52 protein-coding genes, 11 tRNA genes and 5 rRNA genes (2 of these 68 running past the window's edge) are annotated in these 57,671 nt (G+C 38.3%); 3 read left to right on the top strand and 65 right to left on the bottom strand.

What is annotated here, in order from left to right; genetic code table 11:
- From lysS to spoIIE, 16 genes are all read right to left on the bottom strand, one after another.
- On the bottom strand, nt 1-1,319 hold the 5' portion of the coding sequence (lysS, locus tag NIZ91_00500; GenBank protein USY55239.1) for a lysine--tRNA ligase. It extends 166 nt beyond the left edge of the window; only the first 1,319 of its 1,485 coding nucleotides appear in the window; the start codon lies at nt 1,317-1,319; its stop codon lies beyond the left edge, outside the window.
- A 329-nt stretch (nt 1,320-1,648) separates the two neighbouring features.
- Entirely contained in the window at nt 1,649-2,161 is a 513-nt protein-coding gene (gene folK, locus NIZ91_00495; GenBank protein ID USY55238.1) for a 2-amino-4-hydroxy-6-hydroxymethyldihydropteridine diphosphokinase, read from the bottom strand.
- On the bottom strand, nt 2,161-2,520 hold the full coding sequence (folB, locus tag NIZ91_00490) for a dihydroneopterin aldolase (GenBank protein USY55237.1): 360 nt from the start codon (nt 2,518-2,520) through the stop codon (nt 2,161-2,163). Before folB ends, folK begins: the two co-directional genes overlap by 1 nt.
- The gene (folP, locus tag NIZ91_00485) at nt 2,513-3,367 is read right to left on the bottom strand and encodes a dihydropteroate synthase (GenBank protein ID USY55236.1); all 855 of its coding nucleotides are present in this window, start codon (nt 3,365-3,367) and stop codon (nt 2,513-2,515) included. The genes folB and folP overlap by 8 nt, the downstream gene beginning before the upstream one ends.
- Entirely contained in the window at nt 3,333-4,238 is a 906-nt protein-coding gene (pabC, locus tag NIZ91_00480; GenBank protein ID USY55235.1) for an aminodeoxychorismate lyase, read from the bottom strand. The genes folP and pabC overlap by 35 nt, the downstream gene beginning before the upstream one ends.
- A gap of 3 nt (nt 4,239-4,241) precedes the next feature.
- Nucleotides 4,242-4,823, bottom strand: coding sequence for an aminodeoxychorismate/anthranilate synthase component II (pabA, locus tag NIZ91_00475; protein ID USY55234.1), 582 nt, complete (start codon nt 4,821-4,823; stop codon nt 4,242-4,244).
- Between the two features lie 6 nt (nt 4,824-4,829).
- A complete protein-coding gene (locus tag NIZ91_00470; GenBank protein ID USY55233.1) occupies nt 4,830-6,236 on the bottom strand; it encodes an anthranilate synthase component I family protein in 1,407 nt (468 codons plus the stop codon).
- Nucleotides 6,237-6,383: 147 nt separating this feature from the next.
- Complete coding sequence (cysK, locus tag NIZ91_00465) at nt 6,384-7,328, bottom strand: cysteine synthase A (protein ID USY55232.1); 945 nt, start codon at nt 7,326-7,328, stop codon at nt 6,384-6,386.
- 199 nt (nt 7,329-7,527) lie between these two features.
- Nucleotides 7,528-8,406 (bottom strand): Hsp33 family molecular chaperone HslO, encoded by an 879-nt coding sequence (hslO, locus tag NIZ91_00460; GenBank protein USY55231.1) that lies wholly within the window; start codon nt 8,404-8,406, stop codon nt 7,528-7,530.
- A gap of 17 nt (nt 8,407-8,423) precedes the next feature.
- Entirely contained in the window at nt 8,424-9,191 is a 768-nt protein-coding gene (locus NIZ91_00455) for a type III pantothenate kinase (protein ID USY55230.1), read from the bottom strand.
- A 159-nt stretch (nt 9,192-9,350) separates the two neighbouring features.
- Nucleotides 9,351-11,264 (bottom strand): ATP-dependent zinc metalloprotease FtsH, encoded by a 1,914-nt coding sequence (ftsH, locus tag NIZ91_00450; protein USY55229.1) that lies wholly within the window; start codon nt 11,262-11,264, stop codon nt 9,351-9,353.
- A 93-nt stretch (nt 11,265-11,357) separates the two neighbouring features.
- Nucleotides 11,358-11,897, bottom strand: coding sequence for a hypoxanthine phosphoribosyltransferase (gene hpt, locus NIZ91_00445; GenBank protein USY55228.1), 540 nt, complete (start codon nt 11,895-11,897; stop codon nt 11,358-11,360).
- 27 nt (nt 11,898-11,924) lie between these two features.
- The gene (gene tilS, locus NIZ91_00440; protein USY55227.1) at nt 11,925-13,304 is read right to left on the bottom strand and encodes a tRNA lysidine(34) synthetase TilS; all 1,380 of its coding nucleotides are present in this window, start codon (nt 13,302-13,304) and stop codon (nt 11,925-11,927) included.
- A gap of 84 nt (nt 13,305-13,388) precedes the next feature.
- Nucleotides 13,389-14,351, bottom strand: a complete 963-nt coding sequence (locus tag NIZ91_00435) for a protein kinase family protein (protein USY57055.1) — start codon at nt 14,349-14,351, stop codon at nt 13,389-13,391.
- The gene (locus NIZ91_00430) at nt 14,320-15,063 is read right to left on the bottom strand and encodes a VWA domain-containing protein (GenBank protein USY55226.1); all 744 of its coding nucleotides are present in this window, start codon (nt 15,061-15,063) and stop codon (nt 14,320-14,322) included. The genes NIZ91_00435 and NIZ91_00430 overlap by 32 nt, the downstream gene beginning before the upstream one ends.
- A gap of 70 nt (nt 15,064-15,133) precedes the next feature.
- Nucleotides 15,134-17,611, bottom strand: coding sequence for a stage II sporulation protein E (gene spoIIE / locus NIZ91_00425; GenBank protein USY55225.1), 2,478 nt, complete (start codon nt 17,609-17,611; stop codon nt 15,134-15,136).
- Nucleotides 17,612-17,937: 326 nt separating this feature from the next.
- On the opposite strand from spoIIE, the gene NIZ91_00420 reads away from it, so the two are divergent.
- Both NIZ91_00420 and NIZ91_00415 read left to right on the top strand, forming a co-directional pair.
- Nucleotides 17,938-18,011 (top strand) — tRNA-Met (locus tag NIZ91_00420).
- Between the two features lie 11 nt (nt 18,012-18,022).
- A tRNA-Glu gene (locus NIZ91_00415) sits at nt 18,023-18,094 on the top strand.
- Nucleotides 18,095-18,199: 105 nt separating this feature from the next.
- On the opposite strand, the gene NIZ91_00410 is transcribed toward NIZ91_00415, so the two are convergent.
- The 25 genes from NIZ91_00410 to metG form a co-directional block, all read right to left on the bottom strand.
- Nucleotides 18,200-18,676 carry a S1 domain-containing RNA-binding protein gene (locus tag NIZ91_00410; protein ID USY55224.1) on the bottom strand — a complete coding sequence of 159 codons (477 nt, stop codon included), beginning with the start codon at nt 18,674-18,676 and terminating at the stop codon, nt 18,200-18,202.
- Nucleotides 18,677-18,765: 89 nt separating this feature from the next.
- Complete coding sequence (locus NIZ91_00405; GenBank protein USY55223.1) at nt 18,766-19,137, bottom strand: septum formation initiator family protein; 372 nt, start codon at nt 19,135-19,137, stop codon at nt 18,766-18,768.
- Nucleotides 19,138-19,141: 4 nt separating this feature from the next.
- Nucleotides 19,142-19,765, bottom strand: coding sequence for a spore cortex biosynthesis protein YabQ (yabQ, locus tag NIZ91_00400; GenBank protein ID USY55222.1), 624 nt, complete (start codon nt 19,763-19,765; stop codon nt 19,142-19,144).
- Entirely contained in the window at nt 19,762-20,067 is a 306-nt protein-coding gene (gene yabP / locus NIZ91_00395) for a sporulation protein YabP (protein ID USY55221.1), read from the bottom strand. Before yabP ends, yabQ begins: the two co-directional genes overlap by 4 nt.
- Nucleotides 20,068-20,166: 99 nt before the next feature.
- Nucleotides 20,167-20,430 carry an RNA-binding S4 domain-containing protein gene (locus tag NIZ91_00390; GenBank protein ID USY55220.1) on the bottom strand — a complete coding sequence of 88 codons (264 nt, stop codon included), beginning with the start codon at nt 20,428-20,430 and terminating at the stop codon, nt 20,167-20,169.
- A 20-nt stretch (nt 20,431-20,450) separates the two neighbouring features.
- Complete coding sequence (gene mazG, locus NIZ91_00385) at nt 20,451-21,905, bottom strand: nucleoside triphosphate pyrophosphohydrolase (GenBank protein USY55219.1); 1,455 nt, start codon at nt 21,903-21,905, stop codon at nt 20,451-20,453.
- Between the two features lie 27 nt (nt 21,906-21,932).
- Complete coding sequence (locus NIZ91_00380) at nt 21,933-23,525, bottom strand: polysaccharide biosynthesis protein (GenBank protein USY55218.1); 1,593 nt, start codon at nt 23,523-23,525, stop codon at nt 21,933-21,935.
- Between the two features lie 220 nt (nt 23,526-23,745).
- A complete protein-coding gene (gene spoVT / locus NIZ91_00375) occupies nt 23,746-24,282 on the bottom strand; it encodes a stage V sporulation protein T (protein USY55217.1) in 537 nt (178 codons plus the stop codon).
- Between the two features lie 196 nt (nt 24,283-24,478).
- A complete protein-coding gene (gene mfd / locus NIZ91_00370; GenBank protein USY55216.1) occupies nt 24,479-28,009 on the bottom strand; it encodes a transcription-repair coupling factor in 3,531 nt (1,176 codons plus the stop codon).
- A gap of 68 nt (nt 28,010-28,077) precedes the next feature.
- Nucleotides 28,078-28,308 (bottom strand): anti-sigma-F factor Fin family protein, encoded by a 231-nt coding sequence (locus tag NIZ91_00365; protein ID USY57054.1) that lies wholly within the window; start codon nt 28,306-28,308, stop codon nt 28,078-28,080.
- A gap of 61 nt (nt 28,309-28,369) precedes the next feature.
- Complete coding sequence (pth, locus tag NIZ91_00360; protein ID USY55215.1) at nt 28,370-28,927, bottom strand: aminoacyl-tRNA hydrolase; 558 nt, start codon at nt 28,925-28,927, stop codon at nt 28,370-28,372.
- Nucleotides 28,928-29,016: 89 nt separating this feature from the next.
- A complete protein-coding gene (locus tag NIZ91_00355; GenBank protein USY55214.1) occupies nt 29,017-29,649 on the bottom strand; it encodes a 50S ribosomal protein L25/general stress protein Ctc in 633 nt (210 codons plus the stop codon).
- Nucleotides 29,650-29,799: 150 nt separating this feature from the next.
- Nucleotides 29,800-30,753 (bottom strand): ribose-phosphate diphosphokinase, encoded by a 954-nt coding sequence (locus tag NIZ91_00350; GenBank protein ID USY55213.1) that lies wholly within the window; start codon nt 30,751-30,753, stop codon nt 29,800-29,802.
- 18 nt (nt 30,754-30,771) lie between these two features.
- Nucleotides 30,772-32,151, bottom strand: a complete 1,380-nt coding sequence (glmU, locus tag NIZ91_00345; protein USY55212.1) for a bifunctional UDP-N-acetylglucosamine diphosphorylase/glucosamine-1-phosphate N-acetyltransferase GlmU — start codon at nt 32,149-32,151, stop codon at nt 30,772-30,774.
- A 195-nt stretch (nt 32,152-32,346) separates the two neighbouring features.
- On the bottom strand, nt 32,347-32,637 hold the full coding sequence (spoVG, locus tag NIZ91_00340; GenBank protein ID USY55211.1) for a septation regulator SpoVG: 291 nt from the start codon (nt 32,635-32,637) through the stop codon (nt 32,347-32,349).
- Nucleotides 32,638-32,781: 144 nt separating this feature from the next.
- Nucleotides 32,782-33,162 (bottom strand): RidA family protein, encoded by a 381-nt coding sequence (locus NIZ91_00335; protein USY57053.1) that lies wholly within the window; start codon nt 33,160-33,162, stop codon nt 32,782-32,784.
- A gap of 16 nt (nt 33,163-33,178) precedes the next feature.
- Complete coding sequence (gene purR / locus NIZ91_00330; protein ID USY55210.1) at nt 33,179-34,000, bottom strand: pur operon repressor; 822 nt, start codon at nt 33,998-34,000, stop codon at nt 33,179-33,181.
- Between the two features lie 56 nt (nt 34,001-34,056).
- Entirely contained in the window at nt 34,057-34,926 is an 870-nt protein-coding gene (ispE, locus tag NIZ91_00325; GenBank protein ID USY55209.1) for a 4-(cytidine 5'-diphospho)-2-C-methyl-D-erythritol kinase, read from the bottom strand.
- 180 nt (nt 34,927-35,106) lie between these two features.
- Entirely contained in the window at nt 35,107-35,280 is a 174-nt protein-coding gene (locus NIZ91_00320; protein USY55208.1) for an alpha/beta-type small acid-soluble spore protein, read from the bottom strand.
- 147 nt (nt 35,281-35,427) lie between these two features.
- Nucleotides 35,428-35,661: a Veg family protein gene (locus tag NIZ91_00315; protein USY55207.1), complete on the bottom strand. Its 234-nt coding sequence runs from the start codon at nt 35,659-35,661 to the stop codon at nt 35,428-35,430.
- A gap of 285 nt (nt 35,662-35,946) precedes the next feature.
- Nucleotides 35,947-36,813 (bottom strand): sporulation peptidase YabG, encoded by an 867-nt coding sequence (yabG, locus tag NIZ91_00310; GenBank protein ID USY55206.1) that lies wholly within the window; start codon nt 36,811-36,813, stop codon nt 35,947-35,949.
- Nucleotides 36,814-36,898: 85 nt separating this feature from the next.
- Nucleotides 36,899-37,777, bottom strand: a complete 879-nt coding sequence (rsmA, locus tag NIZ91_00305) for a 16S rRNA (adenine(1518)-N(6)/adenine(1519)-N(6))-dimethyltransferase RsmA (protein ID USY55205.1) — start codon at nt 37,775-37,777, stop codon at nt 36,899-36,901.
- Nucleotides 37,774-38,334, bottom strand: a complete 561-nt coding sequence (rnmV, locus tag NIZ91_00300; GenBank protein ID USY55204.1) for a ribonuclease M5 — start codon at nt 38,332-38,334, stop codon at nt 37,774-37,776. Before rnmV ends, rsmA begins: the two co-directional genes overlap by 4 nt.
- 166 nt (nt 38,335-38,500) lie before the next feature.
- Nucleotides 38,501-39,271 carry a TatD family hydrolase gene (locus NIZ91_00295; protein USY55203.1) on the bottom strand — a complete coding sequence of 257 codons (771 nt, stop codon included), beginning with the start codon at nt 39,269-39,271 and terminating at the stop codon, nt 38,501-38,503.
- Nucleotides 39,272-39,342: 71 nt separating this feature from the next.
- Nucleotides 39,343-41,325, bottom strand: coding sequence for a methionine--tRNA ligase (gene metG, locus NIZ91_00290; protein ID USY55202.1), 1,983 nt, complete (start codon nt 41,323-41,325; stop codon nt 39,343-39,345).
- A gap of 536 nt (nt 41,326-41,861) precedes the next feature.
- Here metG and NIZ91_00285 point away from each other — a divergent pair.
- Nucleotides 41,862-42,146, top strand: coding sequence for an AbrB/MazE/SpoVT family DNA-binding domain-containing protein (locus NIZ91_00285; protein USY55201.1), 285 nt, complete (start codon nt 41,862-41,864; stop codon nt 42,144-42,146).
- Between the two features lie 26 nt (nt 42,147-42,172).
- On the opposite strand, the gene rsmI is transcribed toward NIZ91_00285, so the two are convergent.
- From rsmI to NIZ91_00165, 24 genes are all read right to left on the bottom strand, one after another.
- Nucleotides 42,173-43,048: a 16S rRNA (cytidine(1402)-2'-O)-methyltransferase gene (gene rsmI / locus NIZ91_00280; GenBank protein ID USY55200.1), complete on the bottom strand. Its 876-nt coding sequence runs from the start codon at nt 43,046-43,048 to the stop codon at nt 42,173-42,175.
- A complete protein-coding gene (locus tag NIZ91_00275) occupies nt 43,026-43,313 on the bottom strand; it encodes a GIY-YIG nuclease family protein (GenBank protein ID USY55199.1) in 288 nt (95 codons plus the stop codon). Before NIZ91_00275 ends, rsmI begins: the two co-directional genes overlap by 23 nt.
- On the bottom strand, nt 43,300-44,046 hold the full coding sequence (locus NIZ91_00270; GenBank protein USY55198.1) for a tRNA1(Val) (adenine(37)-N6)-methyltransferase: 747 nt from the start codon (nt 44,044-44,046) through the stop codon (nt 43,300-43,302). Before NIZ91_00270 ends, NIZ91_00275 begins: the two co-directional genes overlap by 14 nt.
- A gap of 50 nt (nt 44,047-44,096) precedes the next feature.
- The gene (gene yabA, locus NIZ91_00265) at nt 44,097-44,462 is read right to left on the bottom strand and encodes a DNA replication initiation control protein YabA (GenBank protein ID USY55197.1); all 366 of its coding nucleotides are present in this window, start codon (nt 44,460-44,462) and stop codon (nt 44,097-44,099) included.
- Between the two features lie 14 nt (nt 44,463-44,476).
- On the bottom strand, nt 44,477-45,304 hold the full coding sequence (locus NIZ91_00260) for a stage 0 sporulation family protein (protein USY55196.1): 828 nt from the start codon (nt 45,302-45,304) through the stop codon (nt 44,477-44,479).
- A 4-nt stretch (nt 45,305-45,308) separates the two neighbouring features.
- A complete protein-coding gene (holB, locus tag NIZ91_00255; GenBank protein USY55195.1) occupies nt 45,309-46,301 on the bottom strand; it encodes a DNA polymerase III subunit delta' in 993 nt (330 codons plus the stop codon).
- Between the two features lie 37 nt (nt 46,302-46,338).
- Nucleotides 46,339-46,668, bottom strand: a complete 330-nt coding sequence (locus NIZ91_00250) for a cyclic-di-AMP receptor (protein ID USY55194.1) — start codon at nt 46,666-46,668, stop codon at nt 46,339-46,341.
- Between the two features lie 39 nt (nt 46,669-46,707).
- Nucleotides 46,708-47,349 carry a dTMP kinase gene (gene tmk, locus NIZ91_00245; GenBank protein USY55193.1) on the bottom strand — a complete coding sequence of 214 codons (642 nt, stop codon included), beginning with the start codon at nt 47,347-47,349 and terminating at the stop codon, nt 46,708-46,710.
- Between the two features lie 13 nt (nt 47,350-47,362).
- Entirely contained in the window at nt 47,363-48,793 is a 1,431-nt protein-coding gene (locus NIZ91_00240) for an aminotransferase class V-fold PLP-dependent enzyme (protein USY55192.1), read from the bottom strand.
- Nucleotides 48,794-48,907: 114 nt separating this feature from the next.
- Entirely contained in the window at nt 48,908-49,090 is a 183-nt protein-coding gene (locus tag NIZ91_00235; protein ID USY55191.1) for a sigma factor G inhibitor Gin, read from the bottom strand.
- Between the two features lie 152 nt (nt 49,091-49,242).
- Nucleotides 49,243-49,358, bottom strand: a 5S ribosomal RNA gene (rrf, locus tag NIZ91_00230).
- A 181-nt stretch (nt 49,359-49,539) separates the two neighbouring features.
- Nucleotides 49,540-52,474, bottom strand: a 23S ribosomal RNA gene (locus tag NIZ91_00225).
- 224 nt (nt 52,475-52,698) lie between these two features.
- Nucleotides 52,699-54,251, bottom strand: a 16S ribosomal RNA gene (locus tag NIZ91_00220).
- 77 nt (nt 54,252-54,328) lie between these two features.
- Nucleotides 54,329-54,404 (bottom strand) — tRNA-Ala (locus NIZ91_00215).
- Nucleotides 54,405-54,409: 5 nt separating this feature from the next.
- Nucleotides 54,410-54,486 (bottom strand) — tRNA-Pro (locus NIZ91_00210).
- 4 nt (nt 54,487-54,490) lie between these two features.
- Nucleotides 54,491-54,567: transfer RNA gene (locus NIZ91_00205), tRNA-Arg, on the bottom strand.
- 9 nt (nt 54,568-54,576) lie between these two features.
- Nucleotides 54,577-54,665 (bottom strand) — tRNA-Leu (locus tag NIZ91_00200).
- Between the two features lie 12 nt (nt 54,666-54,677).
- Nucleotides 54,678-54,752 (bottom strand) — tRNA-Gly (locus tag NIZ91_00195).
- 16 nt (nt 54,753-54,768) lie between these two features.
- Nucleotides 54,769-54,854, bottom strand: a tRNA-Leu gene (locus tag NIZ91_00190).
- Nucleotides 54,855-54,870: 16 nt separating this feature from the next.
- Nucleotides 54,871-54,946, bottom strand: a tRNA-Lys gene (locus tag NIZ91_00185).
- A gap of 5 nt (nt 54,947-54,951) precedes the next feature.
- Nucleotides 54,952-55,027, bottom strand: a tRNA-Thr gene (locus tag NIZ91_00180).
- 10 nt (nt 55,028-55,037) lie between these two features.
- Nucleotides 55,038-55,113 (bottom strand) — tRNA-Val (locus tag NIZ91_00175).
- Nucleotides 55,114-55,124: 11 nt separating this feature from the next.
- Nucleotides 55,125-55,240: ribosomal RNA gene (gene rrf, locus NIZ91_00170) — 5S ribosomal RNA — on the bottom strand.
- A gap of 101 nt (nt 55,241-55,341) precedes the next feature.
- Nucleotides 55,342-57,671: ribosomal RNA gene (locus NIZ91_00165) — 23S ribosomal RNA — on the bottom strand; it runs 605 nt beyond the window's last position.
- The 16S, 23S and 5S rRNA genes sit together here with 9 tRNA genes alongside, the layout of an rRNA operon.

Here is a 57,671-nt window from a genome sequence, read left to right as displayed (position 1 = left end):
CCTTGTTCTTTTTCTTTTAACTGCGCTTCAAAACGTTCACGCTGATCAATTGGATCGTTTAACTCAGTAAATGCATTGGCATGTTCTCTTGCTACAATAAACAACTCAAAGCGATCTGTAAATCGAGGATCATCCTCATTCTTTTTCGCTAATGGTGAAATTTCTACAGGGTGTCCGTAAATGAATGTTGGTTGAATTAATTGCTCTTCTACTTTTTGTTCAAAGAATTCATTTACAATGTGCCCATATAACATGTGCTCTGTAATTTCAACATTATGTTCTTTTGCAAGAGCACGTGCTTCTTCAACAGATGTTTCTTTCCAAAAATCAACGCCTGTATATTGCTTGATGGCATCTACCATATGAAGTCTTGTCCATTCTGGAGTTAAGTCTACTTCATGCTCCCCATATTGGATTTTAGTCGTTCCTAATACTTCTTTCGCAATATGTGCAATTAGGTTTTCAGTTAATGCCATAATATCCTTGTAATCAGCATACGCTTCATACAGTTCAATCATTGTAAATTCTGGGTTATGGCGAGTTGATACACCTTCGTTACGGAAGACACGGCCAATTTCGTACACTTTTTCTAAGCCACCAACAATTAATCGTTTTAGGTGTAGCTCAATAGCAATACGCATATAAAGTTCCATATCTAGAGCATTGTGATGAGTAACGAATGGACGAGCTGATGCACCACCAGCAATCGAATGCATCATTGGTGTCTCAACTTCTAAGTAGCCATTATTATCTAAGTAGCGACGCATTGATTGGATAATACGGCTTCTTAAGATAAATGTTTGTTTACTTTCTGGATTTGTAATTAAATCTAAGTAGCGCTGACGATAGCGTTGTTCAATATCTTTTAAACCGTGATATTTATCTGGTAAAGGACGTAAAGCTTTTGATAATAAAGTGAATTCTTTTACCTTGATTGATAATTCACCCACTTTTGTTTTAAACAATACACCTTGTACGCCGACATGATCACCAATATCAACTGTTTTAAAGATTTCGTATTGTTCGTCCCCTACTGCATCTTTACGAACATAAAGCTGAATTTGACCTGTTAAATCTTGAACATGAGCAAAGCCTGCTTTTCCTTTTCCGCGCTTTGTCATAATACGTCCTGCTAATAAAACTGAAACTTCGTTTTCCTCTAAAGCTTCTTTCGTTAGTTCTTCGTATGCGTTAACGATCTCTTGTGATGTATGTGTACGTTCGAAGCGTTTCCCAAATGGATCCATACCTTGTTCTCGAAGGTTGTTCATTTTTTCACGACGAACGAGAAGTTGATCATTTAATTCTTCATGATTCATTATGTGCTCATCTCCATCGTATTAATAAATTTTCTAAAACAGAAAAAAGGCCAGCTTTTCCACTGGCAATTCCTACGTTTCTTTAAAATTATTATAAATTCAGTCGTTTCTCTATGTCAAATCGCTTTAGACTTACAGTATTTTCTTGTCTCAAGCTAAAACAACTTAATATAGTAACACAACTGCCTTAACGCGTAGTTATATTACTTCTTTCCCTTACGCACTTTCGGCCTTAACGAATTCTAAATAATGTTTGGTTATCAATTTCTTATTGTAACGAACTAAGAAAAGCAAGTAAACCTCCTGGCTCTTAAAAACAAAAAACGTTTTTATGGAATCGTCACGTCATGTAAGTCACCAATTAATTTAATCCCTTGTTCTGCAGCTAATCGTTTCGCTAAGTATAATGTAGGTATATCTTCAGTAGGCATAATAAAGTCACTAGCAATTTCTGATAGAGGGACCATTACAAATGCTCTTTCTGTCATTCGAGGATGAGGAACGATAAGCCTAGAACTATGTATAACCTCTTCATTGTAGAGAAGAATATCCAAGTCTAACGTTCGTGGTCCCCATACAACCTCTCTTTTTCGATTTTGCTGTAGCTCAATCTCCTGCAAAACATCTAGTAACCCTAAGGGAGGAAGTTCTGTTTTAATTTCGGCTACCATATTTAAGAAAGCACTTTGGTTAGTGTAGCCAACCGGATCTGTCTCGTATACTGAAGAAAGATTTTCTAATAAAATACCTTCATGACTGTTTAGTGATTGGACAGCTTGCTTTAAATAGTTACTGCGGCTTTTAATATTAGACCCTAGGGCTATAAAAGCTCTATTGTTCATTAGCGGCTCCTTGTAATTTCGACGGCAACCGAATCATAATGACCTTGAATCGGAGGGTCGGGCTTATATACTTTTACGGTACAACTTTGAATCAGGTGGTAAGAGAATAAAACTGTTGTCGCAATAGTCTCAGCAATCGTTTCAACTAGCTTAAACGTTTCTTTCTCTACAATATTTTTACATACTTCGTAAAGCTCTGCGTAGCTTACAGTTGCCTCTAAATCATCCTCTTGACCAGCTTTTTTCAAATCTAATTCTACAGTTAAGTCTACATTAAAACGTTGACCTAACTTATTTTCTTCAGAAAAAACGCCGTGATAACCATAAAAGCGCATATTGTTTACATGAATTTTATCCATGCTCTATTACCCCTTTACCAACTAGAACATCCATCATCTTTGTGAAGCGAGCGATCTCTTTCACATCATGTACTCTTGTCATATGAATACCTTTGGAAATACCCATTCCAATAGTGGCAGCAGTTCCTTCCACACGTTCTTTTGGAGGTAGATTAAGAACATGTCCAATTGTTGACTTTCGAGATGTAGCCAACAAAACAGGGTAACCTAGTGCTGTAAACTTATCCATATTTTGAATAACTTCAATATTTTGCTCTACCGTCTTAGCAAATCCAACCCCTGGGTCTAAGATAATGTTCTCATCTTTTACACCAGCATTTTTAACGATTTTTATGCTTTCATACAAATCCCCAATCATATCTGGAATGAGGTTTTGGTAATTTTTATTGTCTCTATTATGCATGAGGATAATAGGTACATTATAATGAGCAGCTACTTCTGCCATTTGTGGATCTGCCTTAGCTCCCCATACGTCATTGATAATATGTGCACCTGCTTCAATTGCTTGCTTTGCTACCTGAGACTTATACGTATCAATAGAGATAGGAACGTCTAGGTTCCGAGATAAATCTTTAATAACAGGAATCGTACGCTTTAATTCTTCTTCCATACTTACTTTGTCGCTTCCTGGACGTGTTGATTCACCACCAATATCAATAAGGTCTGCACCATCTATGACCATTTGTTTAGCATGCTCAACTGCTTTATCGATATGATTAAATGAACCACCATCTGAAAACGAGTCTGGGGTTACGTTTAAAATTCCCATGATTAACGTCTTTGTAGAATAATCTAACTTATGGGAACCACAATCAATAAATTGACCATTTACTACCGTTTTTGTCATCTAAGACTTCCTTTCGTACATCTTCTTTACTCCATAAATAAGAAGTATACTTCTCATATTGTCGCTGTAATGTATAGGTTAGCGTTTGTTCACCGGTTTTAAACTCTTTTTCCCCAACTTTATGGATAGCAAAAATTTCTTGAATTGAATTTGTCATAAAGATTTCTTCGCTCTCCAAAAGCTCTGATAATGTAAAGAATCCTTCTTTAACAAAAATCCCTTTGGCGCTCAAAAGCTTACATATAAATTGGCGAGTAATACCATTTAATATTCCCGTTTCAATAGCAGGAGTAAAGACGGTTTTACCTTTCACAAAGAAAAGGTTTGAAACAATACCTTCAGCTAAGAACCCTTCCTTTGTTAAGAAAATCCCTTCCTTATTCATATCGTTTCCAACTTCCCTTTTGGCTAAGATATTATTTAAATAATGATGGGATTTCAGACGTTCATTACTTTCAGGTGTATTTCTTTTTGTTTCAAGAATAACCCCCTCTTTTACAAGAGGGGTTTTCTTATCAGGCATAGGCTTTACATAAACAATGAACGATGGGTGAGTGTATGCTTCTACCTGTAGTCCAATTTCACCTACACCTGCAGATACGTTTAGACGAACATACGCATTTTGAAGATTATTCTTTTGCAGCAACTCGTTAAGAATTGTAAGTACATCTTCCTTTGAATATGTCCATTCAATATTTAAAAGCGATAAGCCGCTTTGTAATCGACTCAGATGATCATCTAATAAAAATGGATGACCATTATAGATTCTCATCGTTTCAAATAAACCTAGGCCATACATATAACCATGGTCAAAAGGAGAAATAGTTGCTTTGCTTCTTTCTAAGATCTCTCCATTTACATAAATGTACAAAGGTTACACGCCCTTTTTTTGATACGTATTAATAAAATTCCCCAGCATTTCTCGACCATATGAAGTCATAATGGATTCAGGGTGAAATTGGACACCCTCAATTGGCATAGTTTTATGACGAATAGCCATAATCTCATTTTCATCTGTCCATGCTGACACCTCAAAGCAGTCAGGTAGCGATTCGGTCTCTACAATTAAAGAGTGATAGCGAGTAGCTGTAAAAGGATTATCCAACCCTTCAAAGATTGTTTTTCCATCATGGTGCATTTCGGACGTTTTACCATGCATAAGTTTATCAGCTCTAATAACATTTCCACCAAACGCTTGACCAATGGACTGATGTCCAAGACAAACCCCAAAAATCGGAATTTTACCAGCAAAATATTTAATTGCTTCCAAGCTAATACCCGCTTCGTTGGGACTACATGGTCCTGGAGAAATCATTAAAAAGTCAGGGTTAAGATTTTCAATCTCCTCAATTGTAATTTCATCATTACGCTTGACCACTAACTCATGACCTAGCTCACCTAAATACTGTACTAAATTAAATGTAAATGAATCGTAGTTATCAATCATTAAAATCATCTGTTCTCATCCTCCACTCAGCTCTTTTTCACTCTGCTCTTTTGCTTTCCACAAAGCCATAGCCTTTTTTAAAGACTCTTTGTACTCATATTTAGGGTTCGAGTCAATAACAACACCAGCTCCCGCTTGTACATGTACTTGACTATCTTGGACGACCATTGTGCGAATTGCGATGTTAATTTCCATCTCACCATTATAGCCTATCCAACCAATTGATCCCGTATAGATACCTCTTCGAACAGGCTCTAGTTCTTCAATAATTTCCATTGTACGAACCTTTGGTGCACCTGTAATGGTTCCTCCTGGAAATACGGCGTCTACTACATCTACAAAATCTTTATTCTCAGCAATTTCACCTTTGACATTTGATACGATGTGCATAACATGGGAGTATTTTTCAATCACCATAAATTCATCTACACAAACAGTCCCATACTTACTTACTCTACCTAAGTCATTTCTCTCTAAATCAACGAGCATCACGTGCTCAGCACGCTCTTTTTCATTTTCAATTAACTCTTTAGCCAGTGCATTGTCTTCTTCATTTGTCTTTCCTCTAGACCTTGTTCCTGCGATTGGCCTCGTGCTGAGCTCAACTCCCGACTTTTTAACTAACAACTCTGGTGAGCAGCTCACTAAATGAAACTCATCCGTTTGCATATACGACATGTATGGAGAAGGATTAATCTTTCGGACCTGTTCGTAAATATGCATTGGATGTGTATTAAGAGGCTGTGACTGTCTTACAGATAAGTTAACTTGAAATACATCACCTTGTCCAATGTATTCTTTTATCTTTTCAACAGCCACACCAAACTCTTCCTCTGACATTGACAAAGTTGTTTGCGTATTAACGCTCTCCACCTTTTCATAAGCAGGGGTATAATTTGTTTTAGCCAACCATTGATTTTTATATGAAGTTAAACGAGCTTTAGCATGTTCTTCATCTGTGTGGTTCACTATTATCCATAGCTCTTCTTTATGGTGGTCATATACAAAGACATCATCAAAAATTAAAAAATAAATATCAGGCATCTTTAACGGATCATCTGCTATTGTTGGTACATGTTCTACGTACCTCACGTAATCATAGCTGATATAACCAATGGCCCCACCTTGAAATGGAGGCAGTTCTTTACGTTGAGATGTTTGGTACTTCTTCATCCATTTACGCATCAAGTGCAGTGGATTACCCTTTTCAACACTTCGTCTTTCTTGCTCTATAATATGAAGCTCGTTAGACTCTCCTCGTAGAATAGCGATAGGGTTAAGGCCCATAATATGAAAGTTACCGCCTCGCCCACTCTCCAACAATATGTGATGCGGCTCATCTACAGATAATTCTTGATACTTACTAAACCATTTATCCTTCGGAATCGAAATCGATTCACCCCATGTCATTCGTTGCTGCATTTGCTCACTCTCCTAAAATGAATCACCTATCTTTATTTTACATGATTTTTGAAAGTTATTCACTAGATGAAAAAAACTACCCCTTTAAGCCACAAAATTACTGTGGCTTAAAGGGGTAGCTAAATAAAAACGATTTATCGTAGCTTATCAAGACTGACCTTGTGTTTGCTCCTCAAATTGGAATAATGGTGTGCTTAAATAGCGCTCACCATTACTTGGAATAATGGCTAACACTTTCTTACCTTTTCCTAATTCTTTTGCTACTTTTAATGCTGCAAAAATTGCTGCACCTGAAGAAATTCCGACTAATACACCTTCAGTTTTAGCTACTTTTCGAGCATAGTCAAATGCTTCTTCATTTTTCACAGGAATGATATGGTCATATAGGTCTGTATTTAACACACCTGGTATAAAGTTAGCACCAATTCCTTGAATTTTATGAGGCCCTGGCTGACCACCACTTAAAATTGGTGAGTCTGCTGGTTCTACAGCATAAAGTTTGATCTCTGGGTAAGCTTCTTTCAATACTTCTCCAGCACCTGTAATCGTTCCCCCTGTTCCAATCCCAGCTACAAAAGCATCAAGTTGGTCACCAAATTGTTCAACGATTTCTTTACCTGTTGTTTTACGGTGCACTTCAGGGTTTGCTTCATTTTGGAACTGTTGAGGAATAAAATAACCATGTTCTTTCGCTAATTCAGAAGCCTTATTAACAGCTCCTTTCATTCCTTCAGGTCCTGGTGTTAAGACTAACTCCGCTCCATATGCACGAAGTAGGTTACGACGTTCAATACTCATTGTTTCAGGCATTGTTAAAATCGCACGGTATCCTTTTGCTGCTGCAACCATCGCTAAACCGATACCTGTGTTACCGCTTGTAGGTTCAATAATTGTGTCGCCAGGCTTTAAAACACCTTTAGCTTCCGCATCTTCAATCATTGCTAACGCAATACGATCTTTCACGCTGCTTCCTGGGTTCATAAACTCTAACTTTAAGTATACATCTGCCATATCTTCTTCAACTAAACGATTTAATTTAACAATTGGTGTTTGACCAATTAATTCCGTAATTGAATTTGCTACGCGTGCCATATCTCCACTCCTAATCCCGAGTAATTTTATTGAATTTGTATAAAATTTATCAGTTATTTTCTAAATTGTCAATCATTTTGTTTTGTGACAATGACTTTTTTTTCTATTTTTCTAGACCATTATATCCTTACTGTATCACTTTCAGACCAAACTTCAAAAGAAAAAGACACCGGCTGTATGCGATGTCTTTTTCAAAGGATTATATAGCTTCTTCTTTCATTTCTTTAAGTTCTTCAGCAGGGAAGTGATACATTTCATTGCAGAAGTGACACTGTGCTTCAGCTTTGCCATCTTCATCAATCATTGATTGAATTTCATCTTTTCCTAAGCTGATAATTGCATTGCCAATGCGCTCTTTAGAACATTGACATTTGAATTGAACAGGCATGGTTTCAAGAATTTTCAGGTTATCTTTTCCTAGAACTTCTTCTAAAATCTCTTCTGGTGTTAATCCACGTTGGATAAGTTTAGAGATTGGTTCAATGGTTTCTAAACGCTGTTCAATTGCTGAGATTGTTGCTTCATCTGTTCCTGGTAACAGCTGAATAATAAAACCACCTGCAGCTAAAATTGAATTATCTGGGTTTACTAAAACACCAACACCCACTGATGAAGGAACTTGTTCAGATGTTACAAAATAATAGGTAAAATCTTCTCCTAATTCACCTGATACAATCGGTACTTGACCATTAAATTGATCTCTCATACCAACGTCTTTTACTACGCTAAGCGTACCTCCCGTACCTACTGCACGAGCAACATCTAGCTTACCATGTTTGTTTAGGTCAAAGTGCGTTTGTGGGTTTGTAACATAACCACGAACTTCCCCTTTGGCATTGCTATCTACCAAGATTGCGCCAATTGGTCCTCCACCTTCAACCTTTATAGTTAACTTTTGTTCTCCCTTTAACATTGCGCCCATCATTACACCAGCACTCATCGTACGACCTAATGCTGCTGAAGCTGTTGGCCACGTATAATGGCGACGCTGCGCTTCGCCTACTGCTTCCGTTGTTTTCACAGCGTAGGCACGAACTTGATTATTATATGCTAAAGCTTTGACTAAGTAGTCACTCATAATAATACTAACTCCTCTTATTCCATATTTTTCGTATAGATAATCTGTAGACCTTTTAATGTTAAAAACGGATCTACAATGTCAATAATATCTGACTCTTTTGCGATTAATGTTGCTAAACCACCTGTTGCAATTACTTTAGGGTTTACGTTTGATTGCTCTTTCATTCGTGTAACAATACCTTCAACTTGCCCAACATATCCATATAAAATTCCTGCTTGCATCGCAGAAACTGTATTTTTGCCTACAATGCTATTCGGCCTAGCAATTTCAATTCTTGGAAGCTTAGATGCTCTAGAATACAGCGCTTCCGTAGAGATGTTAATACCAGGTGCGATAGCTCCTCCCATATACTGCTTATCTTCGTCAATATAACAGTAAGTTGTTGCTGTTCCAAAATCGACAATAATTAGTGGGCTGCCATAAAGCTTAATACCTGCTACTGCATTGACGATACGGTCTGCTCCAACCTCTCTTGGGTTTTCATATTTAATATTTAAACCTGTTTTAATACCAGGGCCTACTATAAGCGGCTTTAAATGAAAATATTTTTGGCACATACGTTCCAATGCAAACATAATTGGTGGTACTACAGAGGAGATAATAATACCATGAATATCTCTAAAAGATAAACCAACGTGCTCAAGGAGTGCCTTAATTGTCATTCCGTATTCATCTTCTGTCTTATTACGACTCGTTTCAATGCGCCAATGATATTTTAGTTCATCACCATCATATACTCCTAATACAGTATTCGTATTTCCAACATCTAATACAAAAATCATGTTAATCACCACTTCGCCTTTAATCAATATTTACACTGAAACCATCATACCATAACTAAGAAAAAGGGGTGTACAGTAAAAGAAGCTTTTCCTTTTTCTTACTAATATTCATATAGAAACAAAAAAAAAGTAAGATGCTCATAGGAGCATCTTACTTTTTTATTCTTTAGGCTCTTCTTCTTGATCTGGCTTTGATTGAATGTTTACTTTTACATCTTCATCACTGCTTTTTGGAGAACGATCTGGAAGCGTGCCATGATCAACCAAGTGCTTGATTTGCTCAGCATCTAATGTTTCAACTTTTAATAACGTTTGAGCAACAAGTTCTAACTTATCACGATTTTCAGTTAGGATTTGTCTTGCACGCTCGTAGCTATCTTTAATGAACTGTTGAATTTCTAAATCAATTTGATGAGCAATTGCGTCACTATAGTTTTGTTCATTTTGGATGTCACGTCCTAAGAACACTTGGCCACCTTGTGACTGACCAAACTGCATTGGACCTAACTTATCGCTCATACCGTATTCAGTAACCATACGTCTTGCGATACTTGTTGCACGTTGGAAGTCATTATGTGCACCTGTACTTACTTCGCCAAAGATTAATTCCTCAGCTACACGTCCACCTAATAAACCAACGATCTTATCTAAAAGCTCTGGTTTTGTCATGAAATAGCGATCTTCTTTCGGAAGCATTACAGCATAACCGCCTGCTTGCCCACGTGGAACAATCGTTACTTTATGTACCATATCCGCTTCATCTAATACAACACCAATAATTGTGTGACCAGCTTCGTGGTACGCGACAATATTGCGTTCTTTTTTAGAAATAACGCGACTCTTTTTAGCTGGTCCCGCAATTACGCGGTCCGTTGCTTCATCGATATCACTCATATCAATTTTTTTCTTATCTTGTCGTGCAGCTACTAAAGCAGCTTCGTTTAACAAGTTTTCTAAGTCGGCTCCTGAGAAACCTGGTGTACGCATCGCAATAGCATTTAGATTCACATTTTCATCTAAAGGTTTGTTGCGGGCATGTACTTTTAATACCGCTTCACGACCATTTACATCTGGACGATCTACAGTAATCTGACGATCAAAACGTCCTGGACGTAATAAAGCTGGATCTAAAATATCAGGGCGGTTTGTTGCTGCAATGATAATGATTCCTTCATTAGCACCAAAGCCATCCATTTCAACAAGCAATTGGTTTAGAGTTTGTTCACGTTCATCGTGACCTCCACCTAGACCAGCACCACGTTGACGACCTACAGCATCAATTTCATCGATGAAGATAATACAAGGTGCATTTTTCTTTGCGTTTTCAAACAAGTCACGCACACGTGATGCACCAACACCAACAAACATTTCAACAAAGTCTGAACCACTGATTGAGAAGAAAGGCACGCCTGCTTCACCAGCTACAGCTCTCGCTAATAATGTTTTACCCGTTCCTGGAGGGCCTACAAGAAGCACACCTTTTGGAATTCGAGCCCCTAAGTCGGCAAATTTACGAGGGTCTTTCAAGAACTCTACAACCTCAACAAGTTCTTGCTTCTCTTCGTCTGCACCTGCAACATCTTTGAACTTAACTTTCTTCTTTTCTTCACTGTAAAGCTTCGCTTTACTTTTACCAAAGTTCATTACACGGCTACCGCCACCTTGAGCTTGGTTTAGTAAGAAGAAGAAGAGAATGAAGATAATGACAAAAGGTATAATTGATGTAAAGAATGTTACCCAACCACTTGTTTCATCTGCTGGGTCAACCTTTACCTGAATTTCCTTACTATTTGCAGCGGCATTAATACGCTCTAACGCTTGATCACCATCTACAATGTAAGTTTGGAATTTCTGATCCTCATTATAAGATTCTAATTTCCCTTGTACAACATAAACCCCACGTTCAGGCTTCAATGTTAATGATTCAATATCTCCACTTTCCAAGTGTCCTACAAATGTGTCATATCGCATTGCTTCAGTCTTTTGGTTGGAACCACTGAAGAAACTGACCACGCCAATAATGACTAAAAATATAAGTAAATAAAAGATGGTATTACGGAAGATCCGATTCATTTCTTACCTCCTCCCACGATAAACAAATACTGTATTCAATAGTACCATAGAACCTATATCCTATCCAACAAATTGCATTTGCAAATATGCTGATTAGTTACTATACACTTCTGGTTTTAGCACGCCAATGTAAGGTAGGTTACGATACTTTTCCTGATAATCTAACCCATACCCTACTACGAAAGCATCTGGAACTTCAAAGCCAACGTAATCTGCTTTAATATCCGCTTTACGCCCAGTTGGTTTGTCTAATAGTGTTACGATTCTAATTGATTTTGCTTTGCGATACTTAAATAACTCTACTAAATAGCTTAGCGTTAATCCACTATCAATAATATCTTCTAAAATTAAGATGTCTCGACCTTCTACAGAAGTATCTAAATCCTTTAAGATTTTTACTTCACCAGAAGAAACCATTTCTTTACCATAGCTTGATACATCCATAAAGTCCATTTCTAAATATGTATCGATGCGTTTAATTAGGTCAGACATAAAAGGCATGGCACCTTTTAATACACCAATTACTAAAGGAAAGCGATCTTGATACTCTTCAGTGAGTAGTTGTCCTAAATCCTTTACCTTTGCCTGTATTTCTTCCTCTGAAATTAGAATTTCTTTAATATCATGCTTCATTCCTTGCTTGCCTCCTAGAAGTTTTCCCTACTTATAGTATAAAATAACATATCTTAACTTATGAGTGTGTAATTCATAAGCAGATTTTTTTAATTTTGGCAGCCATAAAATTGTACCATTACTATCTTCTACAATAGGCCACGCATTTCTTTTCTCTAAAGGCACTTTTTCATCAATAAAGATATCCTTTACCTTTTTATGCCCCTTCATGCCTTTTAATTGAATTTTATCTCCTGGTTTTCGCGTTCGAACCCGAATCGGAAACCTAACCTTACTATCATCTACTAAAAAGATGTCAGCGTCTTGCTTATCATATTCTCCATTATGTATGCTAGCAGTAAGGGAATGACCATTCGGCAGCTGAATAACCCCTGGAATGGGAATATCATATTCATATGCTGGAATAGACTGCGTAAATTCAAAAGTGAACATACAGTCGTCATACGAACGAGAAATTGTCAGCTTATTTGGAAAGTGAAGCACACCAGAAGGTTTATCAGCTTCTAAAAACCTCAATAAATTATTAATATGAACTGAGGAAAGATCTGAAGGGATTTTTTTATAGAGATAGTTTAATATTAGTTGAATCCCACGCCTTTGTAAAGGTTTGCTTATATTAAGGAAAGACCCTCGACTCATTAAAAGATACCCTTGTCTTTGCTGTTTAATTACCTTATTCATTTCTTGTGTTGTTAATTCCTCTAAATAGACTTGATCTTCATATAAGTTTTCACTAAAAGCCTGAAATTTTTCATGTATATCGTGATATTCATCCTTTAAAAAAGGTAATATATATTGCCTAATGCGATTACGAGTATATGTATCCTTCTCGTTAGTAGGGTCTATTCTAGGATTTAAGTTAAATTTCCTGCAATATAATAAAATTTGTTCTTTTGTAACAGATAAAAAAGGGCGAACGAGAGACCCTGTGGCATAAGGACGCTTTACCTCCATACCTCCATACCCTTTCATCGTACTACCTCGCGCTAACCTCATAAGTATGGTTTCTACTTGATCATCTCCGTGATGAGCTAAAGCTAGTACCTCTGCACCGTACTTATTCATCATTTCTTCAAAGAACGTATATCGACATTCTCTAGCTGCTACTTGAGCAGATACTTTGTTCTTTTTTTGATAAGCTGTTACATCGATACTAACACCTTCAAAAGTAATACCTGCATCTCTGCAATAAGCTTGCACGTATTCTAAGTCACGTCTAGACTCTTCTCCTCGAAACATATGGTCAACGTGCAGCGCCACTAGGTGTAAATTTCTGTGCATCTGCTCCTTATGTAAAAAATGAAGCAATGCTAAGGAGTCTGGACCTCCAGAAACACCAACTAAGACCGTTGCATTAGTTGGTAAAAGGTTATGTTTATCAATAAATTCTGTTGTTTCCCTTTCCATTATCCTGTTCATCCTTACGTGATTAAGACTAGTTACCACTATTCCCTTCTCATTTTACGGATATTCCATTAAAAAGTTTCACATTTATAGTACTTGAATGAAAAGATATAACAAATACATAAACATGACGGATGCTCCTAATAAAACAGTTTCTAGGAAATGTGTACGCTTCTTCTTTACTTTAACACGCTTTGGACTATGCTGACGAACCTTTTGATTACCTACAGATGTAACTGATTCACCGCCCTTGGTTCCTTCAATCAGATCTTGCTTCATCTCATGAGCTGTACGATAGTTGCCATGAACCGCTTTATACAAAGTAGAACGATGTGCTAACAGAGCGTTATGTGTTTTTAATAATTTCTTTAGTTGTTCATTAGGTTTATCGGTTTTATTTAAACGTTCGCCGATTAATAATTCGATTATAATCATGGCCATAGCAAACAAGTCATATGTTGGCTCAGCTTTTCGAGAGCCAAACCCCCAATATGCTCGATCATAGTAATCTGTAAACTCTTTGATAGCTCTCCCTTGCATTGTCGTTCCACCTACATCGATTAAACGAACCTTGACAGGCTGGTCACTTACAACCAAGTTCTCAGGCTTTAAGTCTCCAAAGACCCATCCTTCCTTGTGTAGTTCATGTAAGTCGCCTAATAGCTGTATGGCCAGTACATTTACCCATTCCTTGCCTCTTTTCGCAATGAAAGCTTTTAACGATGTTCCCTTTACATATTCCATTACATAAAAAGAGAGTGCTTGATTACGATAAATCCAGTCGTCTACATCGAATAAGAAAGGTCCAACAGACTTGCCATGGACCTTTGAGAAGTTACGTAATACATTTACCTCAGCCGTTACAGAGTTGTTATCAAAGCTTAACTTTAACGCTGCCATTTCTCCATTTGGCGAGTGAACCAAATAGACAACTCCGGTTGCACCTATGCCTAGTTGCTTTACGATGGTGTAATGATTATGATGCCACTTCCCTGTTAGTTTTGTACCAGCTGTTAAGTTACATACCAGATTCTTCATTGTAGTGTTCATCACTTCTTAACATCCCCCTTAAGGAACGTTTCTTCTGAACAAAGTGGTTTGTTGCCTCTTTAATCGCTGGGCCCGTAGGTGTAATGCCACCAGCTGTTAACTTCGGAAATATAGTAGATAATGATTCTAGCTTTGGGTTCCAATCCATAAGTTTTTCAACATCTTTCTTTTTCCCTGGAAATAAAAATACTGAAAATTGATTGTATCCAATTCTAGCATTGAGACTGAGAGATAAATCTAATAATGCTTCTTTAACAGTTGGAAGTTTTGATTTCATGCTTCCACTCATATCAACTAAAATGAGAATCTCTAAATCAACTGTTTCACCTAGCTCATCGACAACTTCCATAATTTCTCCACGCTTTTCCGGAGGTAAATCTTCCATCTTTGAAGCTGATGCGCCTAATATTTGTTGAAGCTCTTTATTTACTACACCTTGCAACGTTTGAGTCATTGCTTGTCTTGTAACCATCTGAACGGTTTGAGAGAGTTGCTTTACATAGACGATTTGGCTAACCCCTCCACCTGACATAGCTATACCTTCAATTTCATTTTGACTTTGTTCATCAATCACGTCTTCTTCCATAACGCCAATAACATTTACACTGATACCCTGTTCCTTAGCTAATGCTGCCATTGCAATTGGATCTTCTCCCGTGTTAGAGCCTCCATCTGTAATAACCAACATTTGCTTTAACGTTCCTTTTTTCATAAATAAAATCCCCTCCTCATTATCAGTATTAACATGATAGACGAGGAAGGGATAATTTATACTCTATAATCTACTGTGCTTTTTTGCGATACGCATAGGTTGGAATTGAAGACCATTTTGGCGTATTATGCTTCAGTTTAGCAACCACCACGGTCATATCATCTTCAATTAAACCAGACCGTGTTCGAATGACTTCTTCCATAATTAAGTCTGCAATTTCCTGTGGATCATCGGTTTGTAATTCTCCAATTTTACGCTTCATCCACATCTCATAATTTTCAACATGTCTTGGACCTTCAAACACTCCATCACTCATCATAATGAGTAAGTCCTGTGCTTTCATTTGCTCACTCACAACGTCTACTTCAAACTCTTCGATAATTCCCATTGGTAAATTACTTGCTTGTACCTTTATTACTTTGTCACCACGCTTAATAAAGCTTGGTGTCGAGCCGATTTTCAAAAAATTTACGTTCGCATCTTGTAAATCAATCATTGCCAAGTCAAGTGTCGAAAAAATTTCATCACTCGTTCGTAATGAAAGAATAGAGTTAATAGATTTTATTGCTATAGTCTCTTCAATGCCTGTTTGTAAGATTTGTTTAAGGAGCTGTAGTGTTTCACTGCTCTCATAATGAGCTCTTTCACCGTTTCCCATACCATCGCTAATTGCTAATGCATATTTACCAGCATTTAATTCAATCATTGAATAGCTATCTCCTGAAACAAATCCTCCTCCTTTTGCCGCATGAGCTACCCCTGTATCTACAACATAAGCTTTTGTTGAACCAAAAGAAACGTGACAATAACCTTGAGGATATTTTGCACAGTCTTCATTTTTCACCACAATACTTTCACCAAGTATATCTGTAAGCATTGGCGCAATTATCTTTTCACATTCTCCTCTGCCATGACAGTACGGAACCCACATTTCTACATCTACATTACCAGGCTCTAAACTATAAATTTCAATTTGATTAATCTCCATGCCAAAGCTTCTCAATGCTTCAACAATCTGTTCTTCTTGGACATTTAAATTTTCTCTTTCTCTTTTAATTTCTTGGGCGAAATTATTCATAACCTGAGAAACTCCATGTAGCTGCTCAGCTACAATCCGACGACTTTCATGAATCTGAGATTTTAACTGCTGGTTGGCTTTAAAGTAAGTCAGCTCATGTTCAATGACGTCGATTACTTTTTTCGACTTTACACAATGCTTATCCATTTCTCTGACTAGCTTGGGATTTCTCTCTAACGAGTTGTTATCAATTTCCAGCATAATTTCTTTCATATATTCATAGGTTGTATCAAACTGCTGTGCCCAACATTGCTCTTTTTTGAAACAGAATTGACACGTCCTCTCCGTTACGCTACTGAGGAAATAGTCTATTTCTTTTTCTTCATTTCGCTTTTCCTCATAAAAGCCATTTTGAGTAAAGCTATCGGATAAAGCTTGAAATACATTTGAGAATTGTTCCACTCGATTTGCGGTCACATCTCTTACTTTTCGAATATATTGCTGTTGTTCCATCATGTTTTCCGATGTACCTGGAACGAGTTTACTTAAATTTTTCAAAAGGAATGTCGGCGTTAATAGAAATAAAGCAACAGCAATAAGCGACTCATATAAATTAGTTGAAAGTGCCTGTTCGGCTTGTGAATAGAGGCCAATTAAAAGAGATCCAACAATCAACCCCAGAGATGCACCAATTTTTTTGCCATCTTTTAATAACCCTCCTAACAAGCCTGAAAAAGCTAGTAAACTCATTTCATATAAACTCGTTACGTTAGCAAAGCTTAAAATTAATCCCGTTACTACACCCACAGTAGCTCCAATTGTTGGACCTGACACAAAAGCAAAAATCAATACTAAATAACGTGATAACACGTGCTCTGCTGATAAACCGTACATAACCCAACCAATAGTTCCTGTCATGACAGATGCTAAAAGGATAATGAGAGAAATAACCTCTTCTGTCTTAAGAGACTGTTTTCGCTTCCGATATGAAATAAGAGGTACACTTTGTAGAAAAATCATTGTTAGGATAAAACTTAAGCCCGCTTCCACAGCTATAAATGCAAAGTCATACATTGTAACTCCTTGTGAAAACAAGTAGAAAATCCCTAACTTCGTTAAAAACATAGAAATAAACACGGTAAATGGTAACTTTTTAAGAGGATCGATGGTTATAAAACCACTAAAGCGATGAAGAAGTAAAAATACGAATAGGGAACAGAAGACAACCCCACCGTTTTGTAAGGATAGACTAAATGCTCCAGCCAAAATGGCTAAGCCTGCAAGAGCTGCCTTATCTTTTTTAATAGCAAGTACAGCCGCAAAGAAAGGTAATGCAAACGGCATAATTTCCATTAAAATTAAAGCTCGTCCTAATAAAAATCCTACTGCTAATAAGATTAACCCCCACTGGAACAATACCTTTTCCGTTTTCAAACTCGTTTTCGTAAAAATGCGTGACATTTCTAACCTAGTACGATTAAAAACAGCTTCAGTTGCTGGACCGGCAAAATTCCGCTCAGTTTTTTGCATTTTTCCACCACCCGCTAATTATACTTATAAGCTATTATATCCAGAAAGAAGTTAAGATTTTGTCAAATCGACTCTCTCTAGTACAAGAATCGTTCGACGACTTTCTAGTTGGAGAGCGAAAACTATACAAAAAAATATATAATATTACATTGCAGCTTAAAAAAATTTAGAAGTTATGCTCTAAACTAGTATTTTCTTGTACTAATTTATTTAAATTGATTAGGTTTATTATTTATATTTTTTGGTTTCCCATTATTTTTAAAAATGTTATTGACAAGCAATGGAGATTTTTATATTATTATACATGTCTTTTATAAAGAATTTATGGCGGTGTAGCTCAGCTGGCTAGAGCGTACGGTTCATACCCGTGAGGTCGGGGGTTCGATCCCCTCCGCCGCTACTTATTATAAAGGCCCGTTGGTCAAGTGGTTAAGACACCGCCCTTTCACGGCGGTAACACGGGTTCGAATCCCGTACGGGTCATCCAAAAACATGTACATCATTGTACATGTTTTTTATATGCAAAAAAAGCACCTTCAATGAAGGTGCTTTTTAGAACTCGCTATCTATATCGTGATAAGCAGCAAGTTAGCCGCGTTTCGCGCCGCGTCCGCCACGTTTTGATTCTGTATGGCGTTTTAGGGAAGATAAACGTTCTTCACTATCTTTTAAGAAACGATTCATTTTTTGTTCAAACGTTTCTTTTGAACGGAAGTCATTACCACCACCGCGATTATTACGCTGTGGGCGATGTGAGTCACGAGGTCTGTCAGAACGTGGTGCACGCGCTGGTCTCTCTGGTCGCTCTGGACGTTCTGGTCTCTCTGGACGATCTACAGCCTTCTTAATTGAAAGGCCAATCTTTCCATCTTTCTCTACGTTAATAACCTTTACTTCAACTTCATCGCCGACTTTTAAATGGTCGTTAATGTCTTTTACATAGTTATCAGCTACTTCACTAATATGAACTAAGCCTGTTGTTCCCCCTGGAAGCTCAACAAAAGCTCCAAAGTTTGTAATACCTGTTACCTTTCCCTGTAACTTGCTGCCTACTTCAATTGACATAAAAAAAATGCTCCTCCTTAAAATGATAAAAGAAATCAATTTACTCTATTATACAAAAAGCGAAAATATGCTGTCAACGCACCGTGAATTTAGTCTTTTTTGATGTTAAAGATAATCTCACCGTCTTCTGATAAGAAGTAATCTCTTCTCGCAATTTTTTTAATATACTCATCATCATTTAACTTAACAATTTCAGACTCAAGCTGCTTTTCTTTGCTTTCAAGTTTTGTTAATTGTTGTTCTAACTTTTCTTTTTCAGCTTTTTTATTTTCAATAGCTGATGCTTGAGTAATCAACGTTGTAACGATACCTACACCAATAAGCAGAGCTAAAACACCAAAGAAAGTTAGACGTCTAATTAAGCCAATGCGCTTTCGATCTGTTTGTTTTTTAAGACTTTGTTGTTGTTGACTATATTCTGTATTTAACTTTGTTACATTTTTCTTACGTTCAGCACTCATTAACCTAGTCGTCCTCCTTATTTTTAAAAGTGTTTAACCATGATACAGCCCTCATTATGGTATTCTTTACACGTTGAAAAACTCCTTCTAGATACGTAAAACACCTCTGTAAAAATCGTCTTACAGATTTAGGCATAATTCTCCAAAACACCAAGAATATCCACCTTATTGGTAGAAAAATCACCTTTAGTATAAATGAAACAAGGCTATATCCAAAGCGATAACATAATAAGCCTAAAGCAATTATACACCTTAACAGCATTCGAGCAGGCTTGACCAATATAATAATAAGAATCGTTAGTAAGGCTCGATAAACGGCTAATACACTTGAAACAATAAATTTTAAAGCCTTTAAATAAATAGATTGGATTAAGCTTTGATAAGCTGCAAATCCACATAATAAGGCAAGAAATGCATAAAACCTTAACTCACCTTCATTAACTAAAAATAACACGTAAAAGATGAGTAATGCTTGAACTACCCAAAACAGTAAGTCGCTAATAAAGACAAACCACCTTACTGTTTGAGCCCGATTTACAAAGTAGCGATATGTATCCAGTGATGCTCCAATACATCCACCCATCGAAATCATTGCAAGCATAGTATAGAATTGTATATTAAGGCTCATCGAAACAACTTACTAAAGAATCCTTTAGCTTTCTCCGATTGGTTCTCATCTAAGTAAACTATATCAAAGATTTTTCCTTTTATCGATACAATTCCTTTTTCAACATCCAAATTTTTCATCTGAAGGTTTTGACCTCGTACAGATAAAAATCCCATCACAGTTTCCAGTAAAAATTCTTCATTGTCAAAACTCTCTACTTGCTTGACTCCGGTAATATCTAAGAGGCGTCTCCCCTTCATTACTAAATCATGATTTGGAGTTTGATCTTTATTTGCACTGCCCATTTCGTAAAATTGACTCATCTTCATCCCCACCTCATTATTAAGCTCTTCATTACGTTTGGTTTAAACATATGAAGTGAGAATGAAGTTTAGAACAAGCTCACAGATGTCCTAATTGTTTTATGAGTTTGTTACTTTTTCTTCTTTTACTAAAGAGTATAAATTTGCAGCTTCTTCTTTCTTAGCGTTTTCTTGAAGAGTTTCTACTTTTACTGTCACAATCTTTGTCCCAAATTGAATGGCTAACTCATCACCTACTTTTACGTTTGAGCTTGCTTTTGCAACGATCCCATTAATAGAAATTCTTCCTTTGTCTGAAATCTCTTTTGCTAACGTACGACGTTTAATTAGACGAGATACCTTTAAGAACTTATCTAATCTCATAATTCCCTCACCTTTCGTTATTACAAACCTATTTTTTTCGCTTCATTCCAAAATTGATCTAGCTCTTCTAAAGTAAAGTTTGCAAATGAATGACCAGATTTCTTTACCTGCTCTTCAATATAGCGAAAGCGCGCACCAAATTTTTCATTTGTTTTAGCTACTGCGGTTTCCGGATCAATCTTATAGTAGCGAGCTACGTTTACTAACGCAAATAAAAGATCCCCAAACTCATTACTCATTTCTTCTAGATTCTGTGCCTGCACTTCTTCTTCAAATTCCTGAAGCTCTTCTTTTACTTTATCCCACATCGGCTCACTCGTTTCCCAATCGAATCCAACTTTAGCAGCTGCCTTTTGATACTTATATGCTCTCATTAAGCTAGGCATAGCAGAAGGCACATCATCTAATAATGAAGCTGGCTCTTCTCCTTTTTCTTGCTTTTTGATTTCATCCCAGTTTTGGAGAACCTCTTCTTCATTATCTGCTCTTACATCGCTAAATACATGTGGGTGACGTCTAACCATTTTTTCTGCTACGGTAGAAATTACATCCTCAATGGTAAACATCCCTTCATCTTCACCAATTTGAGCATGTAGCATTACTTGTAGCAGAACATCTCCTAGCTCTTCAACAATATGATCGTCATCCTGTTGATCGATAGCATCTAGCAGTTCATAAGCCTCTTCGATTAAATAACGCTTTAATGATTCATGCGTTTGTTTTTTATCCCATGGACACCCATTTGGTCCCCTCAGCACTGCGATAATACGGCGAAGCTCTTCGAATTGATGATATAACAAGGTCGAATCTTTTACAGGTGGAACATAAATCGTTGTTAAATTATTGAGCTCCATCCCATGGTCAAGCTCATAAAGTTTAACCTTTTGAATATGCTCATCTGAGCTACCTGCTGCTGTTACAATATATACTTCATATTCATCTGGTAGCTGTTCCATTAACGTAAGTTTTACATCAGAAGCTACAAACTGATCATATACTTGTCCGATTAAGATATGCTGCTGTAACCTTATTTCATCTCGTTGAAGCGCAGTACCATCTAAAAGTTGAAATCCTTCAATCGGGTCAATTTTCAACGAGGTAAAGATAGGGTCTAGAAAGCTTTGACCGCCTTTTACATCCACCTCTACCCCTTCTCTATTTTGTAATAATAGTTGAACTGTTCGCTCAGCAACTAGTGGATGCCCAGGAACAGCATAAAGAATTTCTCCATTCTTAGACTGTTCTAACAGTTGTTTTGTAATGCTCTCGTATACATCATCGAATGTATCAAAGGATTCATAAACATTATCAAAGGATTGATATACAAAACCCTCCTCTTCTAACGCTTTAACAACTGGGTGTTCTTTTGTTCGTAAAAATACGTTGTTTTTTTGTTGTAACAAGCGATAAATTCCTACTGGAAGCTGATTAAGGTCTCCTGCACCCAAACCAACAATGGTTATTTTATTAGCCATGGAATCCTCCTTCATACTCTACTTAAACTATAAAATGTACTTTATAATTGACTTCCCTAGCGGAACGTCTCTTAATTCACTTTTTGTAAAAGTATTGCTCTTAATAATCAAAACCAAATAAAAAACCCCGCCAAATACAACACCTAACAGTGCTATACCGACATTTAGCGCTCTACTCGAATGTGCATCTAGTATACCATTCATTGTCCATAAATACCCTCTTAATACCATCAGCATTAAGAGACCGACTGCTATAATCTTTATTGCATGACGAATAAGCTTATTTTTTTGGCCAAGTGCTCTATACAAAAATACGCTGTTCATAACGGTAATAATTAAAAAGCTAACAGCAGACGAAATCGCGGCACCTTCTGTATACATAATAGGCACAAGCCACATATTAAGCAAAATTTTAATAACGACACCGATGCAAATGGCGTATACAGGTGCTTTCATTCGACCAACCCCTTGCAGTACAGCAGCTATAGTAGCGGAAATCGTCGTAAAAATGACGAGCATACTTAAAATTTGAAGCACCTGTGAACCTTCCATGTTTCCGTATAACATATGGTTAATAGGTTCCATTAAGCCTGCTAGTCCACAAGATGCACCAACACCAACAACCAACGAAAGCTTAATTGAAACGTTAACCTTACTTTTTACGAATGCCCAATCATTTTGAGCGATAGCTGAAGATATAACCGGAACAAGTGAAAGTGAAAATGCCGTTCCAACAACCGTTCCAAGCTGAATTAAAGGAACACCTCGATCATAGACACCTTTCATTCCCTTAGCTTTTTCAGCATCAATTCCGCTTGTAAGGAGAGAAGGATATAAGGTAAAGGAATCAATAAGTTGAATTAACAGCAGCCCCATCCCGCTAATACAAATGATGATTCCTTGAATGGCTATTTTTTTAAAAATTGGAGATGCTCCAGCAAACGTTTGTTTTGAGAAGCCCCATGTATTAACTATACGATTTCGAAATAAAAAGAAAATGAGTACCATTAACGAAAAAGTAATACCTACAACTGAACCAAAAATTGCTCCTGCACCTACTATATAAGGATTGTAGTTGTTTTTAACGAGTACAAAAGCTAATAGCAAAATTGTGGCTACGCGAATCGTTTGTTCTGATACCTGGGAAACAGCTGTTGGGAGCATTTCATTTAACCCCTGATAGTACCCTCGAATACTCGCTACAAATGGAACAAATAGAAAAGAAAATGAAATAATTTGAATTAATAGCGTTAACTGTTTATCTCCCATTAAAGTCGCAATATTTTCTGCGAACCCATACTGCAAACCAAAAAGCACAAAACTTAAAATGCTCAAAAACAAAAAGCTAACTTGAATAACTTGGATGGCTTGATTCCTTTGATTGTTTGCCATATATTCTGAGACCAGCTTTGAAATAATGACGGGAAACCCGTACGTACTAATTTGCAGAATAATTCCATATAAAGGATATACCTGTTGATAAATATAAAAGCCAACATCACCTGCAATATGATGATATGGAATGCGATAACTAGCACTTAGTATCTTTGTAAAAAGACCAGCTAAAGTTAAGATAACAGCGCCATTTAATAACACTAAAACATTTGATTTCTTCTGCATCGTGACACCTTTCGTATTATACCAATTCTTTATGATGACCTTGCAATATCAACCGCTAAAGGGATATGCAGTTAAGCTGGTATTGTAAGACTTTTATATTATAGCACGTTCTCATTACATGCTCTTTATGTGTTTTACAGAAAAAACCACATAGAAAAAAGACAGCGGTTCTGCTGTCTTTTCGTAAATAAATTAAAATAACATTGATTAGATCTATCGCTTATTGCTCCATTTGACGAGATAAGAAACCTGCAGCCGTTTCAGCTGCTTTATGCTCTACTTCACCAAGCGATTTCTCTTTTGAAAAGAGAATTACCGCTCCAATCGGGTCCCCATTCGCAATAATCGGACCAATTGTATAAGATGAAATTGCTTCTTCATGCCCATCAACGAACTCTAAGCTCTTGCCTTCTGTCACTAACGTTGAACTTCTGCTTTCCATTGTAGACTCAACTAGAGAGCTGATGTTTTTATTTAAGTACTCTTTTTTTGAAATACCTGCAATAGCAATAAATGTATCGCGATCACAAATTAATACTGGATGACCTAGGCTATCGTAAAGAGCTTCACCATATTCTTTAGCAAAATCACTTAACTCACTGATTGGTGAATACTTTTTCAAAATGACTTCTCCATCACGATCAACAAAAATCTCTAATGGATCACCTTCACGAATACGGAGCGTTCTTCGAATTTCCTTTGGAATTACGACACGCCCTAAATCATCAATACGACGAACAATACCTGTTGCTTTCATTGGTTAAAGCCTCTCTTTCATCTGATGATTAAAAATATTGGATGAATGCGTGGAATAATTTATTAATCATTCACCCGTGTTGAGGTTAGTATTCGTTACTATGCAACTTCTATTCACCAACCATCTCTTTTTTTGTTAAAAAGTTCCCTTTTTTCAAAAAAACAAGCCATTTGTCAACGACAAATGGCTTTGTTTTTCAATTTGGAACTTGTTCTTTCTTAACTTTTGCTAAATCACGTGTTAAATGGTGAACAATTTTTAACCATTCTTTTTGTGCAAGGCCTTTTGTATTAATAACAACCTTCACTTTCTTTCCTTCCATACCTAGGCTAACCATTCTGCCAAACTCATTACCTAACATAAATAGTTTTTGACCGTCCACAGTGGCGCTAGCTTCTTCAGATAATAAAATTGTAACGTCTTGTTTTGATTGAGTAATGGATTCCACTAGGTTCGTATTGGCATATACTTTTGTTTCAGCTACCGTAAATAAATGCATCACTTCAACTGGGTATTCACCAAAACGATCAATCATCTCATCTTGTAAGTCTTGAATATCGTCAAACGTTTCAATAGCACGGAAGCGCTTGTACATTTCAATTTTCAAACGTCCATCTGTAATGTATTGATCCGGTATATATGCATCTAGGTCCAGATTAATTTCAACTTGTACTTTCTTTTTCTGCTCATCGGTGCCGCGTCGTTCCTCAATAGCTTCCTTAAGCATTTGGGAATATAAATCAAAACCAACTGAATCAATAAATCCATGTTGCTGTGCCCCGAGAAGGTTTCCGGCACCTCGAATAGATAAGTCACGCATTGCAATCTTAAATCCTGAACCAAGCTCTGTAAACTCTTTAATTGCTTGTAACCTTTTCTCAGCGACTTCTGTCAATACTTTATCTTTATGATACGTAAAATATGCGTAGGCAACGCGGTTAGAACGTCCCACACGCCCTCTCAGCTGGTACAGCTGCGATAATCCCATTTTATCTGCATAATTAACAATAAGTGTGTTAACGTTTGGAATATCAACACCTGTTTCAATAATTGTTGTACTAACCAACACATCATATTCGCCTTCTAAAAAACTTAAAATAACAGCTTCTAGTTCTGTTTCATTCATCTTACCATGAGCATACGTTACGCGAGCATCAGGTACTAACATCGAAATTTCTTCAGCTTTTCTTTCAATATCTTCAACCCTGTTGTATAAAAAATATACCTGGCCATCTCGAGCCAACTCTCGTTCTATTGCTTCACGAACTAATACAGGATTATACTCTACCACATAAGTTTGAACAGGAAAGCGATTTTCAGGCGGAGTTTCAATGACCGATAAATCCCTGACACCTAGCATTGACATGTGCAGCGTACGTGGAATTGGCGTAGCAGTTAGCGTTAGTACATCTACATTTGCTTTCATTTGCTTGATTTTCTCTTTATGAGTTACGCCAAAACGTTGCTCTTCATCAATGATTAGTAATCCTAAGTCTTTATATATTACATCTTTTGATAATAAACGATGGGTTCCAATTACAACGTCAACCGTACCGTCCTTTAAACCTTTAATTGTTTCTTGCTGCTGCTTTCGACTTCTAAAGCGGCTTAAAAGCCCAATATTAATTGGATAGTCTTGAAATCTTTCTCGAATCGTTTCAAAGTGCTGTTGAGCTAGAATCGTTGTTGGTACCAGTATTGCGACTTGCTTCCCATCTGTAACCGATTTAAAAGCAGAACGAATAGCGACTTCCGTCTTTCCATATCCAACGTCCCCACATAGTAAGCGATCCATTGGACGTTCTTTTTCCATATCCTTTTTGATTTCTTGAATAGAACGAAGCTGGTCTTCAGTTTCTTGATATGGAAATGAAAGTTCAAATTCACGCTGTAGATCTCCATCTGGAGAAAAAGCGTATCCTTTGCTAGCTTCACGCTCTGCATACAGTTTAATTAAATCATCAGCAATATCTTGGACAGAAGATTCTACTTTACGTTTAACCTTCTTCCAATCGTTACCACCTAATTTATATACTTTTGGCTCTTTGCCTTCAGACCCAACGTATTTTTGCACCTGATCGATTTGTTCAACAGGAACATATAATTTATCAGAGCCCTCATATTTAATATGAATATAATCTTTATGATTTCCATTTATTTCAAGAGTCTCCATACCTAAGTATCGACCAATTCCGTGATTGACGTGCACAACATAGTCGCCAACATTTAACTCAGAATAGCTCTTAATACGCTCAGCATTAGATAGTTTTTGACGTCTTTTTGTCTTTTTCACACGCTTTTTAAACAGTTCCTCTTCTGTTAACACTGCGAGCTTTTGCATTGGCAGTTCAAACCCAGCTTGAAGATCTCCTTCAATAACTTGAACAATTCCTGGCATTAGCTGGCCATCACCGTCTAAGATAGCGGCTTCAATATCATAATCAGCTAATACACCTTCTAATTTAGTAACTCGTTCACGGTCTGCTCCAAGCATAACAATTGTGTAGTTTGCTTTTTTCCATCGCTCAATTTCGCCTTTTAACAAATTCATCTGCCCATAGAACTGTTGCATTTGCTTATATGAAATAGTCACGATATTTTGCGGGTTTGTATATGAAACATGCTTTAGAAATAAAGATGTATAAATGAGCTGATGCGGTGTCGATTGAATTAACCCTGCCAACGGATGTGAAAGCTGTACATCTCGCACAATCTGACCTTGTCCCAAAAGCTCTGTTACCCATTCACCTTCTTCATTATCTAGTTGTTCGGAAGTCTCTTGAATGCGAGTTGTCTCATCAAAGATAACAACTCCACCTTCTGGAAGATAATCTAGCAAACTAGCGGGCTGCTTATAGAACAGAGACAAGTACTTAAACATGTTATCTAATGACTGTCCTTGTTTTAATTGTTCAATTTCCCCTTGAATGTTTTCAACCAGTCTTTCCTTTATGGTTTTGTCTTTTACTTTGGCTAAGCTATCACTTAAACGCTTTTCAAGCTCGACTGTTCCATCTTTTAACTCATCCTCTGAAAAAATGAACTCTGTAGCAGGCCCAATGCTAATTTCATCTAGTTGCTTTTGAGAACGCTGGTCTTCAAGCGTAAAAGTACGAATAGAATCAATTTCAGTATCAAAAAGCTCAATTCGAACAGGAAGTTCCTCCGTTAACGGGTAAATATCAATAATTCCCCCACGTACGCTAAAATCCCCTGGAGCTGAAACCATTGACACCCGTTCATATCCTAGTTGAATTAACTTTTGCAAATGATGGTCAACATCAATATCATGACCGCTTTGAAATACTAACTGAGTTTGTTCCCATCTGGCTTTAGGTGGAAGGATTTTTCTTACTCCTGATACGGTTGTTACAACAATACCAGATTGTTTATGACTCCAATGATTTAGCGCTTCAATCCTTTGTGCTTTTAACTCTGGACTAGCAATTCCTACTTCTGTTGCTACAAGATCATTAACCGGATAGAGAAACACATCTTTGCTCGGTAAAAGATGTACTAAATCTTCATACACCTTTTGAGCCTGAAATAAGTTATGGGTAACCACTAATAACGGATAGCCTTCGTTTTCATTCAGCAATCCCATCAAAACTGAACGTGCTGAACCAGAAATTCCTGTTATTAATTGTTCTTTTAGACCTTCTTTTAAGCTATTAACAATTGTATTTATTTCATTATTCTCAACAAAACGTTGTATAATCCCTTTCAAGGAATTCCCTCCTCCCATGTTGCTATGTAAGTAAATAGAAAAATGCTTTGGTATATAACCAAAGCTTTTTATTGTATAAATGTTTCATACTGATGATAGTCTGGGTTTCGATCTAAAGCTTCCTGGCAATCTTCACAAATTGTTTTAACAGTTAAATCGCCATTTGCTTGGTATTGAACTAGCTCTTGCCTCTCATCAGCTGTTAAATGATGAAAGCCTAGTTTTTCTGTGCTATATTCTTTCCCTTCTATCATACCGACTTTTGCATGACAATGTCTACAGAAATAATGAATAGACAGAATAAAGCCCTCCTAAATGTTTTATTGTTAGTATTAGCATTTAGGAAGAGCTTTATTCCTGTTAATTATATCGATTCATTACTTCTAGGAATGGTTTAGACAACCACTCTTCAGTAGCTTTAACGGATTTCTCTATAGCTCCATTCATTTCGACCATCTCTTCAGATGTAAATCGTCCAAGTACATAGTCCACAACTTTCATACCGTTTTTAGGGCGATCAATGCCGATTCGAATACGGTTGAATTCTTGTGTTTTTAAGTGCTGAATAATTGATTTGATTCCATTGTGGCCACCTGCACTACCTTTTGTTCGTAAGCGTATTTTTCCACAGGGCAAGTCTAAGTCATCGTAAATAACAACCAAATCTTCCACATCAATATCATAATACTCCATCAGTGGACGAATGCTTTCTCCTGAGAGGTTCATATATGTTAATGGTTTTAATAAAAGGACTTTCTCTCCTCGTACCATTCCCATGCCATACAATCCATTAAATTTTGTGCGATCCAACTTAATATCAAAGTAATCTGCAAGTTCATCAATTGTCATAAAACCAATGTTATGACGTGTTTGATCATACTCTTTTCCAGGGTTACCTAATCCAACAATTAATTTCAACGAAATGCTCCTTTCTCTTTAAACACTCTATCCTTCTTATTATAATCAATTCATCATAAAAGGCGTAACCTTTTGGTTACGCCTTTGTATTATTCTTCGTCTTTTTGTTCAGTTGCTTCTACTTCTTTATTTTCTTCATCACCTTGTTGTTCTCCACTATCAGGTAATTCCTCTTGTTGTGGAGGTAATACTGAAGCCACTGGCTCTTCAAGATCTTGTGTAATTTCAATTTTACCATCTACTTTTACATCCTGTAGAGTTAATACATCATTAATCCCCAGCTCAGTTACATCTACATCAATTGATGATGGAATATTTTGCGGTAAACCTTGAACTGTTACTTCGTATAGTGACTGCTGTAATACGCCACCTTCTTTTGTACCTTTAGCTTCTCCAACTAATGATAGAGTAACTGTAGACTCAATTTCTACCGACATATCAACAACTTGAAAATCAGCGTGTACGATTTCATTTTTTAATGGGTCAGTTTGAATATCATGCAAGATAACTGAATGTTTGTTCTTGCCGACATGTAACGTTAATACGCCATTTCGACCTGCTTCGCGAATTGTTTTAATAAACTCAGCGCTATTTAAGTAAATTGACGTAGGCTCTACTTTATTACCGTAAACAACTGCTGGAAAATTACCCTCTTCACGAATTTTTCTATTTACAGAGTTTTGAAAGCTTGTTCTTTCTTTTGCCTCAATTGAAATACTCATATTTTTCACCTTCCAGTATGTTTTCTATATTAAAATGTACCCTATTTAGAAAGTGATTAAACCTCAAAATCAAATTAATTTGTAGCAATGTTGTGCTTAGCATAAAAAAAGAAGCCTCTTTCACAAGGAAAGAAGCTTCTTTTCAACCCATTAATCGAATAGTGTGCTCACTGACTCTTCTTCATGAACACGAATGATTGCTTCAGCCATTAAAGGTGCAACTGAAAGCTCTGTTACTTTATCAATTTTCTTTTCTTCTGTTAAAGAAATTGAGTTTGTAACTGCTAATTCTTTAATCTTAGAATTTTGGATACGCTCAATTGCAGGTCCTGATAGGACTGGATGTGTACAACATGCATATACTTCTTTTGCACCTGATTCAATAAGTGCGTTTGCTGCCAATGTAATGGTACCAGCTGTATCGATCATATCGTCAATTAAAATTGCCGTTTTGCCTTCTACTTGACCGACAATATTCATTACTTCTGCAACGTTTGGACGCGGACGACGCTTATCAATGATAGCAATTGGTGCTTTTAAACGTTCTGCTAAACGACGTGCACGTGTTACACCACCATGGTCTGGAGACACGATGACAACATCATCAAGGTTTTTGCTCTTGAAGTATTCACCTAGAATTGGAACACCTACTAAGTGATCAATTGGAATATCGAAGAAACCTTGAATTTGTGGAGCATGCAAGTCTAATGTGATGATACGAGTCGCACCAGCTTTTTCAATAAGGTTTGCTGTTAATTTAGCTGTGATTGGTTCACGAGCGCGTGCTTTACGATCTTGGCGAGCATAACCGTAGTAAGGAATTACAATGTTAATTGTTTTAGCAGAAGCACGTTTTAAAGCATCAATCATAATAAGTAACTCCATTAAATGTTCGTTAACAGGTGCACTTGTTGATTGAATAATGAATACATCGCAACCACGAATACTTTCTTCAATGTTAATTTGAACTTCTCCGTCGCTAAAACGGTCTACAGAACACTTTCCTAATTCAACACCAATCACCTTAGCAATTTCTTCAGCTAAAGCCTTATTAGAATTTAACGTAAACAATTTCAAATTTTCATCAGCATATACATTTGGCATTTTGTTGTAAAACCTCCGTTAGGATTTTTTATTAATATCAAGCTTTTCAGCGTAGTTCTCTTTATTAACTTGTTTTGCACGAGCAATTGATAAAGCTTTACCTGGTACATCATCTGTAATTGTAGATCCAGCAGCTACATAAGCGCCTTCTCCAATCGTTACTGGTGCAATTAGATTTGAATTGCAACCAACAAATGCACCATCTTGAATCTTAGTTAAAAATTTGTTTTTTCCATCGTAATTAACGGTAATTGATCCGCACCCCAAGTTTACATCCTGACCTACTTCTGCATCCCCAATATAACTTAAATGTGAAGCTTTACTTCCTTTACCAAATGATGCTTTCTTAATCTCGACAAAATTTCCTATTCTCACTTCATCATCAATCATAGACTGTGGGCGAATATGCGCAAACGGTCCAATTGTTACAGATTGACCAATTTCACTGTTGTGAGCGACTGAATGGCGAATAGATGTATTATGTCCGATTTGGCAATCTTTGATTTCGCTGTTAGGTCCGATTTCACAGTTCTCACCAATAGATACAGCACCTTGAATGACTGTTCCCGGGTAAATAACCGTATCGCGTCCAATAACTGTATCCGCTGAAATATATGTGTTAGAAGGGTCGATAATTGTTACTCCGTTTAACATATGTTTCTTATTGATACGCTTTTTCATTGTTTCTTCTGCCTGTGAAAGCGCAAAGCGATCGTTTACACCTAATGTTTCAGCAAAGTCACTTGTTTGATAAGCAGAAATGATTTCACCTTCATTTTTTAAAATCTCAATAACATCCGGTAAATAATACTCACCTTGAACATTGTTATTTGATACTTTTGAAAGCGTCTCAAATAGCTTTTCATTATCAAAGCAATACGTACCTGTATTAATTTCTTTTACTGCTCGCTCCTGTTCAGTTGCATCCTTGTGCTCAACTATCTTTTCAACTGACGCAGAGCTATTACGAATAATTCGCCCATATCCAGTTGGATCTTGAGCATGAGCTGTTAAAATTGTTGCTTTGGCATTTGTCTCTTCGTGATGCTTAAGCAACGCTTCAATTGTTTCCGTTGTAATAAGTGGCGTATCACCACAAACAACAATTGTCGTACCCTTTTCATGTGCAAGTAAAGATTCTGCTTGCATGACTGCATGAGCTGTTCCTAATTGCTCCTCTTGCAAAGCAAATAAGCTTTTATCTCCAACATGTGATTTCACTTTTTCGGCACCATGGCCTACAACAGTAATTAGTTTACTTAACGAAACGTTTGACACTTGGTCAATTACATGTTGTACCATTGGTTTTCCACACACAGGGTGTAACACTTTATATAAAGATGACTTCATACGTGTACCCTGACCAGCTGCCAATATGACTGCATATCTTTTTGACATAACAGGCCTCCAATTTTACCTTTTTATCCATTAAGAATATTATATCAAAAATGACCTCATTTCAAGAAATCATTCGAAAGTCATTCATTTTATTTTAAAATTTTGTTAAATTTTTATAATGAAGAAATTTTATGGATAAAAGAGAAGGACAAAATAAAAAGCCTACTGTTAAGTAGGCTTTTAATCTATCATATTTTATGAAGCACCCGCTTCTTCAAATTCAACTTCTAGTTCACCTAATCGATGATACTCTGCTAAAACAGCATCTTGAATTTTTCCGCGAGTATTAGAATTAATTGGATGTGCAATATCGCGGAACTCACCATCAGGTGTACGTTTACTTGGCATTGCTACAAACAAGCCGTTATTACCATCAATCACTCGAATATCATGAACAACAAATTCACCATCTAATGTGATTGAAGCAATCGCTCTCATACGTCCTTCAGTGTTTACGCGGCGTAATCTTACGTCAGTTACTTCCATTTTGTTCACCACCTTTTCCTATGCGAAGCTTTACTACATAAATTCCACGGAATTTTTGTTTTTCCTGCCTTTACAGAAAAGTTTTTAGAAAATTTTCGCAAAAAAAGTGAACAATTGGAAATAATTTGGTTTTAGTTCGTTAATTTATCCTTTGACTAATGCAACTACTTCAATTTCAACTAAAACATCTTTTGGTAATCTTGCTACTTCCACACATGAACGTGCAGGCTTATGATCACCAAAGTATTGTCCATAGACTTCATTAAGGTCAGCAAAATTATCCATATCCTTGATGAATACCGTTGCCTTTACTACTGTATTTAGTGAAGCACCAGCTTCTTCTAGAACAGCTTTAAGGTTTTGAAATACTTGTTCAGTTTGTGTTTTGATATCCCCTTCAACTAGCGTGCCGTCTGGGCGTAAAGGAATCTGTCCTGAACTGTAAAATAAATTATTAACAACAATCCCCTGAGAATAAGGCCCAATAGCCTGCGGCGCTTGCTTTGTTTGAACTTGTAACATGATTCTTTCCTCCCCAACTTTAGATATATTTTAAATAATTTCCTTCCTGTACGGTGATATGTTTCTCTTTTATGTTAACATCTTTCAGTTGTACAAGAGAAATGTATTCATCAACTAGGCGCTCTTCAATATCCTCTGACTCAACTAATACACCGATTCCAGCAACCGTTGCATCAAACTCTTCAAGCAAGCTAATCATCCCATTAACTGTTCCGCCTGCTTTCATAAAATCATCAATAATTAAAACGTTCGAACCCACAGCTAGACTTCTCTTAGCTAGCAGCATGGTTTGAATACGCTTTGAAGAACCCGATACATAATTAATACTTACAGTTGAACCTTCAGTTACTTTACTATCTCTTCTTACCACCACAACCGGTACATCTAGATATTGCGCTACTGCATAAGCAACCGGAATTCCTTTTGTTGCCACAGTCATAACTACATCAATTTTGCGATTAGCAAATAAAGATGCATATAAACGACCAATCTTATTAACAACACGAGGATCTCCTAAAATATCTGTGAGGTACAAATATCCACCGGGTAATAATCGCTCTGGTTTTTCAATCATCCCACATAGCTCTTCAACAAGTTGACTCGCTTCTTCATTCGACATCTTTGGCATAAATTTAACGCCACCAGCTGCCCCTGGTAAAGTAACAAGCGTACCAATACCTTGTTGTTCAAAAGTTTGCTTTATAATCGCCATATCTTCACTTATAGATGATTTTGCAGAGTTATATTTATCTGCAAAATATGTCAGAGGAATAAGGCGCTGAGGGTTTTGAATGAAATAATTCGTCATATCAATTAAACGTCCACTCCGTCGAAACTTCATAACTTCCTCCCTAAAATCCGAATATTATATTATGAATATAACATTAATATACGGATTTATTCAAGCGTTATTCGTTCTCCAATAAGTCGGACAGCATATACCTTATCACAGAAACCTCGTAAACCGTTATAAATACGGTGCATGCGAGAATCATGCTGTACAAGGCCAAAAACTGTTGGTCCGCTACCGCTCATGAGAACTGCATCTGCTCCAAACCTCTTCATTTGTTCTTTGATTAATGAAACTTCCGGATGCATCTTTAACGTTACTTCTTCTAATACATTTCCTACAGATTGACACATCTTTTCGTAATCTCCTGTATCAATTGCTTTAATCATACCTTCTACATTAGGATGACTCACATTTTGCACCTTTAAATTACGATATACGTCTGCTGTGGATACACCTATTTCTGGCTTTGCTAATATCACCCAGCAGTTTGGAGGTGCTTCAATATGTTTGATTACTTCTCCTCTTCCTGTTGCAAGAGCTGTGCCACCATATACACAAAACGATACATCAGAGCCAATTTCTGCTCCAAGCTCTGCTAGCGTGTCTAGAGACAAACCTAAGTCCCATAACTGGTTTAGCCCTCTAAGAGTAGCTGCTGCGTCACTGCTTCCTCCTGCTAATCCCGCTGCTACAGGAATTTGCTTATCGATTAAGATATTGACACCCTTATCCACTTTATAACGTTTTTTAAGCAGCTGTGCAGCTTGATATGCTAAATTTCGCTGGTCATCAGGAACAAAACGATTATGTGAATAAATAACAATTCGACCATCTTCACGTTCAGAAAGCTCAATACGATCTGCTAAATCAATCGTTGTCATGACCATCTTAACTTCATGATAACCATCCGTACGCTTATGTAACACATCAAGGGATAAGTTTATTTTGGCTGGTGCCTTAACCATTAACTTCATAAATCTTTCACCTACTTCATCTAATCAATTGTAAAGTTATTTTATCACAAAATGAGAAGGTTTATATATCTTTACATAAACAGTGTATAAAAGTATAAAAACCACTAAAAATCCGAAGTGATTTCCACTTCGGATTATCATTACTTTATTCTAGAAAAACAAGTAGAGCATGTTCGTCACTTAAGACTTAGCCAACTGTTCTTTTGCTATTTCTATGGCACGCTTTACCATATTACCTGCATCTTTGGAATGAATAGCACCCCATCCATCGCTTTTTACAACATCATAAAAGTTAAGTTCTTTAGCCAATTCTTCTTTACATTTTGTTGACATAATACCTCTACGTCTGCTCATTTAGTAAAGCCTCCTTTAAAACTCCTCAAACCTTACTTATAGTATAAATCACCAAAGAGGGAGTATGTTTTGAAAAAAAGCCCAATAAAAAAAGCAGCAAACCAAAAACGTCCACTGCTCATCGCTACGTACTATATTACTTTTGGTTTAAAAAAACTTTAGCTCAACTGTTTCAGTTAACACGTCGGCATAGCTATAAGAAACTCTTTCTAAAGAGTTTTCTTCTTGATCTAGCTCCACAATAAAAACAGAAGGATACGTCTCAGTTAAGACTCCTGAACGCTCTACCGTTTTTCTTCGTCCACCGTTCGCTTTTAAAGTCAATCGTTGACCTAGGTGCAAATCCAGCGCTTGCTTAATATCAGATAAAGTTTTCGCCATATTGGTCCACCTCACTATACGTAGTGTAACACGAAAAAATAAAAAAGTCAAAAACATAAAATTATAACAATGTATATCTAATGATGTCAACAAATAATTTTCTACATAAATCTACATTTCCTTTCTATTTTGTGCAAACAACTCCATAATATGTATAAGTTTTACATTTATTTAAAATAATTCTTCTAAAAGAAACGTATAACATTGAAACTTATTTATAATATAGATAAAAAAACTGCTATACAAAAGGGATGAATCCTCTTTTGCATAACAGATTGACGTTCATTATTCAGCTTCATAAGGCATTCCCGTTCGTAAAAGACCTCTTGTTTCTATTCCACCTAATCCCTTTGCACCTGTTAGTGTATTACGCAATACATCCCACACATTAATGCGATCATTAAAAGGGGTGAAGCTTAGCTTTGCTACAACATATACAGGGTCTAAAGCATGAATGTTGACCCTAGATGGAGAACTTGCAAAATTTGCACCTGCTTGTATTAGCTGTTCAAAATGAGATTGACAAGCGCCGGCAAAAATCACGAGCTGATCTAGATTGGCAATTTTACGCCTTGCCTCGTACACCGTTTTCACATAATATTTCGAGTGGCGATAGGCTAATAAGTCATTTTTATTACCTTTTGATTTTGAATAGGCATCATGACCAGTTAACACTAAAATATCAGGTCTCACTTCTTCTAACAAAGCACCTATTTTATTTGGCATTTCTGCTTCTGTACAATGTACACCATATACCGGAACACCTATCTTTTCATACACTGCTAAACACTTCTGTAAATAGTTAGGGTCTCCATCTACATGTAGCACCTTACCTGGCATCTGAAAAAGGCGGTGTGAATGATTATACCCATTTGTCATACCATATTCGGCTTTTTCTCGAATGAGGTCGTAGTCTTGGCTTAACAGCTTTAGAGACCTCTCTAACAGTTGCTCTTCTTGTTCTTTTCGTCGCTGTTGCTCTTGAACATCTACAACTTCTAAATCGGATAAAGGAGCATCAGCAATAAGGCGGATATCTTCTCCAATTAATGTTGCATATTGTTCCTCACCTTCATTAACCGCAATTACGCGAAATAACAAATCACGATCATAAGAAGGACGTGTTACAATATCACCAATTTTGATATTCATAAACTTCACTCCGTCTTTACTACTTAAAAGCTAAATATTCAACTCTCTTCATAGCCTATGAACACGAAGCAAAAAGGTGATTATTCTATGCGAACGATTTTCCTAGCTCATCGCTTAACTTGCCAAACTCTTCAATTGATAATGTTTCTCCTCTTCTTTTTGGGTCGACTGAAGCTTCCGAAAGAGCTTGTTCAATGGCAGCTTTATTTGCTTTTCCATTTGGTAGATTATTTACTAAATTATTTAAAATTGTTTTACGTCTTTGACCAAAGCTTGCTCTAACAACTTTAAAGAAAAAGGATTCATTTTTCACCTTTACGGCTGGTTCATCACGTCGAATTAAACGAATAACAGCTGAATCAACGTTTGGTTGAGGGTTAAACACTGTCTTTGGAACAATCATAACTGTTTCAGCTTCTGTATAATATTGAATAGCAATAGAAAGAGAACTATATTCTTTTGTTCCTGGCTTTGCTGCAATACGGTCAGCTACTTCTTTTTGCAACATAACAACAATTCCTCGAACTGGAATCTGTTCCTCTAACAATTTCATTAAGATTGGGGTTGTAACGTAATAAGGCAAGTTCGCTACTACCATTAAGTCTTCAATACCTTCAAACTCTTGTGCTAAGGTTTCTTTCAAATTAGCTTTAAGTACATCCTGATGAATGACTTTAGCGTGTGGGTACGGTGAAAGTGTATCAGCCAAAATTGGTAACAAACGTTGGTCAATTTCAAAAGCCAATACTTTTTTTGCACGCTTCGCCAATTGCTCAGTTAAAGCCCCAATTCCAGGACCAATCTCAATAGCTCCTGTCTCTTCTGTCAACTCAGCATGATCAACAATACGATTTAAAATGTTAGTGTCAATTAAAAAGTTTTGTCCTAGGCTCTTTTTAAACGTAAATCCATATTTCTTTAAAATTTCTTTCGTACGAGTTGGGGTTGCAATATCTTTTGTCACGACTTTTGTTCCTCCTGATTAATTTTCTGAACAGCTTTGATAAACTCATCTTTTGAAATTTGAAACATTTTTAATCTTTTGTGTAGCTGCTTTCCGTTCGCATAACCAATTTTAAGGAATTTACCTATTCTCTCACGTCTAATTTTTGCTTCGCTATCTCCTACTAAGCGAGCAACAATTAAATCCTCTTGTGTAATTTGCTCATCAATTCCCTGCCATTCTTGCTTTACGTCTTGTAGAGCTTGTCTAATATCTTCAATAGACGCATGCTCAACGCCTATACCTTTTCCATTTTTACCTTTTGCTTGTTCTTTTGATAAAAATGCATGCTTACATCCCGGAACTTGCTCTGAAACAATATTACGAATACGCTGACCTGGATAATCAGGGTCTGTAAAAATAATAACGCCTCTCGTTTGTTGTGCTAGCTTTATCTTTTCAATGGTTTCATCGTTTACGGCTGAACCGTTCGTCTCGATTGTATCAGCTTGTACTGCTCGACGAATTGTAACAGTATCATCCCTACCTTCAACCACAATTATTTCCTTAATCTTCATTATGAACCTCCTCAAAAATGAAGCCTTTTTCTTCATTTTGCATCTAACCTGTCAGTATGAAATCAACTGAAAAAAAGCAGAGGATTGTAAGACCCTCTGCAAGTGTTACTACATTTTAATACTTTTTATTTTAACATTGTTTTAAGCCAATAGATATGTTAAACATTTAATCATGAATTCGGAATAATTTTAGCGCATTTTCAGTAGTATGCTTTGCTAGTTCGTCGTAACTAATACCTTTTAATTCTGCAATCTGCTCTGCTACATATGAGACATATGCTGGTTCATTTCTCTTTCCTCGATAAGGATGAGGTGTCAAATATGGACAGTCTGTTTCTATTAATAATTTATCAAGAGGAATTTCAGTTGCGACTTCTTTCGGCTTCTTCGCATTTTTAAACGTGACAGGTCCGCCGAATGAGATATACATATTCATATCCATACACTGTTTGGCAACTTCAATACTCCCTGTAAAGCAATGCATGATGCCACCAACTTCTTCAACAGACTCTTCTTTTAAAATAGTTACAACGTCTTCTGTTGCATCACGGTTATGAATAATGATTGGAAGATTTACTTTTCTTGCTAAACGAATTTGTCTACGAAATACTTCTTTCTGTATATCTTTAGGTGACTTATCCCAATGATAATCTAATCCCATTTCTCCAATAGCTACTACTTTAGGATGTCCTGCTAATTCTTCAATCCAAGCTAAATGTTCATCTGTCATATCAATAGCATCTACAGGGTGCCAACCAACACTAGCATACATAAAGTCATACTTTTCAACAAGTTCCATCGCTCGATTAATGGTTGGTTCATCAAATCCAACCACGACCATTTTTTCTACATTACGTTCTTTTGCTCTTGCAATAACGTCTTCTAAATCATTATTAAATTGTTCTGCATTTAAGTGTACATGTGTATCAAATAACATATTACTTCTCCTTCCATTTACGAAATAAAAAAGGGCTTTCCCGTGTTCCACGTGAAACGCCCCCTTTTTTATTATTTTACTTTAGTTCCGTTACTTAGAGATTGGTCAACCTCGGCAAGTGATAAGCCATTCGCATCTTCACCCGCTAAGATCATTCCCTGTGAAAGTTCACCACGTAATTTGACTGGCTTTAAATTTACAATGCAGATAACTTTACGGCCGATGAGATCTTCAGGCTTGTAGAACTTCGCAATACCTGATACAACTTGACGTTTTTCATAGCCTAAGTCTAGCTGAATCTTTAATAACTTATCCGCTTTCTTTACAGGCTCAGCATGAATAACTTCCGCTACGCGTAAATCTACTTTTAAGAAGTCATCTAAACCAATTTCTTCGCTTTGTTCTGGCTGAACATCTTCTTTCTTCTCTTCCTGTGTTGGTAACGAACTTAACATTTTTTCTTTAATAAATGTGATTTCTTCGTCACGATCAAGGCGTGGGAACATTGGTTCACCTTTTTCCACTTTTGTTCCTTCACGAAGCATATTAAATGCTTCAATGCTTTCCCAACTCTTTAACACATCTTCTTTTACTCCAATTTGTGCAAAGATTTTTTCTGGTGTTCTAGTTAGGAATGGCTGTAACAGAACAGCAGTATGGCGAATAGCTTCGGCTAAGTGTACCATTACTGAAGCTAACTCATTACGGTTCTCTTCGTCCTTAGCAAGAGCCCAAGGTTTAGTTTCATCAATATATTTATTTGTACGACTCACATATTGCCAAACCGCTGATAAAGCTACAGAGAACTCCATATTTTCCATGGATTCTTCGTACTTTTTCACCATATCTTTTTGAGCTTGTACAAGCTGACCATCAAACTCTGTTACATTACCTTCATACATAGGAATGACACCGTCAAAGTATTTATTAATCATTGCTACTGTACGGTTAACTAAATTCCCAAGGTCGTTGGCTAAATCAAAGTTAATACGCTCTACAAACGCTTCAGGGGTGAACACTCCGTCTGAACCGAATGGGACTTCTCTTAATAAATAATAGCGTAAAGCATCCAAGCCATAGCGATCAATTAATGTTACTGGATCAACAACGTTTCCTTTTGACTTAGACATTTTACCATCTTTCATTAATAACCATCCGTGTGCAAATACTTTTTTTGGAAGAGGCAAATCTAATGCCATTAAAATAATTGGCCAATAAATTGTATGGAAGCGAACAATTTCTTTTCCTACAAGATGAACATTAGCCGGCCAGTATTTTTTGTATAACTCGTCATTTTCAGTACCGTACCCCAATGCTGTAATATAGTTTGATAATGCATCAACCCATACATAAATAACGTGCTTAGGATTTCCAGGTACTTTAATACCCCAATCAAAAGTTGTACGTGAAACAGCCAAGTCTTCTAACCCTGGCTTAATAAAGTTATTAATCATCTCATTTTTACGAGATTCCGGCTGAATAAAGGTCGGATTTTCTTCATAAAAAGCTAATAAGCAATCTGCATATTTACCCATTTTAAAGAAATAAGATTCTTCTCTTACTAATTCTACCGGATGACCGCTGTCTGGACTTTTTCCGCCCACTACTTTTCCATCTTCAATAATCGGATCTACTAACTGAAGTTCTGTATAGTAAGTTTCGTCAGGAACTGAATACCAGCCCTCATATTCATCTAGGTAAATATCACCTTGTTCTAGTAAACGATTGAAGATTTTATCAACAACCTCTTTATGTCTAGATTCTGTTGTACGAATAAAATCATCATAGGATATATCCATTTTCTCCCACAACTCTTTAATCCCTGCTACAATATTATCTACATACTGCTGAGGAGTCACATTATCTTCTTCTGCTTTGCGCTGAATTTTTTGTCCATGCTCATCTGTACCCGTTAAATAACGAACATCAAATCCTCTTAACCGTTTATAACGAGCCATTGCATCTCCTGCAACTGTTGTATACGCATGTCCTATATGTAATTTACCACTTGGATAATAAATTGGTGTGGTAATGTAAAACGTGTTATTTCCCATTTATATAACCTCCAAAATCCGTTTAAGCACTTCCAAAATACAGAGTGATGTATTTCAAGAAAAAATGAAATCAACTATTTATTCTATCTTCTATAATACTATTTTCTAGGACGTTTTGAAAACCATCTAGCTAAAGACATTAGAAATTTAAATAAAAGCTATTTACTCCTACCATTTTTGCCTCTTTCATAGATAAAATACCCTATTAATTTTTGAATCAACTTGAATGAAAGTAGCTTTTTGTCTTTTTTTGTCGAAAGAATGAATTTTCGATTAAAAATGCTTGAATTCAATCATCTTTACATCAAATATATTATGTTATTTTTTTCAATATACTACCTAAAAATATTACTTATATCTTTCATAAACCCTTTTATATAAGTGTTTTTATATTTTTTTATTTCCATCTACATTTTTTTACATACAAAATGATTGACTACTTTTGGAAACGTTGGTATTATAAAAGTACGTTGAATTTGTCGAATAATGACGAAAGTAATGACATAGAAAACTAAGAGTTGAGAGGGGAAAACAAGATGAAATCTACAGGTATTGTTCGTAAAGTTGATGAGTTAGGACGTGTAGTAATTCCAATTGAATTACGCCGTACATTAGGGATTGCTGAAAAAGATGCGTTAGAAATTTATGTTGATGAAGAGCGTATCATTTTAAAGAAATATAAACCAAACATGACTTGCCAAGTAACTGGTGAAGTTTCAGATGAAAATATTCAATTAGCTGGTGGTAAGCTAATTTTAAGCCGTGAAGGTGCAGAACAAATTATGAAAGAGCTTGAAAATAATCTACAATCTTCAAACTAAAAAAAAGCTGTCGTTAGACAGCTTTTTTAATTTATATGATATTCACTATATATCTCTCTTTTTGATTGATTACGATCTTTTGCTACTTGTTTGATAGCATCCTTATTACTGAATTGCTGATCATTTACATAATAGTCCACATGTTCAATAATCGTTAACTCTGTCCACCAAGCCTCTGTTTCTTCTACAATTTCTTCAGTTGTTCCTGAAACAATGAAACAAAACTCTCCTCTCAGCTCTGTTTCGTTAGCCCAAGTTATTGCTTCTTCGATATTCCCTCTCAAAAACTCTTCATAACGCTTTGTTAACTCTCTACATAATACAATTTCTCGGTTTCCAAATGCTTCAAACATCAACTTCAACGTCTCTTTTAAACGGTGAGGTGCTTCATAAAAAATCATCGTTTCTTTTTTCATAGATAAAAGCTGAAGTTCTTCCTTTTTATGTTTTTTATTTCGATTTAAAAAACCGTAAAAATAGAATTGATAAGTAGGTAGTCCCGAAGCAATCAGAGCTGTCAATGCAGCATTAGCACCCGGTAAAGGAATAACAGTACAACCTTTGTTTGCCGCTTCTCTTACTAATTCATATCCTGGATCAGAGACACATGGCATACCAGCATCGCTCACAAGACCAATTTTAAGACCTTTTTCTAAATCTTGAATCAGCTTTTCTGTTTTCGTCTCTTTATTATGGTCATGATAGCTAACAATTGGTGTCCCAATCTCAAAATGATTACACAGCTTTTTTGTATGTCTTGTATCTTCTGCAGCAATATAATCTACTTCCTTTAATAATCGAATTGCGCGAAATGTCATATCTTCTAGATTACCAATAGGTGTTGGAATTAGATATAATACCCCTTTGTCTTCAATTCCTTCATAGCTTTTTTGTGAGTTCATGACTTTTCTTCTGCTCCTTTAGGATATATTGCTCTTTCTGCTTACGACTTAACTGTTTAAACCAGTATTCTTTTCTCATGGCTTCAGTTTTTGTCTTGTACTCTTCATGCCATAAAAGGACAACTGGTAAACGACTTTTAGTATATTTAGCGCCTTTGCCACTGTTATGAACAGCTAAACGCTTATTCAAATTATTTGTGTATCCTGCATAATAACTTTGGTCTTTACATTCTAATACGTAAAAGTAATGCTTAGTTTGTTCCATACAAAATTTCCTTTAGCTCGTTTGTATATTCATTATCTTCCTTATAAACAACGAGTGGTGGAAGGATTTTCAAGTCTGCATTACCATCTTTAATCCCTTCAATTAAAATGGTATTTGCCTCTTTGTTTTTCTTTGGGTAGATAAACTGTAAGCGTTTTGGCTCTAAGCGGTATGCCCTCATTAACGTAATAATATCAACAAGTCGACCAGGTCGATGTACAAGTGAAACCTTTCCTCCTTGCTTTACTAATTGACTACTTACACGAATCACATCTTCTAGATTACAATGAATTTCATGTCTAGCAATTGCATAGTGCTCATTCTTATTTTGTTCATCAACTTTAGGCGTAGGAAAATAGGGTGGATTACATGTTACTACATCATATTTTCCATGTCCTAATTTCTGTGGCATGTCTTTCAAATCGCCTAGAACAACGTTAATTTGATTACTTAAATTATTGTAATCAACACTTCTAGTAGCCATGCTAGATAAACGCTCTTGAATTTCTACACCTGTAATCTTAGCATTCGTTCGTTTTGATAAAAATAAAGGTATAACGCCGTTCCCTGTACATAAATCAATAATATTACCTTTCTTTATCGGTACATAAGCAAAGTTTGATAGCAAAACAGCATCTAATGAAAATGAAAAGACAGAATGACTTTGAATAATACGCATACTTTCATCCGCTAACAGATAATCAAGTCGTTCATCTTCATATAATTGAACCATGTTCCATTTCTCCTTATATAAAAGCAGCCTCTCCTTGTGGAGAGGCCTTGTTATTTTTTATTTAAAAATGATAAGCAAAACAAACAATCCCCATCTTGACGAACGCTACCATAATGAATGTTACAAATGTGGAAGCCTTCTTGATACAATCTAGCTAGATTATCGTAACCTTCACCGATATCTATTTGCTTTTGTACTTTTGTTTGACTACTTACCTTTTGATTATGACTTTTTGGCTTTGTTTCCAAATTGGTTTGGTCAAGGCGGCGGCGCAAATGGTCATTTTCAATCTGTAAGTGATGATTTTCTTCAATTAGTTCAGCTAAATACTCTTTTAAGTCTCCTAATTGTTTGTATAAGTGACCAATTTGTTCCTCCATATTTGTAACCGAATCAAAAATCTCTTTTTTATCCACCTTTACCCACCTCGTTAATCTGTGGCTTGAAACGAAACAGCACCTTCATTAAGAATTTCATCTAATGTATACTCTAAGATTTGCTCACGATTTGATAATTCTACCTGTATAATACGCTCTAAAATATTTAGACCTATTACACGACCCGAACCTTCAGGAGTTTTAATGGTAGATCCAATATCCGGAAGCTGCTCTTTTGCTGTTTCGTATTCATCATTTTCGTATTTAAGACAGCACATAAGACGACCACACAACCCTGAAATTTTTGTAGGATTTAACGATAAGTTTTGGTCTTTTGCCATTTTAATTGAAACTGGCTCAAAATCTCCTAAGAAAGTTGAACAACAAAGCATTCTTCCACACGGGCCAATACCACCCAAGAGTTTTGCTTCATCTCTAACACCAATCTGACGTAATTCAATACGTGTACGGAAGATGGCTGCTAAATCCTTTACTAATTCTCTGAAGTCGATACGTCCATCTGCTGTAAAATAAAAGATTACCTTATTACGGTCAAATGTATATTCTACATCTACTAGCTTCATATCTAGATTATGTGCCTGAATTTTTTGAACGCATACATCATATGCTTCGCTAGCAGCTTGTTTGTTTTCTTCAACAATGAGCTTGTCTTTAGGCTCTGCAATACGAATGACTTTTTTAAGTGGTAGAACAACATCATGTTCACTGACTTGCTTTTTATTAATAACAACCCTACCGAATTCAACACCACGGATTGTCTCAACAATAACAAACTCCCCATCCGGTATTGTTAAATCACCAGGATCAAAATAATATATTTTACCCGCTTTTTTAAAGCGAACACCTACTACATCATACAAGCTTTTATCCCTCCTGCAAATCCAACACCAGCTGTTCCATTAATAACTGTATATTCATATTTGAATTTAATTTATTTTTAGCTCTTAAAATTACTTCAATCTTTGCAATAATTCTTTGTTGAGTAGCTTGAAGTGCATGAGATTTTAATTGGTCTTCTTTATAAAAATAAATAAGCATTGGCTCTTCTTCTACTTGCAACGTTAAAACATCGCGATACAGAAGCATTAGTAAATTTAACCCAATATGAGCTTGTTCTTTTTCTTTAAAATGAGGTACCCATTTTTCATGAATAAAGAGAAGCGCTTGTTGAGGTCTAGTTGTTAACACTTCATATAATTGTATCACTAACTTTCTTGCAAGTCCAAACCATTCATCTTCACTTAATTCAATTGCTTCTGTAATACTATTCGTTAAGTATGGCATTAGCGTTGCGTCTGCTTTGGAAAGATTATGGTTCATTAGTTGTTCAGCTAATTGTTTTTCTGTTAAAGAACGCAGAGAAATAACCTGACATCTAGATATAATGGTATCCAACAGCTTCTGAATAGTTTCCGTTAATAAGATTGCATATGTACCATCCGTTGGCTCTTCTAAAAACTTTAATAAGCTATTAGACGCACTTACTGTCATCTTATCAACATGATTAATAATATATAACTTTTTATTGGATTCAACACCAGTTTTTGTGAATTCAGCTTGCAAATATTGTACTTGCTCTTTTTTAATAGATAACCCATCTGGTTCAACAAAATGTACATCCGGATGATTGCCGGAATCAATTCTTTTACAGTTGATACATTCATAGCATGGTTCATGTTCATGAGGGTTTAAGCAAAACAATCGTTTTGCAAATAAAAAGCTAATCTCCTTTTTACCAGTTCCTTTACTTCCTTCAAGTAGGTAAGCATGAGCTACTCTATCTTTTACAATACTATTTTTTAACATCCTAAGAGCAGTTGGCTGGACACCTTCTAGCTCTCCCCACTTTTTGTTCATTTCATCACACTTTCTACTTCAATTGTAAGACTGTTTTTTAAAATTGATGAAATTGGTCAATTGGCAATACAAATACCGTTGCGCCTCCAACCTCTACTTCAACTGGATAAGGAATATATGAATCTGCATTACCACCCATTGGAGAGACTGGGGAAATAAATTGATTACGATTTTCACATTCACCTTTAATAATATCTAAAACAGTTTGAACTTTTTCATCTTCTGTTCCAATCATGATAGTTGTATTTCCAGATTTTAAAAACCCACCGGAACTAGATAATTTCGTTGAGCGAAAACCTTTTTCAACTAATGCATTTAACAACTTTGTACTATCCGAGTCTTGTATAACTGCAATTACTAATTTCATGAATATGCACCTCATTATGAACTTATTTACTTTATTATATCAAGAATTATTAGCTTTCAAAAATCTTCTTAACACATCACATATATCATTGTATACATCATCAACGCTTTGTTCAGCATTAATTTCCTTAATACGATTTGGAAATTGATTTAATAAAAGTTTATATCCTTCTCTTACTTTATAATGGAAGTCGATTTTCTCTAAGTCTAAACGATTAATTTCATGACTACGGCCTTTTTCTATTCGCTGCAATCCTATTTCAGGCCTTATGTCTAAATAAAAAGTTAAATCTGGTATAAGATCATCAATAGCAAATTGATTAATTGTCAATACTTCTTCAATCCCTAATCCTCTTGCGTACCCTTGATATGCGAGAGAACTATCAATAAATCGATCACATATTACTACTTTACCCTGTTCTAACATGGGGATAACTTTTTCAACTAAATGTTGTCTTCTAGCTGCCGCATATAAAAGGGCTTCTGTTCTACCGTCCATTTCTTTATTTCTAGGACTTAAAATAACTTCACGAATTTGCTCTGCAATTGAAATGCCACCCGGTTCTCTTGTCAGAACAACCTCTACTCCTTTTTCTTTTAACATACTTTCAACCATTTGAATAACCGTTGTTTTTCCAGCACCTTCAGGCCCTTCAAATGTAATAAAAATTCCTGTTTGCATCTCAATTCCCCTTTTATGTAAACACACGAATGAATCCATGTCTTATATTTTTACTTCCTTGTATTTTACCTTTAAAAAATAAGATTTGCTTTAAATACTTTAAATGATGCATTGAGATTTTTTCACCTTCTAACAACAGTGGAATACCTGGTGGGTAAGGTATAATGGTTTCGGCACATATCTTTCCTAAAGCATTTTCTAGTGAAATTATCTCTGTTTCATTTGTATGATTATATATTTTTTGTGTAATTTTTTCAGGGTAGTAAAGAGTATCAATCTTATCCTTTTCAAACCCACTTTGTGCCTTTAATCCAACTGCTTTTTTTATTCGAAATAACGTATCACTAAAATCAAATGATGATGATAAAGGTAGCACTAATAAGACATACAAAGGATCTGCCAGCTCTGTATATACTCCTTCCGCTTCTAAAGCTTCCTGAAGCTCATAACCAGTTAATTGTGTAGATGATAAGGTAAGTTTTAATAAATCCACTTTAAGATTCTCCTGCTTTAACTTTACAATAGAAAGAGTATCAAGCAGATTGACTTCCTCATAAAATCCTTTTAAATTAGCTTTAATTTTTTCCGTACCTTCATTTTTTAAGCACTGTACATAATAGCGTGCAATATCTAAAGAAACCATAATAGGATAAGAAGGACTACTGGATTGTAAAGCTCCTAAAAGATAAGATAATCTAGGTTTATTAATAAGGTTTCCCTTTACATGTAAATATGAGCCCATCGTCATTGCTGGTAGTGTCTTATGAGCGGATTGGATGACAATATCTGCACCAAACTCTGTAGCTGACTTTGGAAAAGGAGCTCCTAAAATAAAATGAGCACCGTGAGCTTCATCGACAACAACCGGAATAGAATGTTTGTGTGCCAATGAAACAATCGGAGCTAAGTCAGTTGAAACACCGTAATAAGTGGGGTTTGTTAAAACAATTGCTTTTACCGAACTAGGTGCGGTTTTAAGGGCTTGTTTGATATCTTCAACATTTATACCTATCGTTAATTGCGAAGTCAAATCAACGTCAGGAGAAACAAAGATAGCATTAGCTTTTGCTAAGTTAATTGCATTAAAAATTGATTTATGTGAATCTCTTTGAACAATAATACTATCTCCTTCTTCACAAAGAGATAATATAGCAGATAAATTACCTACAGTAGAGCCATTCACTAAAAAATATGTTTGATCTACGCCATATAGATTGGCAGCTAATATCTGAGAATCTTGAATAGCTTCTTCTGCTTCATGTAAATCATCTAATCCTGTTATTTCTGTTAAATCATATTTTAAGAACTGTAGAAAATCTTTTTCAATGTCTTCAGGAAAGACATATCCACTCTTATGTCCCGGTACATGATAAGATAATGGCTTTTTAGCAATATGATTTAGAACACAATTATATAAAGGCAGTTTGCTTCGTAGATATTCCAAACTTATAATCTCCTTTTATTTCTTACACATTTATAAATAAAGACTGTGTTTATTATAACAAATTCATAAGAGTTTTTTCATCATGCAAAAAAGCCCTTAAAAAGGACTTCAGCTTTATTTATAAATTTCTATTTTCTTTAATTGATTTAAAATATCATCATATTGTTGGTTTGATAAATTTACTTCTGTAATATCTTTTTCACAGTGTTGACATATCAATGAAGAAAAAATTGTAATACCCTTAACCGTTTTTTCATTACAAACTAAGCAAACCGTATCATGATTTTTTCCGTTCATTATTCTACACCTCCACTATGTCATTGTGGACCATTTATTTATTTCCTATACCTATGCTACATTTAAGTCTACAATACATTATACGCAGATAGCTTATACCTTGTTAAACTAAAATAAAAAGACTAGCTAATTTTAGCTAGTCTTTTAAATGTGCCTGGCAACGTCCTACTCTCACAGGGACAAAGTCCCAACTACCATCGGCGCTAGAGAACTTAACTTCCGTGTTCGGCATGGGAACGGGTGTGACCTCTCTGCTATCGCCACCAGACATGAATTGAGATTATTCTCTCAAAACTAGATAACATATTTGCTGAGTACTAAGTTTACTGTCTAGCTACGGCTCCTAATTGTTCGGTCGTTTCACTTCTGTTATTGAAACCAAAGAGCGGTTTCCCTATCAGAAGCTCCAACGCCTTTCACAATTGAACAGTCGCCTTCGCTTTTCTAATTTGGTTAAGTCCTCGATCGATTAGTATCAGTCAGCTACACACGTCGCCGTGCTTCCACCTCTGACCTATCAACCTGATCATCTTTCAGGGATCTTACTAGCTTGCGCTATGGGAAATCTCATCTTGAGGGGGGCTTCATGCTTAGATGCTTTCAGCACTTATCCCGTCCACACATAGCTACCCAGCGATGCCTTTGGCAAGACAACTGGTACACCAGCGGTGTGTCCATCCCGGTCCTCTCGTACTAAGGACAGCTCCTCTCAAATTTCCTACGCCCACGACGGATAGGGACCGAACTGTCTCACGACGTTCTGAACCCAGCTCGCGTACCGCTTTAATGGGCGAACAGCCCAACCCTTGGGACCGACTACAGCCCCAGGATGCGATGAGCCGACATCGAGGTGCCAAACCTCCCCGTCGATGTGGACTCTTGGGGGAGATAAGCCTGTTATCCCCGGGGTAGCTTTTATCCGTTGAGCGATGGCCCTTCCATGCGGAACCACCGGATCACTAAGCCCGACTTTCGTCCCTGCTCGACTTGTAGGTCTCGCAGTCAAGCTCCCTTGTGCCTTTACACTCTACGAATGATTTCCAACCATTCTGAGGGAACCTTTGGGCGCCTCCGTTACTCTTTAGGAGGCGACCGCCCCAGTCAAACTGCCCACCTGACACTGTCTCCCAGCCCGATCAGGGCTGCGGGTTAGAATTTCAATACAACCAGGGTAGTATCCCACCGACGCCTCCACCGAAGCTAGCGCTCCGGCTTCTCAGGCTCCTACCTATCCTGTACAAGCTGTACCAAAATTCAATATCAGGCTACAGTAAAGCTCCACGGGGTCTTTCCGTCCTGTCGCGGGTAACCTGCATCTTCACAGGTACTATAATTTCACCGAGTCTCTCGTTGAGACAGTGCCCAGATCGTTACGCCTTTCGTGCGGGTCGGAACTTACCCGACAAGGAATTTCGCTACCTTAGGACCGTTATAGTTACGGCCGCCGTTTACTGGGGCTTCGATTCAGAGCTTCTCCCAAAGGATAACCCCTCCTCTTAACCTTCCAGCACCGGGCAGGCGTCAGCCCCTATACTTCGCCTTGCGGCTTCGCAGAGACCTGTGTTTTTGCTAAACAGTCGCCTGGGCCTATTCACTGCGGCTCTCTCGGGCTATACACCCTACCAGAGCACCCCTTCTCCCGAAGTTACGGGGTCATTTTGCCGAGTTCCTTAACGAGAGTTCTCTCGATCACCTTAGGATTCTCTCCTCGCCTACCTGTGTCGGTTTGCGGTACGGGCACCTCCCGCCTCGCTAGAGGCTTTTCTTGGCAGTGTGGAATCAGGAACTTCGGTACTATATTTCCCTCGTCATCACAGCTCAGCCTTATGATGAGCGGATTTGCCTACTCATCAGCCTAACTGCTTGAACGCGCATATCCAGCAGCGCGCTTACCCTATCCTCCTGCGTCCCCCCATTACTCAAACGGCGGGGAGGTGGTACAGGAATATCAACCTGTTGGCCATCGCCTACGCTTTTCAGCCTCGGCTTAGGTCCCGACTAACCCTGAGCGGACGAGCCTTCCTCAGGAAACCTTAGGCATTCGGTGGACAAGATTCTCACTTGTCTTTCGCTACTCATACCGGCATTCTCACTTCTAAGCGCTCCACCAGTCCTTACGGTCTAGCTTCGCAGCACTTAGAACGCTCTCCTACCACTGACATCAAAGATGTCAATCCACAGCTTCGGTGATACGTTTAGCCCCGGTACATTTTCGGCGCAGAGTCACTCGACCAGTGAGCTATTACGCACTCTTTAAATGGTGGCTGCTTCTAAGCCAACATCCTGGTTGTCTAAGCAACTCCACATCCTTTTCCACTTAACGTATACTTGGGGACCTTAGCTGGTGGTCTGGGCTGTTTCCCTTTTGACTACGGATCTTATCACTCGCAGTCTGACTCCCACGGATAAGTCTTTGGCATTCGGAGTTTGACTGAATTCGGTAACCCGTTGGGGGCCCCTAGTCCAATCAGTGCTCTACCTCCAAGACTCTCACTACGTGAGGCTAGCCCTAAAGCTATTTCGGAGAGAACCAGCTATCTCCAGGTTCGATTGGAATTTCTCCGCTACCCACACCTCATCCCCGCACTTTTCAACGTGCGTGGGTTCGGGCCTCCATTCAGTGTTACCTGAACTTCACCCTGGACATGGGTAGATCACCTGGTTTCGGGTCTACAACCACATACTAAACGCCCTATTCAGACTCGCTTTCGCTACGGCTCCGTCTCTTCAACTTAACCTTGCATGGGATCGTAACTCGCCGGTTCATTCTACAAAAGGCACGCCATCACCCATTAACGGGCTCTGACTACTTGTAGGCACACGGTTTCAGGATCTCTTTCACTCCCCTTCCGGGGTGCTTTTCACCTTTCCCTCACGGTACTGGTTCACTATCGGTCACTAGGGAGTATTTAGCCTTGGGAGATGGTCCTCCCAGCTTCCGACGGAATTTCACGTGTTCCGCCGTACTCAGGATCCACTCAAGAGGGAACGAAGTTTCAACTACAGGGTTGTTACCTTCTTTGACGGGCCTTTCCAGACCTCTTCATTTACCTCGTTCCTTTGTAACTCCGTATAGAGTGTCCTACAACCCCAAGAGGCAAGCCTCTTGGTTTGGGCTAATTCCGTTTCGCTCGCCGCTACTCAGGAAATCGCATTTGCTTTCTCTTCCTCCGGGTACTTAGATGTTTCAGTTCCCCGGGTCTGCCTTCAATATCCTATGTATTCAGATAAAGATACTGCTCCATTACGAACAGTGGGTTTCCCCATTCGGAAATCTCCGGATCAAAGCTTACTTACAGCTCCCCGAAGCATATCGGTGTTAGTCCCGTCCTTCATCGGCTCCTAGTGCCAAGGCATTCACCGTGCGCCCTTTCTAACTTAACCATTAGCGAATAAATGGTGCAACTTGCGTTGCGTTATTTATTGGTTTGATTAAAGAAAAGTTTCACTTTTCCTCAGCTATTACTGTTATCTAGTTTTCAAAGAACAATCGCACTCAAAATTCTTCTTATTAGATAAGAAGAAAGTGATGTACTTTCTATTAATGAGAGATTGAACTCTCAAAACTGAACAAAGCTTCAAAACGTACGTCTTGTAAAAATCCTTAGAAAGGAGGTGATCCAGCCGCACCTTCCGATACGGCTACCTTGTTACGACTTCACCCCAATCATCTGTCCCACCTTAGGCGGCTGGCTCCATAAAGGTTACCCCACCGACTTCGGGTGTTACAAACTCTCGTGGTGTGACGGGCGGTGTGTACAAGGCCCGGGAACGTATTCACCGCGGCATGCTGATCCGCGATTACTAGCGATTCCAGCTTCATGTAGGCGAGTTGCAGCCTACAATCCGAACTGAGAATGGTTTTATGGGATTGGCTTGACCTCGCGGTCTTGCAGCCCTTTGTACCATCCATTGTAGCACGTGTGTAGCCCAGGTCATAAGGGGCATGATGATTTGACGTCATCCCCACCTTCCTCCGGTTTGTCACCGGCAGTCACCTTAGAGTGCCCAACTTAATGCTGGCAACTAAGATCAAGGGTTGCGCTCGTTGCGGGACTTAACCCAACATCTCACGACACGAGCTGACGACAACCATGCACCACCTGTCACTCTGTCCCCCGAAGGGGAACGCTCTATCTCTAGAGTTGTCAGAGGATGTCAAGACCTGGTAAGGTTCTTCGCGTTGCTTCGAATTAAACCACATGCTCCACCGCTTGTGCGGGCCCCCGTCAATTCCTTTGAGTTTCAGTCTTGCGACCGTACTCCCCAGGCGGAGTGCTTAATGCGTTAGCTGCAGCACTAAAGGGCGGAAACCCTCTAACACTTAGCACTCATCGTTTACGGCGTGGACTACCAGGGTATCTAATCCTGTTTGCTCCCCACGCTTTCGCGCCTCAGCGTCAGTTACAGACCAAAAAGCCGCCTTCGCCACTGGTGTTCCTCCACATCTCTACGCATTTCACCGCTACACGTGGAATTCCGCTTTTCTCTTCTGCACTCAAGTTCCCCAGTTTCCAATGACCCTCCACGGTTGAGCCGTGGGCTTTCACATCAGACTTAAGAAACCGCCTGCGCGCGCTTTACGCCCAATAATTCCGGATAACGCTTGCCACCTACGTATTACCGCGGCTGCTGGCACGTAGTTAGCCGTGGCTTTCTGGTTAGGTACCGTCAAGGTACAAGCAGTTACTCTTGTACTTGTTCTTCCCTAACAACAGAGTTTTACGACCCGAAAGCCTTCATCACTCACGCGGCGTTGCTCCGTCAGACTTTCGTCCATTGCGGAAGATTCCCTACTGCTGCCTCCCGTAGGAGTCTGGGCCGTGTCTCAGTCCCAGTGTGGCCGATCACCCTCTCAGGTCGGCTATGCATCGTTGCCTTGGTGAGCCGTTACCTCACCAACTAGCTAATGCACCGCGGGCCCATCTGTAAGTGATAGCCGAAACCATCTTTCAATTTTCTCTTATGCAAGAAAAAATGTTATCCGGTATTAGCTCCGGTTTCCCGGAGTTATCCCAGTCTTACAGGCAGGTTGCCCACGTGTTACTCACCCGTCCGCCGCTAACGTCATAGAAGCAAGCTTCTAATCAGTTCGCTCGACTTGCATGTATTAGGCACGCCGCCAGCGTTCATCCTGAGCCAGGATCAAACTCTCCGAAGAAATGTTTGACTTGCTCATAAAAGTTTAAAAAAATTAACGTTGACGTTTGTCGCTTTGTTCAGTTTTCAAAGTTCAATTGGTGGAGCCTAGCGGGATCGAACCGCTGACCTCCTGCGTGCAAGGCAGGCGCTCTCCCAGCTGAGCTAAGGCCCCATAAATGGTCGGGAAGACAGGATTCGAACCTGCGACCCCTTGGTCCCAAACCAAGTGCTCTACCAAGCTGAGCTACTTCCCGTTTATGGCGCGCCCGAGAGGAGTCGAACCCCTAACCTTTTGATCCGTAGTCAAACGCTCTATCCAATTGAGCTACGGGCGCTTATTAAAATGGTGCCGAGGGCCGGACTTGAACCGGCACGGTAGTCACCTACCGCAGGATTTTAAGTCCTGTGTGTCTGCCAATTCCACCACCCCGGCAGGACTTATTTGTGGAGCGGAAGACGAGGTTCGAACTCGCGACCCCCACCTTGGCAAGGTGGTGTTCTACCACTGAACTACTTCCGCGCATTATGAAATTAAATGGTGCGGGTGAAGGGACTTGAACCCCCACGTCGTAAAGACACTAGATCCTAAGTCTAGCGCGTCTGCCAATTCCGCCACACCCGCATGTGTGTATTTAAAATGGTGAGCCATGAAGGACTCGAACCTTCGACCCTCTGATTAAAAGTCAGATGCTCTACCAACTGAGCTAATGGCTCGAAAATGGTGCCGGCAAGAGGACTTGAACCCCCAACCTACTGATTACAAGTCAGTTGCTCTACCAGTTGAGCTACACCGGCAACATATTCATGGTGGAGGATGACGGGATCGAACCGCCGACCCCCTGCTTGTAAGGCAGGTGCTCTCCCAGCTGAGCTAATCCTCCATTATATAACAGCCTGGCAACGTCCTACTCTCACAGGGACAAAGTCCCAACTACCATCGGCGCTAGAGAACTTAACTTCCGTGTTCGGCATGGGAACGGGTGTGACCTCTCTGCTATCGCCACCAGACATATTATATTATATAATACTTTTGAAAAAAAGCAAGACTTTTTTTATCTTGTTCTTTCAAAACTAGATAACAATTTGCTGAGTACTTCGTGTACTATCATTTGGTTAAGTCCTCGATCGATTAGTATCAGTCAGCTACACACGTCACCGTGCTTCCACCTCTGACCTATCAACCTGATCATCTTTCAGGGATCTTACTAGCTTGCGCTATGGGAAATCTCATCTTGAGGGGGGCTTCATGCTTAGATGCTTTCAGCACTTATCCCGTCCACACATAGCTACCCAGCGATGCCTTTGGCAAGACAACTGGTACACCAGCGGTGTGTCCATCCCGGTCCTCTCGTACTAAGGACAGCTCCTCTCAAATTTCCTACGCCCACGACGGATAGGGACCGAACTGTCTCACGACGTTCTGAACCCAGCTCGCGTACCGCTTTAATGGGCGAACAGCCCAACCCTTGGGACCGACTACAGCCCCAGGATGCGATGAGCCGACATCGAGGTGCCAAACCTCCCCGTCGATGTGGACTCTTGGGGGAGATAAGCCTGTTATCCCCGGGGTAGCTTTTATCCGTTGAGCGATGGCCCTTCCATGCGGAACCACCGGATCACTAAGCCCGACTTTCGTCCCTGCTCGACTTGTAGGTCTCGCAGTCAAGCTCCCTTGTGCCTTTACACTCTACGAATGATTTCCAACCATTCTGAGGGAACCTTTGGGCGCCTCCGTTACTCTTTAGGAGGCGACCGCCCCAGTCAAACTGCCCACCTGACACTGTCTCCCAGCCCGATCAGGGCTGCGGGTTAGAATTTCAATACAACCAGGGTAGTATCCCACCGACGCCTCCACCGAAGCTAGCGCTCCGGCTTCTCAGGCTCCTACCTATCCTGTACAAGCTGTACCAAAATTCAATATCAGGCTACAGTAAAGCTCCACGGGGTCTTTCCGTCCTGTCGCGGGTAACCTGCATCTTCACAGGTACTATAATTTCACCGAGTCTCTCGTTGAGACAGTGCCCAGATCGTTACGCCTTTCGTGCGGGTCGGAACTTACCCGACAAGGAATTTCGCTACCTTAGGACCGTTATAGTTACGGCCGCCGTTTACTGGGGCTTCGATTCAGAGCTTCTCCCAAAGGATAACCCCTCCTCTTAACCTTCCAGCACCGGGCAGGCGTCAGCCCCTATACTTCGCCTTGCGGCTTCGCAGAGACCTGTGTTTTTGCTAAACAGTCGCCTGGGCCTATTCACTGCGGCTCTCTCGGGCTATACACCCTACCAGAGCACCCCTTCTCCCGAAGTTACGGGGTCATTTTGCCGAGTTCCTTAACGAGAGTTCTCTCGATCACCTTAGGATTCTCTCCTCGCCTACCTGTGTCGGTTTGCGGTACGGGCACCTCCCGCCTCGCTAGAGGCTTTTCTTGGCAGTGTGGAATCAGGAACTTCGGTACTATATTTCCCTCGTCATCACAGCTCAGCCTTATGATGAGCGGATTTGCCTACTCATCAGCCTAACTGCTTGAACGCGCATATCCAGCAGCGCGCTTACCCTATCCTCCTGCGTCCCCCCATTACTCAAACGGCGGGGAGGTGGTACAGGAATATCAACCTGTTGGCCATCGCCTACGCTTTTCAGCCTCGGCTTAGGTCCCGACTAACCCTGAGCGGACGAGCCTTCCTCAGGAAACCTTAGGCATTCGGTGGACAAGATTCTCACTTGTCTTTCGCTACTCATACCGGCATTCTCACTTCTAAGCGCTCCACCAGTCCTTACGGTCTAGCTTCGCAGCACTTAGAACGCTCTCCTACCACTGACATCAAAGATGTCAATCCACAGCTTCGGTGATACGTTTAGCCCCGGTACATTTTCGGCGCAGAGTCACTCGACCAGTGAGCTATTACGCACTCTTTAAATGGTGGCTGCTTCTAAGCCAACATCCTGGTTGTCTAAGCAACTCCACATCCTTTTCCACTTAACGTATACTTGGGGACCTTAGCTGGTGGTCTGGGCTGTTTCCCTTTTGACTACGGATCTTATCACTCGCAGTCTGACTCCCACGGATAAGTCTTTGGCATTCGGAGTTTGACTGAATTCGGTAACCCGTTGGGGGCCCCTAGTCCAATCAGTGCTCTACCTCCAAGACTCTCACTACGTGAGGCTAGCCCTAAAGCTATTTCGGAGAGAACCAGCTATCTCCAGGTTCGATTGGAATTTCTCCGCTACCCACACCTCATCCCCGCACTTTTCAACGTGCGTGGGTTCGGGCCTCCATTCAGTGTTACCTGAACTTCACCCTGGACATGGGTAGATCACCTGGTTTCGGGTCTACAACCACATACTAAACGCCCTATTCAGACTCGCTTTCGCTACGGCTCCGTCTCTTCAACTTAACCTTGCATGGGATCGTAACTCGCCGGTTCATTCTACAAAAGGC

Source organism: Bacillus sp. 1780r2a1, from assembly GCA_024134725.1.
Lineage (GTDB): Bacteria > Bacillota > Bacilli > Bacillales > Bacillaceae_H > Priestia > Priestia aryabhattai_A.
This window is presented reverse-complemented; position numbering and strand designations above follow the sequence as displayed.

Excerpts from the sequence above, each read along its gene's own strand:
- folK (USY55238.1), bottom strand. The coding sequence starts at position 2,161 with ATGAACAATAGAGCTTTTATAGCCCTAGGGTCTAATATTAAAAGCCGC.
- folB (USY55237.1), bottom strand. The coding sequence starts at position 2,520 with ATGGATAAAATTCATGTAAACAATATGCGCTTTTATGGTTATCACGGC.
- folP (USY55236.1), bottom strand. The coding sequence starts at position 3,367 with ATGACAAAAACGGTAGTAAATGGTCAATTTATTGATTGTGGTTCCCAT.
- pabA (USY55234.1), bottom strand. The coding sequence starts at position 4,823 with ATGATTTTAATGATTGATAACTACGATTCATTTACATTTAATTTAGTA.
- NIZ91_00470 (USY55233.1), bottom strand. The coding sequence starts at position 6,236 with ATGCAGCAACGAATGACATGGGGTGAATCGATTTCGATTCCGAAGGAT.
- cysK (USY55232.1), bottom strand. The coding sequence starts at position 7,328 with ATGGCACGCGTAGCAAATTCAATTACGGAATTAATTGGTCAAACACCA.
- hslO (USY55231.1), bottom strand. The coding sequence starts at position 8,406 with ATGAGTGACTACTTAGTCAAAGCTTTAGCATATAATAATCAAGTTCGT.
- NIZ91_00455 (USY55230.1), bottom strand. The coding sequence starts at position 9,191 with ATGATTTTTGTATTAGATGTTGGAAATACGAATACTGTATTAGGAGTA.
- ftsH (USY55229.1), bottom strand. The coding sequence starts at position 11,264 with ATGAATCGGATCTTCCGTAATACCATCTTTTATTTACTTATATTTTTA.
- hpt (USY55228.1), bottom strand. The coding sequence starts at position 11,897 with ATGAAGCATGATATTAAAGAAATTCTAATTTCAGAGGAAGAAATACAG.
- tilS (USY55227.1), bottom strand. The coding sequence starts at position 13,304 with ATGGAAAGGGAAACAACAGAATTTATTGATAAACATAACCTTTTACCA.
- NIZ91_00435 (USY57055.1), bottom strand. The coding sequence starts at position 14,351 with ATGAACACTACAATGAAGAATCTGGTATGTAACTTAACAGCTGGTACA.
- NIZ91_00430 (USY55226.1), bottom strand. The coding sequence starts at position 15,063 with ATGAAAAAAGGAACGTTAAAGCAAATGTTGGTTATTACAGATGGAGGC.
- spoIIE (USY55225.1), bottom strand. The coding sequence starts at position 17,611 with ATGCAAAAAACTGAGCGGAATTTTGCCGGTCCAGCAACTGAAGCTGTT.
- NIZ91_00410 (USY55224.1), bottom strand. The coding sequence starts at position 18,676 with ATGTCAATTGAAGTAGGCAGCAAGTTACAGGGAAAGGTAACAGGTATT.
- NIZ91_00405 (USY55223.1), bottom strand. The coding sequence starts at position 19,137 with ATGAGTGCTGAACGTAAGAAAAATGTAACAAAGTTAAATACAGAATAT.
- yabQ (USY55222.1), bottom strand. The coding sequence starts at position 19,765 with ATGAGCCTTAATATACAATTCTATACTATGCTTGCAATGATTTCGATG.
- yabP (USY55221.1), bottom strand. The coding sequence starts at position 20,067 with ATGAGTCAATTTTACGAAATGGGCAGTGCAAATAAAGATCAAACTCCA.
- NIZ91_00390 (USY55220.1), bottom strand. The coding sequence starts at position 20,430 with ATGAGATTAGATAAGTTCTTAAAGGTATCTCGTCTAATTAAACGTCGT.
- mazG (USY55219.1), bottom strand. The coding sequence starts at position 21,905 with ATGGCTAATAAAATAACCATTGTTGGTTTGGGTGCAGGAGACCTTAAT.
- NIZ91_00380 (USY55218.1), bottom strand. The coding sequence starts at position 23,525 with ATGCAGAAGAAATCAAATGTTTTAGTGTTATTAAATGGCGCTGTTATC.
- spoVT (USY55217.1), bottom strand. The coding sequence starts at position 24,282 with ATGAAAGCAACAGGTATTGTTCGTCGTATTGATGATTTAGGGCGTGTC.
- NIZ91_00355 (USY55214.1), bottom strand. The coding sequence starts at position 29,649 with ATGAGTATTTCAATTGAGGCAAAAGAAAGAACAAGCTTTCAAAACTCT.
- NIZ91_00350 (USY55213.1), bottom strand. The coding sequence starts at position 30,753 with ATGCCAAATGTATATGCTGATGAAAATTTGAAATTGTTTACGTTAAAT.
- glmU (USY55212.1), bottom strand. The coding sequence starts at position 32,151 with ATGTCAAAAAGATATGCAGTCATATTGGCAGCTGGTCAGGGTACACGT.
- spoVG (USY55211.1), bottom strand. The coding sequence starts at position 32,637 with ATGGAAGTAACTGACGTAAGATTACGCCGCGTAAACACTGAAGGACGT.
- purR (USY55210.1), bottom strand. The coding sequence starts at position 34,000 with ATGAAGTTTCGACGGAGTGGACGTTTAATTGATATGACGAATTATTTC.
- ispE (USY55209.1), bottom strand. The coding sequence starts at position 34,926 with ATGAAGTTAATGGTTAAGGCACCAGCCAAAATAAACTTATCCCTTGAT.
- NIZ91_00320 (USY55208.1), bottom strand. The coding sequence starts at position 35,280 with ATGAGCAGACGTAGAGGTATTATGTCAACAAAATGTAAAGAAGAATTG.
- NIZ91_00315 (USY55207.1), bottom strand. The coding sequence starts at position 35,661 with ATGGCGAAAACTTTATCTGATATTAAGCAAGCGCTGGATTTGCACCTA.
- yabG (USY55206.1), bottom strand. The coding sequence starts at position 36,813 with ATGAATATCAAAATTGGTGATATTGTAACACGTCCTTCTTATGATCGT.
- rnmV (USY55204.1), bottom strand. The coding sequence starts at position 38,334 with ATGAAGATTAAGGAAATAATTGTGGTTGAAGGTAGGGATGATACTGTT.
- NIZ91_00295 (USY55203.1), bottom strand. The coding sequence starts at position 39,271 with ATGTTATTTGATACACATGTACACTTAAATGCAGAACAATTTAATAAT.
- metG (USY55202.1), bottom strand. The coding sequence starts at position 41,325 with ATGGGAAATAACACGTTTTACATTACCACACCAATTTATTATCCAAGT.
- NIZ91_00285 (USY55201.1), top strand. The coding sequence starts at position 41,862 with ATGAAATCTACAGGTATTGTTCGTAAAGTTGATGAGTTAGGACGTGTA.
- rsmI (USY55200.1), bottom strand. The coding sequence starts at position 43,048 with ATGAACTCACAAAAAAGCTATGAAGGAATTGAAGACAAAGGGGTATTA.
- NIZ91_00275 (USY55199.1), bottom strand. The coding sequence starts at position 43,313 with ATGGAACAAACTAAGCATTACTTTTACGTATTAGAATGTAAAGACCAA.
- NIZ91_00270 (USY55198.1), bottom strand. The coding sequence starts at position 44,046 with ATGGTTCAATTATATGAAGATGAACGACTTGATTATCTGTTAGCGGAT.
- holB (USY55195.1), bottom strand. The coding sequence starts at position 46,301 with ATGAACAAAAAGTGGGGAGAGCTAGAAGGTGTCCAGCCAACTGCTCTT.
- NIZ91_00250 (USY55194.1), bottom strand. The coding sequence starts at position 46,668 with ATGAAATTAGTAATTGCAGTTATACAAGACTCGGATAGTACAAAGTTG.
- tmk (USY55193.1), bottom strand. The coding sequence starts at position 47,349 with ATGCAAACAGGAATTTTTATTACATTTGAAGGGCCTGAAGGTGCTGGA.
- NIZ91_00235 (USY55191.1), bottom strand. The coding sequence starts at position 49,090 with ATGAACGGAAAAAATCATGATACGGTTTGCTTAGTTTGTAATGAAAAA.